General features: G+C 68.8%; 60 protein-coding genes and 2 pseudogenes (2 of these 62 only partly in view). 30 read left to right on the top strand and 32 right to left on the bottom strand.

Translation table 11 applies throughout. The features are described 5' to 3' along the window. A protein-coding gene (locus tag EGK63_RS08340; protein ID WP_125900794.1) for a helicase HerA-like domain-containing protein crosses the window boundary here: on the top strand, positions 1 to 584 show its 3' portion. Its footprint begins 931 nt before the window's first position; only the last 584 of its 1,515 coding nucleotides appear in the window; its start codon lies beyond the left edge, outside the window; the stop codon is at positions 582 to 584. A gap of 4 nt (positions 585 to 588) precedes the next feature. Here EGK63_RS08340 and EGK63_RS08335 read toward each other — a convergent pair whose 3' ends face one another. From EGK63_RS08335 to timA, 3 genes are read right to left on the bottom strand one after another with little or no spacing between them, the layout of a single operon-like run. Further along, complete coding sequence (locus tag EGK63_RS08335; RefSeq protein WP_207896355.1) at positions 589 to 2,325, bottom strand: amidohydrolase; 1,737 nt, start codon at positions 2,323 to 2,325, stop codon at positions 589 to 591. Between the two features lie 56 nt (positions 2,326 to 2,381). Then, positions 2,382 to 3,524 (bottom strand): MltA domain-containing protein, encoded by a 1,143-nt coding sequence (locus EGK63_RS08330; RefSeq protein WP_125900793.1) that lies wholly within the window; start codon positions 3,522 to 3,524, stop codon positions 2,382 to 2,384. Then, complete coding sequence (gene timA / locus EGK63_RS08325) at positions 3,524 to 4,141, bottom strand: TIM44-related membrane protein TimA (RefSeq protein WP_125900821.1); 618 nt, start codon at positions 4,139 to 4,141, stop codon at positions 3,524 to 3,526. Before timA ends, EGK63_RS08330 begins: the two co-directional genes overlap by 1 nt. A 253-nt stretch (positions 4,142 to 4,394) precedes the next feature. Between timA and secB the strand changes: the two genes are divergently transcribed. Together secB and EGK63_RS08315 are read left to right on the top strand one after the other, a co-directional pair. Continuing rightward, positions 4,395 to 4,922, top strand: coding sequence for a protein-export chaperone SecB (secB, locus tag EGK63_RS08320; protein WP_125900792.1), 528 nt, complete (start codon positions 4,395 to 4,397; stop codon positions 4,920 to 4,922). 105 nt (positions 4,923 to 5,027) lie between these two features. Further along, on the top strand, positions 5,028 to 5,369 hold the full coding sequence (locus EGK63_RS08315) for a putative quinol monooxygenase (protein WP_125900791.1): 342 nt from the start codon (positions 5,028 to 5,030) through the stop codon (positions 5,367 to 5,369). Here the strand turns inward: EGK63_RS08315 and dnaQ are convergent. The 6 genes and pseudogenes from dnaQ to EGK63_RS08290 form a co-directional block, all read right to left on the bottom strand. After that, entirely contained in the window at positions 5,327 to 6,052 is a 726-nt protein-coding gene (dnaQ, locus tag EGK63_RS08310; RefSeq protein WP_125900790.1) for a DNA polymerase III subunit epsilon, read from the bottom strand. The genes EGK63_RS08315 and dnaQ overlap by 43 nt on opposite strands. A gap of 38 nt (positions 6,053 to 6,090) precedes the next feature. Then, positions 6,091 to 6,843 (bottom strand): annotated as a pseudogene (locus EGK63_RS16735) (aminoglycoside phosphotransferase family protein); the annotation flags it as partial. A 63-nt stretch (positions 6,844 to 6,906) separates the two neighbouring features. Continuing rightward, positions 6,907 to 7,494: pseudogene (gene coaE, locus EGK63_RS16730) on the bottom strand (dephospho-CoA kinase); the annotation flags it as partial. Continuing rightward, the gene (locus tag EGK63_RS08300; RefSeq protein ID WP_125900789.1) at positions 7,491 to 8,330 is read right to left on the bottom strand and encodes a shikimate dehydrogenase; all 840 of its coding nucleotides are present in this window, start codon (positions 8,328 to 8,330) and stop codon (positions 7,491 to 7,493) included. The gene EGK63_RS08300 and the pseudogene coaE, both read right to left, overlap by 4 nt. Next, complete coding sequence (locus EGK63_RS08295; protein WP_125900788.1) at positions 8,327 to 8,926, bottom strand: nucleoside triphosphate pyrophosphatase; 600 nt, start codon at positions 8,924 to 8,926, stop codon at positions 8,327 to 8,329. Before EGK63_RS08295 ends, EGK63_RS08300 begins: the two co-directional genes overlap by 4 nt. Continuing rightward, positions 8,923 to 9,792: a pyruvate, water dikinase regulatory protein gene (locus EGK63_RS08290; RefSeq protein ID WP_125900787.1), complete on the bottom strand. Its 870-nt coding sequence runs from the start codon at positions 9,790 to 9,792 to the stop codon at positions 8,923 to 8,925. Before EGK63_RS08290 ends, EGK63_RS08295 begins: the two co-directional genes overlap by 4 nt. A gap of 484 nt (positions 9,793 to 10,276) precedes the next feature. Here EGK63_RS08290 and hemE point away from each other — a divergent pair, with 484 nt between their 5' ends. From hemE to EGK63_RS08240, 10 genes are all read left to right on the top strand, one after another. Beyond that, positions 10,277 to 11,311 (top strand): uroporphyrinogen decarboxylase, encoded by a 1,035-nt coding sequence (gene hemE, locus EGK63_RS08285; RefSeq protein ID WP_125900786.1) that lies wholly within the window; start codon positions 10,277 to 10,279, stop codon positions 11,309 to 11,311. Beyond that, positions 11,308 to 12,387 carry a ferrochelatase gene (hemH, locus tag EGK63_RS08280; RefSeq protein ID WP_125900785.1) on the top strand — a complete coding sequence of 360 codons (1,080 nt, stop codon included), beginning with the start codon at positions 11,308 to 11,310 and terminating at the stop codon, positions 12,385 to 12,387. The genes hemE and hemH overlap by 4 nt, the downstream gene beginning before the upstream one ends. A gap of 11 nt (positions 12,388 to 12,398) precedes the next feature. Continuing rightward, on the top strand, positions 12,399 to 12,866 hold the full coding sequence (locus EGK63_RS08275) for a CopD family protein (protein WP_125900784.1): 468 nt from the start codon (positions 12,399 to 12,401) through the stop codon (positions 12,864 to 12,866). A gap of 249 nt (positions 12,867 to 13,115) precedes the next feature. After that, a complete protein-coding gene (gene rho / locus EGK63_RS08270; RefSeq protein ID WP_243637621.1) occupies positions 13,116 to 14,612 on the top strand; it encodes a transcription termination factor Rho in 1,497 nt (498 codons plus the stop codon). Positions 14,613 to 14,686: 74 nt separating this feature from the next. Beyond that, the gene (locus EGK63_RS08265; protein ID WP_105564219.1) at positions 14,687 to 14,926 is read left to right on the top strand and encodes a DUF6489 family protein; all 240 of its coding nucleotides are present in this window, start codon (positions 14,687 to 14,689) and stop codon (positions 14,924 to 14,926) included. A gap of 4 nt (positions 14,927 to 14,930) precedes the next feature. Continuing rightward, entirely contained in the window at positions 14,931 to 16,253 is a 1,323-nt protein-coding gene (gene mnmE, locus EGK63_RS08260) for a tRNA uridine-5-carboxymethylaminomethyl(34) synthesis GTPase MnmE (RefSeq protein WP_125900783.1), read from the top strand. Positions 16,254 to 16,316: 63 nt separating this feature from the next. Further along, a complete protein-coding gene (gene mnmG, locus EGK63_RS08255; RefSeq protein ID WP_125900818.1) occupies positions 16,317 to 18,230 on the top strand; it encodes a tRNA uridine-5-carboxymethylaminomethyl(34) synthesis enzyme MnmG in 1,914 nt (637 codons plus the stop codon). Continuing rightward, positions 18,230 to 18,850 carry a 16S rRNA (guanine(527)-N(7))-methyltransferase RsmG gene (gene rsmG / locus EGK63_RS08250; RefSeq protein ID WP_125900782.1) on the top strand — a complete coding sequence of 207 codons (621 nt, stop codon included), beginning with the start codon at positions 18,230 to 18,232 and terminating at the stop codon, positions 18,848 to 18,850. The genes mnmG and rsmG overlap by 1 nt, the downstream gene beginning before the upstream one ends. Positions 18,851 to 18,869: 19 nt before the next feature. Next, a complete protein-coding gene (locus EGK63_RS08245) occupies positions 18,870 to 19,676 on the top strand; it encodes a ParA family protein (protein ID WP_125900819.1) in 807 nt (268 codons plus the stop codon). Between the two features lie 40 nt (positions 19,677 to 19,716). After that, entirely contained in the window at positions 19,717 to 20,604 is an 888-nt protein-coding gene (locus EGK63_RS08240) for a ParB/RepB/Spo0J family partition protein (protein WP_125900781.1), read from the top strand. A gap of 471 nt (positions 20,605 to 21,075) precedes the next feature. Here the strand turns inward: EGK63_RS08240 and EGK63_RS08230 are convergent, their stop codons facing one another. From EGK63_RS08230 to EGK63_RS08210, 5 genes are all read right to left on the bottom strand, one after another. Continuing rightward, positions 21,076 to 21,675 carry a hypothetical protein gene (locus tag EGK63_RS08230; RefSeq protein WP_200167238.1) on the bottom strand — a complete coding sequence of 200 codons (600 nt, stop codon included), beginning with the start codon at positions 21,673 to 21,675 and terminating at the stop codon, positions 21,076 to 21,078. A 103-nt stretch (positions 21,676 to 21,778) separates the two neighbouring features. Then, positions 21,779 to 22,831, bottom strand: coding sequence for a DNA polymerase III subunit delta (holA, locus tag EGK63_RS08225; protein WP_125900780.1), 1,053 nt, complete (start codon positions 22,829 to 22,831; stop codon positions 21,779 to 21,781). A 10-nt stretch (positions 22,832 to 22,841) separates the two neighbouring features. Beyond that, the gene (gene lptE, locus EGK63_RS08220) at positions 22,842 to 23,327 is read right to left on the bottom strand and encodes an LPS assembly lipoprotein LptE (protein ID WP_125900779.1); all 486 of its coding nucleotides are present in this window, start codon (positions 23,325 to 23,327) and stop codon (positions 22,842 to 22,844) included. Further along, entirely contained in the window at positions 23,327 to 25,906 is a 2,580-nt protein-coding gene (gene leuS, locus EGK63_RS08215; RefSeq protein WP_125900778.1) for a leucine--tRNA ligase, read from the bottom strand. The genes lptE and leuS overlap by 1 nt, the downstream gene beginning before the upstream one ends. 87 nt (positions 25,907 to 25,993) lie before the next feature. Next, a complete protein-coding gene (locus EGK63_RS08210; protein ID WP_125900777.1) occupies positions 25,994 to 26,449 on the bottom strand; it encodes a DUF3576 domain-containing protein in 456 nt (151 codons plus the stop codon). Between the two features lie 340 nt (positions 26,450 to 26,789). Here EGK63_RS08210 and EGK63_RS08205 point away from each other — a divergent pair, with 340 nt between their 5' ends. Then, on the top strand, positions 26,790 to 27,194 hold the full coding sequence (locus EGK63_RS08205) for an NtrZ family periplasmic regulatory protein (RefSeq protein ID WP_125900776.1): 405 nt from the start codon (positions 26,790 to 26,792) through the stop codon (positions 27,192 to 27,194). A gap of 15 nt (positions 27,195 to 27,209) precedes the next feature. Here the strand turns inward: EGK63_RS08205 and EGK63_RS08200 are convergent, their stop codons facing one another. Further along, positions 27,210 to 27,872 carry a thiamine phosphate synthase gene (locus EGK63_RS08200; protein WP_243637620.1) on the bottom strand — a complete coding sequence of 221 codons (663 nt, stop codon included), beginning with the start codon at positions 27,870 to 27,872 and terminating at the stop codon, positions 27,210 to 27,212. Between EGK63_RS08200 and EGK63_RS08195 the strand changes: the two genes are divergently transcribed. The 4 genes from EGK63_RS08195 to EGK63_RS16900 all read left to right on the top strand — a co-directional run bounded on the left by EGK63_RS08195 (position 27,871) and on the right by EGK63_RS16900 (position 30,497). Further along, positions 27,871 to 28,581: a YggS family pyridoxal phosphate-dependent enzyme gene (locus tag EGK63_RS08195; protein ID WP_125900774.1), complete on the top strand. Its 711-nt coding sequence runs from the start codon at positions 27,871 to 27,873 to the stop codon at positions 28,579 to 28,581. The genes EGK63_RS08200 and EGK63_RS08195 overlap by 2 nt on opposite strands. A gap of 62 nt (positions 28,582 to 28,643) precedes the next feature. After that, the gene (locus tag EGK63_RS08190; protein WP_003166566.1) at positions 28,644 to 29,330 is read left to right on the top strand and encodes a response regulator transcription factor; all 687 of its coding nucleotides are present in this window, start codon (positions 28,644 to 28,646) and stop codon (positions 29,328 to 29,330) included. 7 nt (positions 29,331 to 29,337) lie between these two features. Then, positions 29,338 to 30,279 (top strand): transcriptional regulator GcvA, encoded by a 942-nt coding sequence (gene gcvA, locus EGK63_RS08185; RefSeq protein ID WP_125900773.1) that lies wholly within the window; start codon positions 29,338 to 29,340, stop codon positions 30,277 to 30,279. Positions 30,280 to 30,374: 95 nt separating this feature from the next. Next, positions 30,375 to 30,497 (top strand): hypothetical protein, encoded by a 123-nt coding sequence (locus EGK63_RS16900; RefSeq protein WP_256375772.1) that lies wholly within the window; start codon positions 30,375 to 30,377, stop codon positions 30,495 to 30,497. Between the two features lie 7 nt (positions 30,498 to 30,504). On the opposite strand, the gene EGK63_RS08180 is transcribed toward EGK63_RS16900, so the two are convergent. Beyond that, positions 30,505 to 31,413 carry a hypothetical protein gene (locus EGK63_RS08180; RefSeq protein WP_125900772.1) on the bottom strand — a complete coding sequence of 303 codons (909 nt, stop codon included), beginning with the start codon at positions 31,411 to 31,413 and terminating at the stop codon, positions 30,505 to 30,507. Between the two features lie 87 nt (positions 31,414 to 31,500). On the opposite strand from EGK63_RS08180, the gene EGK63_RS08175 reads away from it, so the two are divergent. Further along, entirely contained in the window at positions 31,501 to 32,913 is a 1,413-nt protein-coding gene (locus tag EGK63_RS08175) for an SLC13 family permease (RefSeq protein WP_125900771.1), read from the top strand. Between the two features lie 7 nt (positions 32,914 to 32,920). On the opposite strand, the gene xth is transcribed toward EGK63_RS08175, so the two are convergent. The 3 genes from xth to EGK63_RS08160 all read right to left on the bottom strand — a co-directional run bounded on the left by xth (position 32,921) and on the right by EGK63_RS08160 (position 37,388). Then, on the bottom strand, positions 32,921 to 33,718 hold the full coding sequence (xth, locus tag EGK63_RS08170; RefSeq protein WP_125900770.1) for an exodeoxyribonuclease III: 798 nt from the start codon (positions 33,716 to 33,718) through the stop codon (positions 32,921 to 32,923). Positions 33,719 to 33,947: 229 nt separating this feature from the next. After that, positions 33,948 to 34,589 (bottom strand): outer-membrane lipoprotein carrier protein LolA, encoded by a 642-nt coding sequence (locus EGK63_RS08165; protein ID WP_125900769.1) that lies wholly within the window; start codon positions 34,587 to 34,589, stop codon positions 33,948 to 33,950. Positions 34,590 to 34,883: 294 nt separating this feature from the next. After that, a complete protein-coding gene (locus EGK63_RS08160; protein WP_125900768.1) occupies positions 34,884 to 37,388 on the bottom strand; it encodes a DNA translocase FtsK in 2,505 nt (834 codons plus the stop codon). 163 nt (positions 37,389 to 37,551) lie between these two features. On the opposite strand from EGK63_RS08160, the gene EGK63_RS08155 reads away from it, so the two are divergent. After that, entirely contained in the window at positions 37,552 to 38,805 is a 1,254-nt protein-coding gene (locus EGK63_RS08155; RefSeq protein ID WP_125900767.1) for a UbiH/UbiF/VisC/COQ6 family ubiquinone biosynthesis hydroxylase, read from the top strand. A gap of 15 nt (positions 38,806 to 38,820) precedes the next feature. Here EGK63_RS08155 and EGK63_RS08150 read toward each other — a convergent pair whose 3' ends face one another. From EGK63_RS08150 to EGK63_RS08115, 9 genes are all read right to left on the bottom strand, one after another. Next, on the bottom strand, positions 38,821 to 39,012 hold the full coding sequence (locus EGK63_RS08150) for a hypothetical protein (RefSeq protein WP_125900766.1): 192 nt from the start codon (positions 39,010 to 39,012) through the stop codon (positions 38,821 to 38,823). Continuing rightward, positions 39,009 to 39,209, bottom strand: coding sequence for a hypothetical protein (locus EGK63_RS08145; protein WP_165906560.1), 201 nt, complete (start codon positions 39,207 to 39,209; stop codon positions 39,009 to 39,011). Before EGK63_RS08145 ends, EGK63_RS08150 begins: the two co-directional genes overlap by 4 nt. After that, positions 39,209 to 39,343 (bottom strand): hypothetical protein, encoded by a 135-nt coding sequence (locus EGK63_RS16895; RefSeq protein WP_256375771.1) that lies wholly within the window; start codon positions 39,341 to 39,343, stop codon positions 39,209 to 39,211. Before EGK63_RS16895 ends, EGK63_RS08145 begins: the two co-directional genes overlap by 1 nt. Positions 39,344 to 39,432: 89 nt before the next feature. Continuing rightward, positions 39,433 to 39,627 carry a Trm112 family protein gene (locus tag EGK63_RS08140; protein ID WP_003166576.1) on the bottom strand — a complete coding sequence of 65 codons (195 nt, stop codon included), beginning with the start codon at positions 39,625 to 39,627 and terminating at the stop codon, positions 39,433 to 39,435. A 151-nt stretch (positions 39,628 to 39,778) separates the two neighbouring features. Then, a complete protein-coding gene (locus tag EGK63_RS08135; protein WP_125900764.1) occupies positions 39,779 to 40,438 on the bottom strand; it encodes an LON peptidase substrate-binding domain-containing protein in 660 nt (219 codons plus the stop codon). A gap of 10 nt (positions 40,439 to 40,448) precedes the next feature. Then, complete coding sequence (gene trxA / locus EGK63_RS08130) at positions 40,449 to 41,348, bottom strand: thioredoxin (protein ID WP_125900763.1); 900 nt, start codon at positions 41,346 to 41,348, stop codon at positions 40,449 to 40,451. 264 nt (positions 41,349 to 41,612) lie between these two features. Beyond that, entirely contained in the window at positions 41,613 to 43,379 is a 1,767-nt protein-coding gene (locus EGK63_RS08125; RefSeq protein WP_125900762.1) for a hypothetical protein, read from the bottom strand. Between the two features lie 178 nt (positions 43,380 to 43,557). Further along, complete coding sequence (locus tag EGK63_RS08120) at positions 43,558 to 43,908, bottom strand: DUF1493 family protein (protein WP_125900761.1); 351 nt, start codon at positions 43,906 to 43,908, stop codon at positions 43,558 to 43,560. 78 nt (positions 43,909 to 43,986) lie between these two features. Then, positions 43,987 to 44,532 carry a prolyl-tRNA synthetase associated domain-containing protein gene (locus EGK63_RS08115; protein WP_125900760.1) on the bottom strand — a complete coding sequence of 182 codons (546 nt, stop codon included), beginning with the start codon at positions 44,530 to 44,532 and terminating at the stop codon, positions 43,987 to 43,989. A 91-nt stretch (positions 44,533 to 44,623) separates the two neighbouring features. Here EGK63_RS08115 and EGK63_RS08110 point away from each other — a divergent pair, with 91 nt between their 5' ends. Further along, a complete protein-coding gene (locus EGK63_RS08110; protein ID WP_125900759.1) occupies positions 44,624 to 45,364 on the top strand; it encodes a DUF6065 family protein in 741 nt (246 codons plus the stop codon). Positions 45,365 to 45,487: 123 nt separating this feature from the next. Here the strand turns inward: EGK63_RS08110 and EGK63_RS08105 are convergent, their stop codons facing one another. The 4 genes from EGK63_RS08105 to EGK63_RS08090 form a co-directional block, all read right to left on the bottom strand. Continuing rightward, positions 45,488 to 46,039 (bottom strand): hypothetical protein, encoded by a 552-nt coding sequence (locus tag EGK63_RS08105; protein WP_371412940.1) that lies wholly within the window; start codon positions 46,037 to 46,039, stop codon positions 45,488 to 45,490. An 88-nt stretch (positions 46,040 to 46,127) separates the two neighbouring features. Further along, positions 46,128 to 46,760 carry a LysE family translocator gene (locus tag EGK63_RS08100; protein ID WP_125900757.1) on the bottom strand — a complete coding sequence of 211 codons (633 nt, stop codon included), beginning with the start codon at positions 46,758 to 46,760 and terminating at the stop codon, positions 46,128 to 46,130. A gap of 53 nt (positions 46,761 to 46,813) precedes the next feature. Beyond that, entirely contained in the window at positions 46,814 to 47,347 is a 534-nt protein-coding gene (locus EGK63_RS08095; protein ID WP_125900756.1) for a hypothetical protein, read from the bottom strand. Between the two features lie 100 nt (positions 47,348 to 47,447). Continuing rightward, entirely contained in the window at positions 47,448 to 47,921 is a 474-nt protein-coding gene (locus tag EGK63_RS08090; RefSeq protein ID WP_125900755.1) for a translation initiation factor IF-2, read from the bottom strand. 186 nt (positions 47,922 to 48,107) lie between these two features. On the opposite strand from EGK63_RS08090, the gene EGK63_RS08085 reads away from it, so the two are divergent. From EGK63_RS08085 to ybeY, 9 genes are all read left to right on the top strand, one after another. Then, complete coding sequence (locus EGK63_RS08085) at positions 48,108 to 48,668, top strand: NifU family protein (RefSeq protein WP_125900754.1); 561 nt, start codon at positions 48,108 to 48,110, stop codon at positions 48,666 to 48,668. Between the two features lie 64 nt (positions 48,669 to 48,732). Next, entirely contained in the window at positions 48,733 to 49,326 is a 594-nt protein-coding gene (locus EGK63_RS08080; RefSeq protein ID WP_165906559.1) for a helix-turn-helix transcriptional regulator, read from the top strand. A 63-nt stretch (positions 49,327 to 49,389) separates the two neighbouring features. Beyond that, positions 49,390 to 49,776 carry a helix-turn-helix domain-containing protein gene (locus EGK63_RS08075; RefSeq protein WP_125900753.1) on the top strand — a complete coding sequence of 129 codons (387 nt, stop codon included), beginning with the start codon at positions 49,390 to 49,392 and terminating at the stop codon, positions 49,774 to 49,776. A gap of 21 nt (positions 49,777 to 49,797) precedes the next feature. After that, on the top strand, positions 49,798 to 50,505 hold the full coding sequence (gene tsaB / locus EGK63_RS08070; protein ID WP_125900752.1) for a tRNA (adenosine(37)-N6)-threonylcarbamoyltransferase complex dimerization subunit type 1 TsaB: 708 nt from the start codon (positions 49,798 to 49,800) through the stop codon (positions 50,503 to 50,505). Beyond that, complete coding sequence (gene rimI, locus EGK63_RS08065) at positions 50,502 to 50,936, top strand: ribosomal protein S18-alanine N-acetyltransferase (protein WP_125900751.1); 435 nt, start codon at positions 50,502 to 50,504, stop codon at positions 50,934 to 50,936. Before tsaB ends, rimI begins: the two co-directional genes overlap by 4 nt. 37 nt (positions 50,937 to 50,973) lie before the next feature. After that, positions 50,974 to 51,441 (top strand): Fur family transcriptional regulator, encoded by a 468-nt coding sequence (locus EGK63_RS08060; RefSeq protein WP_125900750.1) that lies wholly within the window; start codon positions 50,974 to 50,976, stop codon positions 51,439 to 51,441. 70 nt (positions 51,442 to 51,511) lie between these two features. Continuing rightward, a complete protein-coding gene (gene miaB, locus EGK63_RS08055; RefSeq protein WP_125900749.1) occupies positions 51,512 to 52,915 on the top strand; it encodes a tRNA (N6-isopentenyl adenosine(37)-C2)-methylthiotransferase MiaB in 1,404 nt (467 codons plus the stop codon). A 104-nt stretch (positions 52,916 to 53,019) separates the two neighbouring features. After that, positions 53,020 to 54,027 (top strand): PhoH family protein, encoded by a 1,008-nt coding sequence (locus EGK63_RS08050; RefSeq protein WP_088410760.1) that lies wholly within the window; start codon positions 53,020 to 53,022, stop codon positions 54,025 to 54,027. Then, a protein-coding gene (gene ybeY, locus EGK63_RS08045) for an rRNA maturation RNase YbeY (protein ID WP_125900748.1) crosses the window boundary here: on the top strand, positions 54,027 to 54,141 show its 5' end (the start). It continues 356 nt past the right edge of the window; the window shows 115 of its 471 coding nt (coding positions 1-115); it begins with the start codon at positions 54,027 to 54,029; its stop codon lies off the right edge, out of view. The genes EGK63_RS08050 and ybeY overlap by 1 nt, the downstream gene beginning before the upstream one ends.

Raw genomic sequence — 54,141 nt, 5'->3', positions numbered from 1 at the left:
GCGTCCTGGCCCAGCTGGGCAACCGGGTGCAGCATGCGCTGCGCGCCTATACCCCCGCCGAGCAGAAGGGCCTGCGCGCGGCCGCCCAGAGCTTCCGCACCAATCCCGCCTTCGACACCGCCGAGGCCATTCAGGCCCTGGGCGTCGGCGAGGCTCTGGTCTCCACCCTCGATGAAAAAGGCGCGCCGACCGTGGTGGCCCAGACCAAGATCCGTCCGCCGGATTCGCGCCTCGGCCCGGCGACCGAGGCCGAACGCGCCGCGACCCTGGCCGCCAGCCCGGTGCGCGGCGTCTATGACACGGCGGTCAACCGCGAGTCGGCCGAAGAGGTGCTGAAGGCCCGCCGCGCCCAGGCCGACCGCATCGAAGCCGAGACCGCCACTGCCGCCGCCGAAGCCAAGGCGGCGGAAAAGGCGGCGCGTTCGGCCCCGGCGCCCGCCCGCGAACGCGCGGCGCCGCGCGCTCGAACCTCCAGCCGCCAGACGCCGATGGAGGCCCTGACCAAGTCGGTGCTGCGCACCGCCGGCTCGACCATCACCCGCGAACTGCTGCGCGGCGTGCTGGGCAGTCTGAAGAAGCGCTAGGGCCTCAACCCAGCTCGACCGGGCGGCCGTCCTTATAGACGTCCGTGACCTTGATCCCGGCCAGACGGTCGGGATCGACGGTCATGGGGTCCGCATCCAGCAGGATCATGTCCGCCAGCTTGCCGGCCGTCAGCGAGCCCTTGCGGTCGTCCTCATAATGCTGCCAGGCGGCCCACAGGGTCATGGCCTTCAGCGCGACCTCGACCGGCACGCGCTCGTCCGGCCCCAGGATGTCGCCCGACCGGGTGCGGCGCGTGACCGTGGCCGACAAAACCCGCAGGGCGTCGGGATTGGCCACCGGGGCGTCGTGATGGCTGGTGAAGCGCATCCCGCGCCGCCAGGCCGAGCCGCAGGGCGAGATCAACTCCGCCCGGCGCGGCCCCAGCACGGAATCCCGGTGCCAGTCGCCCCAGTAGAAGGTGTGCATGGGGAAGAATGAGGGGACGATCCCCAGGGCCTTCAGCTCGTCCAGCTGGTCCATCCGCGTGGTCTGACCGTGGATCAGCACCGGGCGGCGGTCGCGGGCGCCGTGCTTGCGGCTCGCCTCGCGCACGGCGGCGATCATCAGGTCGATGGCGGCGTCGCCGTTGGCGTGGACTTCAATCTGCCAGTCGTTGGCGAAGGCCAGGTCCACGGCGTCCAGGGCCTGCTGCTCCGTCACCGCCGGATAGCCCCGCCAGGAGGCGGGCTGGCCCTCGGGCGGGACGAAATAGGGCTGGGACAGCCAGGCGGTCTTGGCCTGGGGCGAGCCGTCCAGCGTCAGCTTGACCCCGCCGATGCGGTAGCGCCCCTCATAGTTCCGCCGGTACAGCGGCGTGGCCATGACGTCGGTCGAGGTCAGGATGTCGGGGAAGGACAGGATGTCGATGGGCAGGGCGCCCGCCTCGGCCAGGCCCGCGATCATGCGGCAGGTGTCGGTGGACGACCGTCCGTCCTGGGCCGTGGTGTAGCCGAAGCGGGCGTAGTAGCGCGCGCCCTCGACGATCATCTGACGGTTAGCCTCGGCGTCCAGACGGGTGAACAGGGCGCCCATGACGGCGAACAGGGCGGTTTCCTCCAGCACGCCGTTCGGCTCGCGCGAGCCGTCCTTGCGCCGGAACACTCCGCCGGGCGGGTCCGCCGTGTCCGCCCCGATCCCCGCCGCCGCCAGAGCCGCGCCGTTGGCCGCGCCCAGATGCCCAGACTGATGCAGGAACAGCACCGGCACGACGTCGGATATGGCGTCCAGCTCGTCCCGCGTCGGGTGGCGCCGCTCCTTCAGCTGGGAGTCGTCATAGCCGAAGCCGATGATCAGGCCGGTGTCGCGCACCAGGGCCTCATGACGGTTCATCCAGTCACGCGTGATCCGCTGCAGGGCGGCGATGTCGTTCCCCTCGCCATCCGGCGCAGGCAGGAGGTTGGCGTAGCGCGCCTGCAGCCCGACCATGGAGACATGCCCATGCGGGTCGAAGAAACCCGGCAGCAGGGTCCGGCCGTCAAGGTCGACCAGGCGCGCGCCTCGTCCCGCCCCCGCCCGCACCGCGTCCAGGGCGCCGACCGCCAGGATCGTCTGCCCGCGCACCGCCACGGCCTCGGCCGACGGCTGCGCATCGTCCATGGTGCGGATCGGTCCGCCGTGAAAGACGGTCGTCGCCGCCGCTTGGGCCTGGGCCTGGGCCGCCCCGCTCGCCGTCAGGCCGCCGACGGCGACCCCGGCCATGAACAGGCGGCGATCCATCGGATAGGCAAGGGTGCGTGTCATGGCGTCCTCCCGGCGACGGCTTCACCGTAGCAACCTTTTGCGGCGTCGAGCGGTTCCTAGCCGCGCGGGATCAGCCGCCACATGCGCAAGGGGTGGCGCACCGCGCCCGCCTCATGCCCCGCCGCGTCGCCGCGCCCGATGTAGAGGTCGGCGCGCACCGGGCCGCGAATGGCCGAGCCGGTGTCCAGCGTCATGACCAGGCCGCGATAGCTGGCGCGCGCGCCGCGCAGATTGCCGCCGTCCGCCTCGATCCAGGCCGCTTCGCCATAGGTCCAGCGCGACGGGTCGACCGCCACCGAGCGTCGTGCGGGCAGAGGCACGCCCGCCGCGCCCGTCGCCTCATTGCCGTCGTCCGGGCTGGTGGTGAAGAAGATGTAGCGCGGGTTCAGCGCCATCACCCGGCGCGCCTCGGGTCCGCGATGCGAAGCCAGCCAGCCGCGAATGGCTTCGCCCGACGTGCCGTCGCGGGGCAATAGGCCTTCCTCGGTCATCGGTCGGGCGATGCCGACGAACTTGGCCCCGTTGTCGGCGGCGTAGGCGGCGCGCAGGCGGGCGCCGTCGGGGAAGGTCAGGGTTCCCGAGCCCTGGATCTGCAGGAAGAACAGATCCTCCGCCTTCATCCAGGCCAGGGCCGAGGACTGGGCCGAGCCCGCCTCGATGGCCGCGCGATCGCCGACGCTGGACAGATTGGCCGGGCGGCTCAGAACCGGGGCGTCGAACTCGGCGTCCGGCACGCGGCGGGCCGGATACTCGGGCGCGAAATAGGCAGTCAGCAGGCCGCGCCCGCCGTCGTCGGTGCGCACCTCGGCGGCGGTGAAACGGGTTTCCAGGAAGGCGCGGGCGTCGCTGGGATTGGCGCGGGCGGCCAGGGCGCGGGCGTCGCGGCAGGTCTCAATGGCAATGCGCGACGGGCCGCAACCGGCGGCGTAGGCGCGCAGGGCCGCCAGATGGTCTTCCTCGGCCCAGCCGGGCAGAGCGGCCACGTTTAGATCTCCGGCGGCCGGCGGAACCGGCGGCGACACCGGCGGCGGCAGGGGGACAGGACCAGGCGTCGGCGGAACCGGACGCGACGTCGAGGCGCAGGCCGCCGCCAGCAGGGTCAGGGCCAGAACGCCGGACAGACCGCCCAGGCGCCCAAGCGGAGCCGTAAGGAGACGGGCCGCGCCCGTCTGATCGAGGGGCGCGGACCGTGCGATCATCAGGCGGTCGCCGGCTCGACGCGGGCCAGGGCCCAGTTGGGGTCCGAGGCGCCCAGGCGGCGTTCGAAAGTCCAGATCTCGGCCGTGCGGCGTTCTTCGGTGACCGTCTCGCCGCCCGAAGGCGTCAGCGAACCGCGCACCTCGGCCAGGAAGCGCACCTTGGCCAGGGCGCGGTCGCCCTCGGTCGTCGCCAGCTCCAGATCGGCGCGCGGGGCGTGGATCAGTTCGACGCTCTCGGCGTCGCCGCGCGCCTCGCGCGCCGCAATGCCGGCCTCGAACGAGCCCATGACCTTGTCGGTCAGCAGCGGACGCAGGGCGTCGCGGTCGCCCTTGGCGTAGGCGCGGACGATGGTCTCATAAGCCTGGCGCGCGCCTTCCAGGAAGCGGTGGGGGTCGAAGTTCGGCTCGCGCGCCTTCAAGCCTGCGATGGCGGCCGTCAGCGCGGGGTCGACAACGGGGCCGCGCGCGGCTTCAGGCGCGCCGGCAGAGGCTGCGGGAACCGGGACGGGCTTGGGATTGTCCTCGGGCTGACGGCCGACCTTCTTGCCCAGCACATTATAGAGTTGGAACAACAGCACCGCCGCAATGACGGCGAAGATCACGATCTGAAAGGTCACCGGCACGGTGGGTTCCTCGACTGGTCAGGCCTCATCTTCCCGACAGGGAAGCGCCTCGGGTTTCTCCCCAAAGGCGAAAGGGCAGCTCATACAACGTGATTAGGGGTCGATCCGGGCGGGCGCAAGGCGAAGCGAGAGGCGAACGCGGGTCTCGACGTTGCGACACAGGGTCTCGCCATGCTACCGCCGCCCCCTCAGGCCCGCCTCCAGGGGGAGCGGGACGCCTCATTCCTATAAGACGGTTTTCAGACTCATGACCGACGCCACGCCGCCCGCCGACGCCAACGGCCAGACGCCCGACCAAGCCCAACCGCAGGGCGGCCAGCCGCAAGGCCCCGGCTTCCGCATCCTGGCCCAATACGTCCGCGACCTCTCTTTCGAGAACCCCAAGGCCCCGGACAGCCTGCGCATCGACGGCAAGCCCGCCATCGACATGGGCGTCGAGATGAACGCCCAGGGCCGTCCCGACGGTCTGTTCGAAGTCGATCTGAAGCTGTCGATCAAGGCCACGGCCGACGATCAGTCGCCGGTGTTTCACGTGGAACTGCTCTACGGCGGCCTGTTCGCCCTGCAAGGCGTCCAGCCCCAGGACATCGAGCCCCTGCTGCTGATCGAGTGCCCGCGCTACCTCTTCCCCTTCGCGCGCCAGGTCATCGCCCAGGCGACCTCTGACGGCGGCTTCTATCCGCCCTTCATGGTCGATCCGATCGACTTCGCCGCCATCTACGTCGCCCGCCAGCAGCAGATCGCCGGCGCCCCGGCCGAAACCGGTCAGGCATGATAAAGGGTCGCTAACGCGACGCGCGCGGCGCATCGCTGCTTGAGCGACTATCTATGTAGAAGGGGCGTCCGGTGGGGCGCCCCTTTTTCTTGCGCAGGGGGGCCCATGCTCAAGGTCATCGCCGAGGACTTCATCAAACCCGAGCATGTCGAGGCGGTGCGGCCCCTCTATGCCGAACTGGTGCGGCTGACGCGGCGGGAGCCCTTGTGCCGCGCCTATGATCTGTTCGAGGATCGCAAACAGCCGGGCCATTTCATCTTCATCGAGGAATGGCCTGACCAGGCCGCGCTCGACGCCCACTGCGCCAGCGAGCATTTCCGGCGCCTGGTTCCCCAGATCGACGCGCACCAGGCCCGACCCGGAACCTACATACTGATGAACCCCGTCCCGACGGACGCGCCGGTTCAGGCGGCTTCTTCAGCCTCGGTCGCGACCGTCACGCCGTAGCCCGCCCACAGGCTGAAATCCTTGATCGTCGCCTTGAGGAAGGCCTGATGGGCGGCTTCTTCCTCGGCCGTGACGAAGGCGGGCAGAGGACGCGGCCGGGCGCCATACACGACGCGCTCCGCCGTCTCGGCTGCGCCGCCGCGCGTCGAGGTCAGATCCAGCGCGCGCTCCTTGCCGCCGCGCAACTCCAAATAGACCTCGGCCAGCAGACGGGCGTCGATCAGGGCGCCGTGCAAGGTGCGCTCGACCAGGCTGATCTTGTAGCGTTTGCACAGGGCGTCCAGCGAGTTGGCCATGCCCGGAAACCGCTTCTGGGCCAGGGCCAGGGTGTCGATCCAGCGGTCCTGCGGCGGCGGCTTGCGGCCGATGCGGCCGATCTCGAAATCGATGAAGTTGCGGTCGAAGTTGGCGTTATGCGCGATCAGGGGCGCATCGCCTAGAAACTCCATCAGGTCATCGACGACCTCATGAAACTTGGGCGCGTCCTTCACCTTGTCGTCGGTGATGCCGTGCACCTTGATGGCGTCCGGCGGGATCAGCCGCTCAGGGTTGATGAAGCGGTGAAAGGTTCGCCCCGTCGGCAGCAGATCCTCGATCTCGATACAGCCCACTTCGATCAGCCGGTCGCCCGTCTTGGGGTCGAAGCCGGTGGTTTCAGTGTCGAGAACGATTTCGCGGGTCATGCCCCTTAATGCCGGGGTTCGGCCTTAAGCGAAAGGGTTCAACCCTCCAGGGCGCGACGGATCGCCCGTGCAACCGCCAGGCTGCGTTGCGCCTCCTCGTGGTTCTCGTCCTCCAGATGCCAGGCGGCGGAGAGGCAGGCGTGGCAGAAGCCCCAGGCCATGACCGCCTGGGCGGGCCGCCCCACCGCCGGCGCCAGGGTCTCGGCCAGCCGCCGCGCCCGTGCGGGGTCGGTCCGGAGATCCTGCCGCTCCAGCGGATTATAGAGCAGATTGGCCGCGTCATAGGCCGGATCGCCCAGAACGCCGTGCGGGTCGATCGCCAGCCAGCCGCGCGGACCGTGCAGGATGTTGTCGTGATGAAGGTCGCCGTGCAACGGTCGGGTCGGCGCCCTCTCGGCCATCAGGTGCGCCGCCATGACGGCCGCCTCGCCGAACAGACCGCCCTGTCTCGCCGCCTCAAGCCTCAGGGCGGCGAAGCGGTCCGTCATGGTCTGAAGGCCCTCGGCCGGACGATCCGAAGGCGCATGGAGCGCCCTCAGCACGTCGGCGGCGATGCGGGTCGCGGCCTCATCGCCCTCCGTCTCCAGCACGGCGGCCAGCATGTGATCGCCGGCGTCCTCCAGCCACTGCCAGGGGCCCTGGGCGCCCAGCAGACGGATCGCGCCCGACCCGTCGCGCCAACGCAGCCAGGCCAGGGCATGAGGCGCATCCGGCGCCGCCTGCGGGCTCAGGCGCTTGACCACGCTGGTGCGGCCGTCGGGCGCGACGGCCCGCCAGGCCGTTCCGCCCACGCCCTCGGCCAACAGGCTCAGACGGCCCAGGCCCCAGGCGGGCGGCGGCGCGGGCTTCCAATCCGGTTCGAGAACCTTCGCCACGACCGCCCGCACCTGATCACGCGCCGCCTCCAGACCATGTCCGGTATCGATCAGGAAGTCGGCGCGGGCGCGCTTTTCCGCGTCCGGCGTCTGGCGCGCCAGGATGGCGTCGAACCGCTCGCGCGTCATGCCGGGGCGGGCCAGGACGCGCTGCGCCTGAAGCTCGGCGTCGGCCGTGACCACCGCCACGGCGTCGACGAAGGCGTCGCCGCCCGTCTCGAACAACAGGGGGATGTCGACCACCGCCAGACGCGCCCCGCCTTCCGCCGCCGCCTTCAGCGCCTCGGCGCGGTCAGCCGCCACCAAGGGGTGGACGATGGCCTCCAGCCGCTGAAAGGCGTCCTCGTCGCGGCCCAGGGCCTCGGCCAGGCGCGGCCGGTCGACCGCGCCGTCCACGACTACGCCGGGAAAGGCCTGCGCCAGCGGCGCGACCGCCGCGCCGCCGGGGCCGTAGAGGCGGTGAACGGCGGCGTCGGCGTCCCACACTACGGCGCCTTCGTCGGCGAACATCTGGGCGGTCGTCGACTTGCCCATGCCGATCGAGCCGGTCAGGCCCAGAACGATCACGCCGCCTCTCCCAAATGGCTCAGCAGCAGGGCGCGCAAGTCCAGCGGCGGCGGCGGGCGGCGGAAGATGGCCTCGAACGACGGCGCCGCCTGGCCGATCAGCATGGCCAGCCCGTCCACGGTCGTCAGCCCTCGCGCGCGAGCCGCCGCCAGCAGGGGCGTGACCACGGGCTTGTAGGTCATGTCCATGACCACGGCCGAAGGCTTCAGCGCCGCCAGCGAAATGTCCGGCGCGACGCTCAGGGCGTTGATGACCAGATCGGCGCCTTCCAGCACGCTCGCGTCCGGGGCCACCGACACCGCCGGGCCGAGATCGGCGGCCAGAGCCTCGGCCCGTTCCCGCGTGCGGTTGAGTATGGACAGGGCCGCGCCCGCCTCGATCAGGGCGCCCGCGCCAGCCCGCGCCGCGCCGCCCGCGCCCAGCATGACGACGGAGGCGCCGTTCAGCTTCAGCTTCGGCGCCTGTTCGGCCAGGGCGTAGAGCACGCCCGCGCCGTCAGCGCTGTCGGCCCGCACCCGGCCGTCCTCGAAGACCAGGATATTGGCCGATCCCGTCATCTGCACCGCCGCCGCAGCCTCATCCGCCAGGGCGAAGGCCTGCTCCTTGAACGGCGCCGTGACGTTGACGCCCGCGATCAGCCCCGCGCGCCCCGCCGCGACCAGGGCCTCGAACCCGGCGGCGTCTTTCGGCGCAAAGGCGACGTAGGCGCCGTCGATCCCGCCGGCCTCCAGCCAGGCGTTATGGATCACAGGGCTGAGCGAATGGCCGACCGGATTGCCGACGATCCCGCCCAGCAGTGCGGCGCCGGTGATGCGGCCGACTGGCGTTCCGCTCATGACACGATCACGCCCGCGCGCCGCAGTTCGGCCAGGACAGGCCATAGCGGCAGGCCCAGAACGGTGAAGTAGTCGCCCTCGACCGCCTCGAACAGCTGCGAGCCCAGCCCCTCCAGCCGATAAGAGCCGACGCAGGCCAGCAAGGCCTCGCCCTCCGCCGCCAGATAGGCGTCGAGGAAGGCGTCGGAAAAATCGCGCACCTTCATCTCGACCGTGTCCACGCCGGACCAGACCACCTGGCCGTTGCGGGCCAGGGCGGCGCCGGAATGCAGTTGGTGCGTGCGGCCGCGCATGGCGCTCAGGCGTTCGCGCGCGGCCTGAAGCGTCGGCGCCTTGGACACCAGCCCCCCCTCGAACGACAGGGTCTGGTCCGCGCCCAGCACCCAGGCGTCGGCGTCATGGCGCGACACCGCCAGCGCCTTGGCCCGCGCCAGTTCGACCGCCAGCTCGACCGGGTCGACGCCCGGCGTCTTCAGGGCGTCCTCATCCACGTCGGCGACCTGGACGGCGAAGGGCACGCCAGCGTCGGTCAGCATTGCGCGGCGCGCGGCGCTCTTGGAGGCCAGGATCAGGCGTTCGCCGTCAGTCGTCGTCACATCGGGGCTCCCAGCTTGCGGCTGCGCCGCTCGCTCAGCAGGTTGATGATGGCCGCCGCCGTCTCTTCGACCGAGCGGCGGGTTACGTCGATGGTCGGCCAGCCGCGGCGTTCAAAGGCGCGGCGCGCCTTGATCGTCTCTTCACGCACAGCGTCATGATCAACGTACTCAGAGGCATGTCCCGCATTCAGCCCGTCCAGGCGGTTGCGACGGATCTGAACCAGACGATCAGGTGAAACCGTCAGCCCCACCACGAGAGGATTTTTCAGCGCCGTCAACCGTTCGCCGTCCTCCTGACCCGGGACCAGAGGCACGTTCGCCGCGCGAATGCCCCGGTGCGCCAGATAGATGCAGGTCGGGGTCTTGGAGGTCCGGCTGACTCCGCACAACACCACATCCGCCAGCTCCAGCTGATCCAGCGCGCCCTGGCCGTCATCATGAGCAATGGCGTAGTCCAGCGCGCCGATGCGGTTGAAATACCCCGTGTCGAGCGCGTGCTGGGCGCCGACCTTAGCCGAGACGTCCGCGCCCAGATAGCGAGACAGAGCCCCGACCAATGGGTCCAGCGCCCCGATCTGCGGTGTCTGCAAGCGACGGCAGCCTTCTTCAAGCTGTTCACGCAATTCCCGATCCACCAGGGTGTGCAGAACCACGCCCGGCGCAGCCGCCACCTCTTCCAGCACCCGTTCCATCTGTTTGGGAGAACGCACCAGGGCGTAGATATGCTCGATTGGAATGACGCGGTCGAACCGCGCGATTACCGCCTTGGCCATGGCGTTCAGCGTCTCGCCGGTCGAGTCCGAGACCAGGTGGATATGAAAATAGGTGGCCAGGCGCGAAGCGCCGATCAGGCGGGCGGGGCTCATGAGGACGGCGTCTCCTTCCAGGCGGCGGTCGGATCATCCCCGCGCCCTGTTGAAAAGCCGGGGCGCCGTTCGTGAAAGACCGGGCGCCGAATCCTCTAGCAAGCCTGGCCGCCGGTCGCGAGCGGGGATCGCGGGCGCCGTTGTGGTGATCGGCGCCGGAGTCGTCCGCCTGGGCGCCGAGGATTCATCCCGTGCTGGGGGCAGGACATTTTGTCCAACAACGGCGCCCGCGGATTCACCCACAACGGCGCCCAGAGGCAAGCCAGAGTCTGACGGGTGTTTCACGGCTTATCCCCATGACTCACACCCCGCCTTGTAAACGCCTGGGTTTCCACGCCGCGATCAGGGGACAAGCGGGAGTCCAACCGGGACTGCCCGCAGTTATCCCCGCGCTCCCCGGCCCTGCTTCCACCTACCAATTCTTTCAATTCTTAAATCTGAATAGGGATTGAGGCTTAGGGGTGTGCATCCTAAAGCCCAAAGCATGAGCACGCCCCTTCTGATCCAGGCTCTCCAGGGCCGAACCCTTTCCCGCCCTCCCGTGTGGTTCATGCGTCAAGCCGGGCGCTACCTGCCGGAATACCGTGAGCTGCGAGCCAGGGCGCCGGACTTCATCGCCTTCTGCCTGAATCCGGAAATGGCGGCGGAGGCGACCCTGCAGCCGATGCGCCGGTTCGGCTTCGACGCCGCCATCGTCTTCGCCGACATCCTGCTGATCCCCGGCGCCCTAGGCCAAAAGGTGTGGTTCGAGGCGGGAGAGGGGCCGCGCCTGGGCGCCCTGCCGTCGGTGCAGTCGATGGCCGACAAGGCTCAGCAGGCTGGAGAGGCCCTCAAGGCCGTGGGCCAGACCCTCAGCCTCGTGCGCGCGGAACTGGAGCCTGAACGCGCCCTGATCGGCTTTGCAGGGGCGCCCTGGACGGTCGCCACCTATATGCTGGACGGCGAAGCGCGCACCATCGGCAAGGGTGAGCGCGCCGCCGCCCGCACCTACGCCTATACCAACCCCGAGCTGGTGGCGGGCCTTCTGGACGTTCTGGTGGAGTCCACCGCCCACTATCTGAAGATGCAACAGGACGCCGGCGCCCAGGTGCTGAAGATCTTCGAGAGCTGGGCCGAGGGCCTGCCCGACGACCTGTTCGAGACGCTGGTGCTGAAGCCGCACCAGAAGCTGGTGGCCCGCGCGCGCGAACTGGGCGTCACCGTGCCGTTGATCGGCTTCCCGAGAGGCTCGGCGGCGCTGGCCGAACGCTACGCCCGTGAATGCGACGTGCAGGGCGTGGCGCTGGACACCGCCTGTCCGCTGGACGTCGGCAAGCGCGTCCAGGCGATCAAGCCCATTCAGGGCGCGCTGGACCCCTTGCTGCTGCGTGCGGGCGGCGACGCCCTGGACCGCCGCGTCGATCAACTGATGGAGGCCTGGGGCCAGGGGCCGTGGATTTTCAACCTGGGCCACGGCATCCTGCCGGACGTGCCGATCGCCCACGTCGAGCAGGTGCTGAAGCGGATCGGCGCCCAATGACCCGGACCGCCACAACCCCCGAGGGACGACCCAACCGGCGCGTGGCGGTCGTTCTGACCAATCTGGGCGGTCCCGATCGCCCCGAAGCGGTCAAACCCTTCCTGTTCAACCTGTTCAACGACCCGGCCATCATCGGCCTGCCGGGGATGTTCCGCACGCCGCTGGCTAAGTTGATCTCCAGTCGTCGCGAGACCTCGGCTCAGGCCAACTACGCCCTGATGGGCGGCGGATCGCCCCTGCTGCCCGAGACGCAGAAGCAGGCCGAGGCCCTGTCGCGGGCTCTGGCCGACGCGGCGCCGGGCGACGACAGCCGCGTCTTCATCGCCATGCGCTATTGGCATCCGCTGACGGAAGAGACGGCGGCGGCGGTCAAGGCTTTCCAGCCCGACAAGATCGTCCTTCTGCCCCTCTATCCGCAGTTCTCGACGACTACGACGGCCTCGTCGCTGAAGAAGTGGAGCGAGTGCTACGACGGGCCGGGCGAGACCCACGTCGTCTGCTGCTATCCGGACGCCGAAGGGTTGATCGAGGCTCAGGCCCGTCTGATCCGGCAAACGCTGGACAAGGCCGAAGGCAGGCCGGTGCGAGTGCTGTTCTCGGCGCACGGCATTCCGGAAAAGCTGGTCGCGGCCGGCGATCCCTATCAGGCCCAGGTCGAGGCCACCGTGGCGGCCGTGGTCGAGCACATGGGCCTGACCGACTGGGGCATCTGCTACCAGAGCCGGGTCGGGCCGCTGAAATGGCTGGGGCCGGCCACGCCGGACGCCATCGAACAGGCGGCCAAGGACGGCGTGGGGGCCGTCGTCGTCCCCATCGCCTTTGTCTCCGAGCATATCGAGACCCTGGTCGAGCTGGACATGGAATACGGCGAACTGGCGCATAAGGTCGGTTGCGCGCCCTATTTGCGAGCGCCGACGGTCAGCGCCGATCCGATCTTCATCGCCGCCCTGGCCGATGCGGTCGAGCGGGCGCTGGAAACGCCGGGGATCGCCCCGCAGGGGTCTTCGCTGGGTGGACCATGCGCCCACTTGAAAGCCTGCCCGTCTGGCTGTTCTAAGACCTCAAGGGCGGCCTGAGGGGAAGCGACATGGACTATTACAATCTGGCCCGCGGGCTTCACATCCTGGCGGTGATCGCCTGGATGGCGGGCATGCTCTTCCTGCCGCGCCTGTTCGCCTATGACGCCGAGCAGAACGCCAAGCCCGAGCCCCTGCGCGGCGAGATGCAGGCCCTGCTGCGCGTCTGGCAGACGCGGCTGCTGCGCATCATCATCAACCCGGCCATGATCCTGGCCTTCGTCTTCGGCGGCTGGCTGCTGTGGCTGCGCAGCGGCGACGGCGCCGACTGGTCCTTCGCGCATCAGCCTTGGATGATGACCAAGTTGATCGGCGTCTTCCTGCTGGCGGGCTGGCACGGCTTCCTGGCGGGACAGCGCAAGAAGATCGCGGCGGGTACGTCGAAATATTCGGGCCGTTTCTGGCGCATGACCAATGAGATTCCCTTCGTCCTGGCCATCATCATGGTGTTGTCGGTGACGATGGAGTGGAGTTTCTAGAGGCCCTAGCGCGAGCGGTGCGGTCGCTCGCTGCCTGAGGGCCTTGACCCACACGGGTCTTTTGTGGTTCCGCTGCGATGAACCGTGCGGCTGATCCGTGCAGTGCGGTCCCTCTCTTTCGCGACGCCTGCCGGTTTGAGCCTGCGGGAGACCGTCGCCCTCCCTCCCAGCCCTAGCGGCTGAAGCCATCGACGACCTTCTGCTCCTGAACGCTTTGAAGCGTTTGGGCGCGCGAACGAGCACGCCATCATGACCGATACGCCTGACACGCCGGAAACTGAAGTCACTGAAAACGCAGTGGAAACACCTGCTGAGCGCCCGCGCCGCACCTTGAGCTTGGGTGGAAGCCGCGCTGCCGCGCCGGTCGAGGAGGCGCAACCCGAAGAGGTCATCGCTCCGACTGCCGCCGAAGACGACGATCACGGCGTCGACACCACAGCCGAGGATGACGAGGACGATGACGGCGAGCCGATCGTGCCCAACGGCCGCATCACCCTGCAGGAACTGAACGAGAAGACGCCGGAAGATCTTGTCGCCTTCGCCGAGGGCCTGGACATCGAGAACGCCGGCAACCTGCGTAAGCAGGATCTGCTGTTCGCTATCCTGAAGACCCTGGCCGACGAAGAGGTAGAGATTATCGCTTCGGGCGTGCTGGAGATCCTGCCGGACGGCTTCGGCTTCCTGCGTAGCCCCGACGCCAATTATTTGCCGGGCCCGGACGACGTCTATGTCTCGCCGTCGCAGATCCGCCGCTTCGGCCTGCGTTCGGGCGACACGGTGCACGGCGCTGTGCGCGGCCCGCGTGAGGGCGAGCGCTACTTCGCCCTGCTCAAGGTCGATACGATCAACTTCGAAGATCCGGAGATGGTCAAAACCAAGGTTCTGTTCGACAACCTGACGCCGCTCTACCCCGAAGAGCGGCTGCACATGGAAATTCAGGATCCGACGCTGAAGGATCGCTCGGGCCGGGTCATCGACATCGTCGCCCCGCTGGGCAAGGGTCAGCGCTGCCTGATCGTCGCCCCGCCGCGCGTCGGTAAGACGGTCATGCTGCAGAACATCGCCAAGTCGATCGAGCGCAACCATCCGGAAGTCTTCCTGATCGTTCTGTTGATCGACGAGCGTCCGGAAGAAGTGACGGACATGCAGCGCACGGTGAAGGGCGAAGTCGTCGCCTCGACCTTCGACGAGCCCGCCACCCGCCACGTCGCCGTGGCCGAAATGGTGATCGAAAAGGCTAAGCGTCTGGTCGAGCACAAGAAGGACGTGGTCATCCTGCTGGACTCCATCACCCGCCTGGGCCGCGCCTACAACGCCACCGTCCCGTCGTCGGGCAAGGTGCTGACCGGCGGTGTCGACGCCAACGCCCTGCAACGGCCCAAGCGCTTCTTCGGCGCCGCGCGCAATGTGGAGCAGGGCGGTTCGCTGACCATCATCGCCACGGCTCTGATCGACACCGGCAGCCGCATGGACGAGGTGATCTTCGAAGAGTTCAAGGGCACGGGTAACTCGGAAATCGTCCTGGACCGCAAGGTCGCCGACAAGCGTATCTTCCCGGCCATCGACGTGCTCAAGTCCGGCACCCGCAAGGAAGACCTCATCACGCCGAAGGACCAACTGGCCAAGACCTATGTCCTGCGCCGCATCCTCAACCCGATGGGTCCGCAGGACGCGATCGAGTTCCTGCTCGACAAGCTGCGCCAGTCGAAGAACAACGCGGACTTCTTCCAGTCCATGAACACCTGATACTGGCCCTAGCGCCGCCCGCGCGGCGGGCGGCTGCTTGAGGGCCTGTTTCACGTGAAACACGCGAGGGCGTCATGAAGCTGAACATCGAGATCGACTGCACCCCGGCCGAGGCCCGCGCCTTTCTGGGTCTGCCGGATGTGACGCCGCTCAACGATCATCTGGTCGCCGAGATGCAAAAGCGGATGGACGCCAACATGGCGGCCATGCAGCCTGATGAACTGATGAAGACCTGGACCAGTTTCGGCGTTCAGGCTCAGGACCAGTTCCGCCGTCTGATGGAAGCCGCCGTCACGGGCGCGCCCAAGGGCTGACGACTTGAGTTCCAACGCCGACACCATCTTCGCTCTGGCCACGCCGCCGGGGCGGGGCGCCATCGCCATTCTGCGTCTGTCCGGGCCGGGCGTGGACGCGGCCCTGACCGCGCTGGGGGCAGGGGGGCTGACCCCGCGTCTGGCCTCGCTGCGGACGCTTCGTCATGAGGGCGAGATGGTGGATCAGGCCCTGGTCCTGCGCTTCCCCGGACCCAATTCCTATACCGGCGAAGACAGCGCCGAGCTGCATCTGCACGGGGGGAGGGCGGTGATCGAGGCCGCTAGCCGCGCCCTGATCGCCCTTGACGTTCGCCCCGCCGAGCCGGGCGAGTTCACCCGCCGCGCCTTCCAGAACGGCCGCATGGACTTGGCCCAGGCCGAGGCCGTCGCCGACCTGATCGACGCCGAGACGGGCGCTCAGAAGAACCAGGCGCTTGGGCAATTTGACGGCGCCCTTTCGGCGGCCTACGCCGGGTTTCGTCGCGAGCTGCTGAAGGCTCTGTCCCTCGTTGAAGCCGAGATCGACTTCCCGGATGAGGAGGTGCCCGACAACCTGGCCCGCACCGCGGGACCGGTTCTGGACAAGCTCTCGGCCGATCTGCGCTCGGCTCTGGCGGATTCCGATCGAGGACGGCGGGTGCGCGAGGGCTATCGCATCGTTCTGATCGGCGAGACGAACGCGGGCAAGTCGTCCCTGTTCAACGCCCTTGTCGCGCGTGAGGCGGCCATCGTCACGCCTATCGCCGGGACGACACGCGATGTGTTGGACGCCGACATCATGATCGGCGGCTACGCCGTCACCCTGTCAGACACGGCGGGTCTGCGGGACAGCGACGATCTGGTGGAGGCCGAAGGCATCCGTCGCGCCCGATTGAGAGCCGAAGGGGCCGACCTGCGCCTATGGGTCCGTTCGCCCTCCGCTGAGCCTGTCGAAGACCCAGCCGCCGCTTTTGTCGGGGCGTCCGATCTTCAGGTGTTGAACAAGGCCGACCTCGGCGCCGTGACGCCGGCGCCCGAGCTCGAAGCCCTGACCGTCAGCACCACGACGGGGCGAGGGCTGACTGAGCTGCACGACTGGATCGCGGCCCGTCTGGCGCGCGATCTGTCCGGGGCTGACTTCCCCGCCGTGACGCGGGAGCGTCATCGTCGCCGCCTGGCGGAAGCTCTGGCCGCCGTTGAGGCGGGGCGCCGCGCCCTCGATCTGGCGCCCGAGATGGCGGGCGACGACCTGCGTCGGGCGGCCGACGCCCTGGCTCGTGTCACCGGCGCTATCGGCGTGGAGGATATTCTGGGGGAGGTCTTTTCTTCCTTCTGCATCGGCAAATAGGCCCGGCTTTCGCCTGTTTCACGTGAAACAACGGTTCTCGAGCCGGTGGCGATTCCGGCTCGAATGGACTATGTGGACGCCATGAGTTCGACCCCCGATCACACCTTCGATGTCGTCATCATCGGCGGCGGCCACGCCGGTTGCGAGGCCGCGACGGCCGCCGCGCGCGCGGGCGCCCGCACCCTGCTTCTGACCCAGAAGCTCGAGACGATCGGCGAGATGAGCTGCAACCCGGCCATCGGCGGACTGGGCAAGGGCCATCTGGTGCGCGAGATCGACGCCCTGGACGGCGTCATGGGCCGCCTGGCCGATGTGTCGGGCATCCAGTTTCGCCTGCTGAACCGCTCCAAGGGGGCCGCCGTGCGCGGTCCGCGCAGCCAGATCGACCGTCGCCTGTATCGCGAGGCCATGCAGGCCGAACTGGCCGACTACCCGAACCTGACCCTGATGGCGGGCACGGCCGAGGGGCTGATCCTGAACGGCGATCGCGTGGCCGGGGTGAAGACTGGGGCGGGGGAGACCATCCGCGCCGGGGCTGTGGTGCTGACGACGGGCACCTTCCTCAACGGCGTCATTCATCGCGGCGATTTGCGCATTCCGGCCGGCCGCTATGGCGAAGACCCGTCGACCGGTCTGGCGGGCGATCTGCATTCGGCGGATCTGATGATGGGGCGCCTGAAGACCGGCACGCCTGCGCGTCTGGATGGGCGAACCATCGCCTGGGATCGGCTGGAGATGCAGCCGGCAGACGATCAGCCCGCGCCTTTCAGCTTCCTGACCGACCGGATCGAGGTGCCGCAGATCGCCTGCGGCGTCACCCATACGACGGAAGAGACGCACCGCATCATCGCCGACAACCTCGGTGAAAGCGCCGTTTACGGCGGGCGTCTGTCGGGTCGCGGGCCGCGCTACTGTCCGTCGATCGAGGACAAGGTGGTCCGCTTCGCCGACAAGACAAGCCACCAGGTCTTCCTGGAGCCGGAGGGTCTGGATGATCCGACCGTCTATCCCAACGGCATCTCGACCTCGGTGTCGGATGCGACCCAGCTGGCCTTCCTGCATACGATGCCCGGCCTGGAGCAGGTCGAGGTCTTCCGTTTCGGCTACGCCATCGAATACGACTATGTCGATCCGCGCGAATTGACTCCGGCGCTGGAGGTCAAGAAACGCCCCGGCCTCTATCTGGCCGGCCAGATCAACGGCACGACCGGCTATGAGGAGGCGGGGGCTCAAGGCCTGATCGCCGGCCTCAATGCGGCGCGCGCCGCCGCGGGTTCCGACCCGCTGATCCTCGGTCGAGACCAGGCCTATATCGGCGTCATGATCGATGATCTGGTGACGCGCGGCGTCACCGAGCCCTATCGCATGTTCACCAGCCGGGCCGAGTATCGCCTGACGCTGCGCGCGGATAACGCTGACCAGCGTCTGACGCCGATCGGAATCGCGGCGGGCATTGTCGGCGCCGAGCGCGCCGCGGTATGGCTGGAGAAGGCGGACCAGTTGGACCGGGCGAACCGTGTTTCACGTGAAACACAGTTCACGCCCAAGGAGGCGGGGGCACTGGGCATCACCGTCAATGCGGATGGCCAGCGGCGTTCGATCCGTGATCTGCTCGCCTTCCCGAATGTGACGCTGGATCAGTTTGTCGCCGTCCGCCCCGAAATCACGGACTGGTCGCCTGCGGTGCGGGATCAGGTCGAGATCGACGCCGTCTACGCGAGCTATCTGGATCGCCAGACGCAGGATGCGGAAGCCTTGCGGCGGGAGGAGGGGCTGTCGCTTCCCGTTGACCTCGACTACGCCGCTATCGGCGCGCTGTCGAACGAGGTGCGCGAAAAACTCGCCCTGATCCGCCCGCTGACGCTGGGCCAGGCTGGGCGCATTGAAGGCATGACCCCGGGCGCTCTGACGGCGCTTCTGGGTCATGTGAAGAAGGTCAAGGATGTGGAAGCCGACCTGGCGACGGTGGTCGCCTGATGTCGAGCGCCATTGATGCCTTCCGCGCCCAGACGGGCGCCAGTGACGCCAACATCGCCGATCTGCACGTCTTCCTCGGTATGCTGACCGAGGCCAATGAAGTGATGAATCTGGTCGGTCCGGATACTATCCCCGACTTCTGGAACCGTCACGCCTGGGACAGCGCCCAGCTGCTGAGCCTGGCGCCGGAGGCCAAGACCTGGGCCGATCTGGGGGCCGGGGCGGGCTTCCCCGGCGTGGTCCTGGCCATCCTTTTGAAGGGACGGCCGGGCGCTCATGTGTGGCTGATCGACAGCCTGGGCAAGCGGTGCCGCTTCTTGCAGACCATCGTCGATACGCTGGATTTGCCCGCCACCGTCGTCAATGGTCGGGCTGAGGAACAAGCGATCACGGTCGACGTCGTCACCGCGCGCGCGGTGGCGGCGATGGAGAAGCTGTTGGGTTATGCACAGCCCTACTTCCAACGCGGTGCAAAAGGGCTGTTTCTCAAGGGAGAGAAGGCCGAGGCTGAGTTGAAAGAGGCCCGTCGGGTCTGGCAGTTTGAGGCTGAGCTTACGATCTCGCGCAGCGATCCGCGCGGCCGCATCGTTTCACTGGGGAGCCTTCGCCGTGTCCGTTGAGTCCGTAAAGCCGCCCCGCGTGCATGAAACCCGCGTCCTGGCGGTCTCCAACCAGAAGGGCGGGGTGGGCAAGACCACGACCGCCATCAATCTGGGCACGGCTCTGGCGGCGATCGGCGAAAAGGTGCTGATCGTGGACATGGACCCGCAGGGCAATGCCTCCACGGGTCTGGGTGTTCCACGTGAAACACGGCGGGTGACGATCTATGACGTCATCGTCGACGGCCGCCCGGTGGACGAGGCCGCCATTGAGACCGCAGTGCCGGGGCTGTTTATCGTCGCCGCCGACGCCGACATGTCGGGGGTCGAGATCGAGCTGAGCCAGGCGGATCGTCGTTCCTACCGTCTGCGCGACGCCCTAGCGAAACAGGGCGGCAATGGTCATTCCCGGTATGACTATGTGCTGATCGACTGCCCGCCGTCGCTGAACCTGCTGACGCTGAACGCCATGGCGGCGGCGGACGCCGTTCTGGTTCCGCTGCAGTGCGAGTTCTTCGCCCTGGAGGGCCTGACCCAGTTGATGCGGACCATCGACATGGTGCGCCAGAGCCTGAACCCGGCGCTGGAGATTCAAGGTCTGGTCCTGACCATGTACGACCGTCGCAACGCCCTGTCGGGGCAGGTGGCGGCCGACGTGCGCGCCCACTTCGGCGACAAGGTCTATGACAGCGTCATCCCTCGCAACGTCCGGGTGTCCGAGGCGCCGTCCTTCGGCAAGCCGGCGCTCATCTATGATCTGAAATGTGCGGGCAGCCAGGCCTATCTGAAGCTGGCCCGTGAACTGGTGGCGCGCGAGCGTCAGCGTCGTCAGGCCCTGGCCGCCTGATTGGCGGTCTGATCCCAAAAACAATAACGGAATCGATATCTTGTCCGAACGTCAGCGTGGTCTGGGCCGGGGTCTCTCGGCGCTTCTGGGAGAAAACACGCAGGAGCCAGTCGCTGTTGACGCGACCGGCCCGGCGCCAGCGGGCGTGCATCGGGCGCCGATCGAGGCGCTGAAGCCCAACCCGGACCAGCCGCGCAAAATCTTCACCAAGACGGATCTGGACGAGCTGACGGCCTCCATCCGCGACAAGGGCGTGCTGCAGCCCATCCTGGTGCGGTCGCAACCGGGCGAGCAGGGCGTGTGGCAGATCATCGCCGGCGAGCGCCGCTGGCGCGCCGCCCAGGCCGCCCGCCTGACGCAGGTGCCGATCGTCGTGCGCGAGATGGACGACATCGAGGTGCTGGAGGTCGGCGTCATCGAGAACGTCCAGCGCGCCGACCTGAACCCGATGGAAGAGGCCAACGCCTACGCCGTCCTGATGGAACGCTTCGGCCGCACCCAGGACGCTTTGGCGGGTGTGGTGGGCAAGAGCCGCAGCCACGTGGCCAACACCCTACGCCTGCTGCAACTGCCCGAGGCGGTGCGCGAGCATGTGGTGCGCGGTGAGCTGTCGGCGGGTCACGCCCGCGCCCTGATCACGGCGCCGAATGCAGAGCAATTGGCGGCGGAGGTTATCGCCAAGGGTCTGAACGTGCGTCAGACCGAGGCTCTGGCCCGTCGCGCGGTCGAGGGCCAGAAGGCGCCCAAGTCCAAACCCGCGCTGACCGGCGAGGGCGCCGCCGATATCGCGGCGCTGGAGCAGGATCTGTCGGACGCCTTGGGCCTGAAGGTCTCACTGGCGGACAAGGGCGGCAAGGGTGAGATCACGGTCAAATACGGCACGCTGGAACAGCTTGACGATCTTTGCCGCCGCCTGATGCGCGGCTGATCCATGGAAGCGAAAAAGCCCGTCCTGGTCGAGCCGGGACGGGCAAGTCGGGGATGAGAGCGGGTTCGCGGTTCGCTGGTCGGCGGCGCGCAAAACCCGTTCGATGATCGAGGGATCGATCAAAGGCATAAAACACTTCTATATACTTTTCTGTCAATACTGCGGACTTGGCTCAATCGACAGGCCAACCGCGGCGCTAAGGCGGCGAACTGAGACCAGGGTGAGAACGCTCTTTTTTCGGCTGTTTCTGCTAAGGTGTCGTTCATGATCGAGAACCCTGAGAAGTCGAGCGCCGCTGAAGCTCTCAAGCGAGTCTTGGCGGCGAAGCGGGCCGCGACACAGGATGGCGGCGCCTTCAGCAGCGCCGCAGGCGCGCGCAAGTCCGAAAAGACGATGCAACGTCAGGCTGCGGCCTTGAACAAGCCGGCTTTCCGCCGCGCCTCCAAAAGGGGCTGAGGGCAGGGCGCGGCTTCAGGGTTGCGGAGCCGCCGCCTGACGGGCGACGCGGAACTGTTCCAGGCGCGCGTCCTGTTCGGCCAGGTTGGGCACGCCCGCAGCGGCGCGTACGGCGGCGGGCAATAGGTCGCGATCATAGGGCTCGAGCGTCGGCTCGCCGCCGTTCATCATGCGAGTCTGGGTGCCGTAGATCTGTTTCCGGTCCACCGATTGGAGGAAACGGTCGAGTGAGGCCGCTGCGATCCAGGCCGCCTGCTTCGATCCCTTGGCGACGCCGGTGACGGCCAGGCTGTGCGCCAGAAGATAGTCCTCAGGGGTCGATCCGTGTTGGAAGACGAAGGCGGCGGCGCGGAAGTCTTCTCCGGTCTGCAAGGCGCCCGCATCGAGCAGGGCGCGGGTTCGCTCACGGCGGGCGGCGTCGTCGGCGTTCATCTGCTCGACGAAGGCGCGATCACGGAACCGGGCCGGATCAATGTTCTGACGAACGGCTTGATCGGCGACGAAGATGGCGGCCATTTCGGCATTGTCGGTCGGTACGGATGCTTCCTGGGCCAGCGCCAGGCCAGGCAAGTTCAGAAGAACGGCGGCGGCGACGGCGGTGCTGAACAGACGCATGAAGATTCCCCGAGGTCATCCCGGCTCAATGCCGAGGCGATAGGATCAGAACGCCGAATTGCCGTTGTGTCGAGTCGGCGTCATGTCGCTCGGGTTCATCGTCTCAAAGTCCCATGCGCTTGGCGCGGGCGGCGATCTCCAGCAGCAGGCGTTCGGCGATCAGGGCCTCGGGCATGCCCGTGGTCTTGGTCATGACGTCGGCGGTGTTGACGCTGTCCTGCACCTCGTCGAGCAGTTCGAGCCGCCAGGCGCGCGATTGGCGCAGCATTTCCGCTTCCTGTTTCCAGAACACGCCGGCGGCCTTGGTGGCCTCCTTGGCGCCTGCGCCGTTGGCCTGCAGGACATTGATCCGGCGCAGCTTTCCGAGATGGAGCGAGGCCATGCGCACGGCCATGACAGCGCTTTCGCCCTCGGCCAAAGCGCGGCGCAGGCCCGCCTGGGCGGGGCCGGGCCGGCCGCCGAAGGCCTGCAGCGCGGCGTCGGACAGGGAGGCGTCGGGCTCGACCCCCAGGTGGGCGTCCAACTCCTCGACGTCGATAGTGCGGCTGGAGCCCGGGCCGATGTAGAGGATCAGCCGCTCGATCTCCTGACGCATCAGGCCGCGCTCGCGGGGCAGGCGGGCGACAAAGCGATCCAGGGCGTCGGAAGACAGGCCGACCTTGTCGGCGCCCAGGGCCTCGCGCGTCATGCGGGCGACGTCGCCGACCTCGTCTTCATAGCAGGCGATGGCGACCGCCCCCTGGGCCTTTTCGGCGGCCTTGCGCAGGGCGGATTCGCGGCCCAGCGCTCCGGCTTCGATCACCAGCATGGCGTCGGGGTTGTAGGCGCCTTCGGCGTGGGCGGTCAGGGCGGCGGCAACGGCCTTGTCCACGCCCGCCTTGCCGTCCGACATCCGGATGCGCACCAGGCGCCGCCCGCCGATCATGCTGAGCGCCGTCAGCGCCTCTTCCAGCCGCACGGCGTCGCCGTCGATGTCGGCCTCGGTCAGCAGGGTGACGTTAAAGGGGTCGTTCAGGTCCGGGGTGATCGTGCGGCACAGCGTCAGGGCGCGCTCGGTCACGCCCGAGCGGTCCTTGCCGTGGATGACGGCGGCGCGGACGCCGGCGTCCGGCGCCTTAAGGAAGCGGTCGACGTCGGGCCGCTTGGACAGGATCATGCGAAGGCCATCAGCGCCCGGCCAGGACGCGCATCATGTCCAGGCGGATCAGGCGGGCCAGGTCGGCGGCGGCCCGGTCCTCGCCGTCCTGTTGTGCGGCGATGGCGGCGTAGGGCTGATCCGCGGCGGCGTAGGTGACAGTCGTGGTCTGCACGCCCTTTATCGCATCTCCGCCGGCGGCGGGGGTCAGGGCCCAGGCGGCCTTGACCGTCAGCTCATAGCGGCTGGCCGTATCGTCGATACGACGGCCCAAGGGGCGACGGCTCTGCTCGACCTCGGTCGTCAGGCGATAGAGGGGCGAAAGACCGCCTCCATCGCGACCGAAGGCGTCTTCCAGATGTTCGCGCAGCCGATAACCCAGGCGGTCGTCCGGCGTGGTCACGGCGATGCGCGAGAGGTTCGAACCCACAGCGCCTTCGCCGTACATGGGCGTGAAGCCGCAGGCGGACAGCAGGCTTGCGCCCGCCAGGACGCCGAGCAGGGTCAGACGGCGCATCAGCCGGCCACCAGATTGACGATACGGTCGGGCACCACGATCACCTTGCGAACGCTGAGGTTGTTGGCGGCAAGGTAGGCCTGAACCGTCGGATTGGCGAGAGCGGCGGCCTCGACCATCGCATTGTCCGATCCGCGCGGCAGGACGACCTCGCCCCGACGCTTGCCGCCGATCTGGACGGGCAGGGTGACCTGGTCGTCGGCGGCCAGGGCCGGGTCATAGACGGGCCACGGCGCGTCCAGCACCATTCCGGCCTCGCCCAGCTGGGTCCAGGCTTCCTCGGCCAGGTGGGGGGTGAAGGGCGCCATCAGCCGCGCCAGGGTCGACAGGGCGGTCTTCTTCGCTTCGGCGCCGGCCTTGTCGTGTTGACGGATGGTCGCCAGGAAGGCGTAGAGCTTGGCCACGGCCGAGTTGAAACGGAAATGCTCGACGCCTTCGCTGACGGCCTTGATGGCCTTGTGCGTCTCGCGGATTAGGGCGGCGTCGACATCGGCGTTTGCGGGCGCGGCGACGTCGAAGGCGGCGTATTCGCCCCAGACGCGCTGGACGAAGCGGGCGGCGCCTTCGACGCCGCCGGTCGACCATTGGATGTCGCGTTCAGGCGGGCTGTCGGACAGGATGAACAGGCGTCCGGCGTCCACGCCATAGGCGGTGATGATGTCCTGGGGCGCGACCACGTTCTTTTTGGACTTGGACATCTTTTCGATGTCGCCGATCGTCACCGGGGCGCCGGTGGACAGGCGGGTGGCGACGCGCTGGCCGTCCACGGTCTCGATGCGGATGTCCGACGGTTCGACCCAGCGCGGTTTGCCGCTGTCCTCATGACCGTCGAAATAGGTCTCGTGGATCACCATGCCCTGGGTGAACAGGCCGGCGAACGGCTCCTTCACGTCCATCAGACCGGCGTCCGACAGGGCGCGGGTGATGAAGCGGGCGTAGAGCAGGTGCAGGACCGCGTGCTCGACGCCGCCGATGTACTGATCCACCGGCAGCCATTTGGCGGCGGCGGCCTTGTTGATCGGCTCGGCCGCCTTGGGATCGGCGAAGCGGGCGAAATACCAGCTGGAATCGACGAAGGTGTCGAGCGTGTCCGTCTCGCGCCGGGCGGCGGCGCCGCACGACGGACAGTTGACGTGTTTCCACGTCGGATGGCGGTCCAGCGGGTTGCCCGGTACGTCGAAGGTGACGTCCTTGGGCAGTTCGACCGGCAACTGGTCGGCCGGAACCGGCACGACGCCGCAGGCCTCGCAGTGAATGACCGGGATGGGGCAGCCCCAGTAGCGCTGACGGCTGACGCCCCAGTCGCGCAGGCGATAGATGGTCGCGCCTTCGCCCGTTCCGGCGGCCTCGATGCGGCGGATGGCTTCGGCCTTGGCGGCCTCGATGTCCAGACCGTTCAGGAAGTCGGAATGGAAGATGGAGCCGGGGCCGGTATAGGCCTCGTCCGCCACGGCGAAGTCGTCGCCCGCGCCCTCGGGGCGGACGACCGGGATCACCGGCAGGTCGTATTTGCGGGCGAAGTCCAGGTCGCGCTGGTCATGCGCCGGGCAGGCGAAGATGGCCCCGGTGCCGTAGTCGGACAGGATGAAGTTGGCGATCCAGACCGAAACCTCGGCCCCGGTGAAGGGGTGGACGACCTTCAGCCCCGTGTCCCAGCCGATCTTCTCGGCCTGTTCGATGTCGGCCTGGCTGGCGCCGCCCTTGCGGCATTCGGCGACGAAGGCGGCGACCTTGGGGTCGGCCTCGGCCAGTTGCTTCGAGATCGGATGATCGGGGGCCAGACCCATGAAGCTGGCGCCGAACAGGGTGTCCGGGCGGGTGGTGTAGATCTCCAGCCCGTCATTGAAACCAGCCGGGGCGGCGCCCGCCCAGGCCCATTTCATCTGCAGACCCTTGGACCGGCCGATCCAGTTTTCCTGCATCAGGCGGACCTTTTCAGGCCAGCGGCCTTCCAGCTCGGCCAGGCCGTCAATCAGATCATCCGCATACTGAGTAATGCGCAGGAACCACTGGTTCAGCTTGCGCTTCTCGACCACGGCGCCCGAGCGCCATCCGCGCCCGTCGATGACCTGCTCATTGGCCAGGACGGTGTTGTCGACCGGATCCCAGTTGACGACGCCGTCCTTGCGATAGACCAGGCCGCGCTTGAACAGCTCCAGGAACCAGGCCTGCTGCTTGCCGTAGTAGTCGGGGTCGCAGGTGGCGAACTCACGCGACCAGTCCAGCGACAGGCCCAGCAGCTTCAGCTGGTCGCGCATGGTGGCGATGTTGGACCAGGTCCAGTCGCCGGGATGGACGCCGCGCTCCATGGCCGCGTTCTCGGCCGGCATGCCGAAGGCGTCCCAGCCCATCGGGTGCAGGACGTCGAAACCCTGCGCCCGCTTGTGACGCGCCACCACGTCGCCCATCACATAGTTGCGGGCGTGGCCCATGTGGATGTTGCCCGACGGATAGGGGAACATCTCCAGGACGTAGTATTTCGGACGGCCGGTGTCGGCGTTGGACACCGAAAAGGCGTCGGCCTCGGCCCATCGGGCCTGCTGGCGGGGTTCGGCGGTCTTAGGCTCGTAACGGGCCACGGCGTATCCTGAGGCGGCGCCTCAGGCGCGAAGCTTGAGGCGGGCCTGAGGACGCGTTGAAGACGAAAGGTGAGGGGCGGCCGAACTTTAGCGACGGGCCGCGTTGGCGAGGTTGAGCTGGCGCGCCTTGGTCAGGATGGCGTTTTCCAGATCGGTTTCGGTCTGGGCCGCGACCGGGGCGGAGACCCAGGCGCCGGCCGCGTCCTTGACTTCCTTGGTCACGGCGACGTTCAGGGCGTCGGCGCGCAGGCGGCGATCCAGGATGAAGACGGTCGCCTTGAAGCGCTCGTTCGGCGCCTGCGGATTGACGTACCAGTCATAATTGACGACGCCGCCCCACGGATCGGCGTTGGCCAGCGGCATGAAGGACAGGGTGTCCAGGGTGGCGCGCCACAGATAGGCGTTGACGCCGATACCCAGCTGAGCTTCGGCCGAAGGCGCCTTGGCCTTGGACTCGCCGCCGACGAAGGGCAGGCTGGAGCAGCCGCCGAGCAGCAGTCCCGAAGCGATCAGGGCGACCGCAGCGCCGCGAACAAGAGCCATTCCGTGTCTCCGCAAAAGGGTTGGACGCCATGACGCCGGGCGGCGTCGGATCGTCGTCCGACGTCGCCGCGAACGCACGCGCCGCAGCGACGCTCTATAACACGGCGAAAAGGGGCGATGACAAGGCGAACCCGCGTTCTGAGCCTCCAATATCGATCAGGGAATGCCGTGACGGCGTGACGCAGGCGCCACAGCCGCCGCCGGACTCGTCGAGAACCTGCGCCTTGGACGTCTGACGCGTTGACCCCGGCGCATCAGTCCATATCTTATCCCCAGGCCGGATGGTTCCGGTTCGTCAACGATGGATCGACGACTCAAGTCGGTCTTCTGGGTGGGTGGAATGCGTTTCGTCGCCGTCATCTCTGGATGCGTGGGCGCCCTGGCTCTGGCCGGGATGACGAACGACGCCTCGGCTCAGACGCGTGGCCGTGCGCCCGCCGTCAGCCTGGCGGACATCGCCGCTCAATCCTCGGCCACGCCAGCGTCTCCAGCGCAGCGGCGCGGCCTGCGTTGGAACGAGAACGGCCGCTGGGGCCTGAACTTCAACCTGAACCAGCCCGTCGGCCGCGAAGCCGACTGGGGCGACGTCGAGGCCGGGGCCTATTACCGCCTCAGCCCGCGCCTGCGCGTCGGCGCCGCCGCCAACCTGGCCTCGCCGGAAGTCGATCCGGCCCGCGCGCCTGAAAGCGCCGCCGACCGCCGCGCCGCCCCGCGCGTGCGCCTCGAGACCATCTTCAAGTTCTGATCCTGGGCGCCTCTCTCAGCGAGAGGTGAACGCTGTCTGGATCGCTTCCACGCCCGCCAGACCGCACGCACCTGATTCGCTGAGGGCTTCGGCGTTTCGCGCCGTGATCCCGCCCAGGGCGTAGGCCGGGCAGGAGGCCAGGGCCGCCAGGTCGGAGAAGACTTTTACCCCTAATGCGGGCTTGGCCGCCGAGGCGCCGCCGGCGGTGAAGACGGGCGACAGCACCAGGGCGTGCAGGTCGCGCGCGCCGCGCACCGCCGCTTCGGAATGCGCCGCGCCGGTCAGCAGCCAGTCCGGCCGCCGTCCCGACAGGGCGTAGGCCGAGGACAGGGCGCGTTCGGGCAGATGCACTCCGTCGGCCTCCACCCGCTCGGCCAGGACGGCGTCCAGTCCGACCAGCAGCAGTCCGCCCGCCGCCCGCGTCGCCTCGCGCAGACGAAGCCCGGTCTCGACGGCGTCGGCGGCGCCGAAGGCGCGGTACACGACGCCCGCGCCCGCAGGCAGGCGCGCCGCCGTCTCCCACGGCCGAGGCGTGCGCTCGGGGTCGGTGAAGAACAGCAGGGGCGGCAGGGGGCGCGGGCTGACAGGCGCCGCCGTGAGGGCTACAGACTGCGACAGGGCCTGGGCCGTCGCCCACAGGGTGCGCGCGTCCTCGGCCATGAGTTCGGACAGGGTCATGACCGCCACTACGCCCGCTTTCGCCGTTTCGTCCATCGCCGACCGCTTCGCCGAGGTGCGCCGCCGCATCCATGACGCGGCCTTGGCGGCGGGCCGCGACCCCGCTTCGCTGGTGCTGACGGCGGTGTCCAAGACGCAGGGCGACGCCGCCCTCGACGCCGCCCTGGCGACCGGCCAGCGGGTCTTCGGCGAGAACCGGGTGCAGGAGGCCAAGGCCCACTGGGGCGAGCGCCGCGCCGACTTGCCGGATCTCGAGCTGCGCCTGATCGGCCCCCTGCAGACCAATAAGGCGCAAGATGCGGTCGAACTGTTCGACGTCATCGAGACTTTGGATCGCGAACGCCTCGCCGACGCCCTGGCCGCCGCCGCGCGTAAGACGGGTCGTCGTCCCCGCGTCCTAGTTCAGGTCAATACGGGCGCCGAGCCGCAGAAGGCGGGCGTGCTGTCGGACGACGCCGACGCCCTGATCGCCGCCGCGCGCGACGTTCACGGCCTGACGGTCGAGGGGCTGATGTGCATTCCCCCGGCCGATGAAGACCCCGCGCCGCACTTCGCCCTGCTGGCCGCGATCGCTGCGCGCAACGGCCTCTCGATCCTGTCGATGGGCATGAGCGGTGACTATCTGACGGCGATCGAGGCGGGCGCGACCCATGTTCGGGTGGGTTCGGCCCTGTTCGGGGAACGAAATATGGTCCCTGTGGCCTCTTAGGACGCAATATCGCGTTTGGCGCCCTTGGCGTCGGGCCCAAGCCTCGCCATTCTAAAGAGACCATGCGCACGCCCAAGACCATTCTGATCATCGATGACGACAACGACCTGCGCGAGGCCTTGGCCGAGCAGTTGGCGCTTCACGAGGAATTCCGCCCGGCCCAGGCCGCGACGGCGACCGATGGCGTGCGCCAGGCCAAGGAGGCGCGGGCCGATCTGATCCTGCTCGACGTCGACCTGCCCGACATGGACGGGCGCGAGGCCTGTCGCCTGATCCGCAAGGCGGGCGTCTCCACCCCGGTCATCATGCTGACGGCGCAGTCATCGGATTCGGACGCCATCCTCGGCCTCGATTCCGGCGCCAACGACTATGTCACCAAGCCCTTCCGCTTTGCGGTGCTTCTGGCGCGCATCCGGGCCCACCTGCGCAGCCACGAACAGTCCGAGGACGCCGTCTTCCAGGTCGGCCCCTATGAGTTCCGTCCGGCTTCCAAGCTGATGGTCGACGACAAGGGCAAGAAGGTCCGGCTGACGGAGAAGGAAACCAACATCCTCAAATACCTCTATCGCGCCGGGGCCAAGCCGGTGTCGCGCGAAGAGCTGCTGACGGAGGTCTGGGGCTACAACGCCGGGGTCACCACCCACACCCTGGAAACCCACATCTATCGCCTGCGTCAGAAGATCGAGGTCGAGCCGGGCCAGGCCCGTCTGCTGCTGACCGACGCCGGCGGCTACCGCCTCCAGCCCTGACATCCAGATGAGCGAGCGTCGCCCGACCCCGCCGCTGGTGGCGCTTCGGGCGTTCGACGCAGCCGCCCGCCTCGGCAGCTTCCGCGAAGCGGCCGAGGAGCTGGGCGTCACCCCCGGCGCCGTCAGCCGCCATGTGAAGGCGCTGGAGATGCGGCTGGGCCTGCGCCTGTTCGATCGCTTCAACCGTTCGGTGCGCCTGACCGCCGACGGCAAGCGCCTGGCTCAGGGCGTGGCCGACGCCTTCGAGCGGCTGGAAAGCGCGCTGGAGGCCGTGCGGCCGGGTCGTTCGCGCCAGCTGCGCATCACCGCCCTGCCGTCGCTGGCCAGCAAATGGCTGTCGCCGCGCCTGCATCGCTTCAGCGAGGAAAATCCGGACCTCGACCTGATCGTCTTTGCCGAGGACCGCATCGCCGACCTGTCGAACGGTGAGGCCGACGTGGCCCTGCGCTACGGAGAAGGCCCCTATCCGGGCCAGGTGGCGCGGCGGCTGGTCAATGAGCGGCTGATCCCGGTCTGCGCCCCGTCCTTCGCCGCCGCGCGGCGGTTGAACGAGCCGTCCGACCTGCTGGACGTGGTGCTGATCCATGAGACCTGGCACGACATGCCCTACGCCGACCGCATGGGCTGGAAGGCCTGGTTCGAGAGCGCCGGGGTTGATGATCCCCGGGTGAACCACCTGCGCGGCCCCCATTTCAGCCACAGCCATCTGGCGCTGGAGGCGGCCCTGTCCGGACGCGGCGTGGCCCTGACCTCGGCGCCCCTGGCGGCGGACGACCTGCGCGAGGGGCGGCTGATCCAGCCGGTCGATCACGCCCTGACCAACGATCTGGCCTATTGGGCGGTGGTCCTGCCCGAGCGGGCGGACGAACCCAAGCTGCGGCGCTTCCTCAACTGGATCGTGGCCGAATCACGGCTAGATGAGGACGCAGATGAGGTTCGGGTGACTTGAAGTCACTTGAGACGGCCTAACCGTGGTTTGTCCCCGGCGGCCGCGCTTCCTATCTTGAGACCGTTCGGAACTCCCCCGCCGAAAGGAACCAAGTCATGAAACTCGTGCATCCCCGCGCTTCGAGCTTCTCGTTCGAAGGCATCGTCGTCTTCACCGGCAGCGTCACCCTGATCCTTCTGGGCGTGCTGGCCGGCGCCAAGCTGCTGGGCGCAGCCTGAGCCAAACTCAACGCGGGCGCCATTCGCTGAGAAGGGCGCCCGTGGCCCCATCCTCGAAGGCCAGCCGGTCCAGCCGCAGCGCGGCGACGCAGACCGGACGGCTTTCGGCGTCCTTCTGGACGCAGTGGACGGCCTTGCCGTCCGCGAAGGCGGTCAGCCGTCCTTCCAGCCGCAGCGCATAGCCGCCCGGCGCCGGCGTCGGCGCGACGCCCTTCTCCCCCCGAATGACATGGACATAGGCCTGGCCCTGACGACGGCCCAGGCGCGAACCGCCCGTCTCGAACACGGCGGCCAGCCCGGCGCTGCGTTCGGGCTGGACGATTGGCGGCGCCGCGACGTCGTCAACGGTCTTGGCCTCAGCCGTCTTGCCCTCGGCGGGCGTTTTGATCGCCGTTTGAGCCGGCGAAGGCGCGAGATCCGGGGCGGGGGCGGCCAGAGTCGCTGACGCCGGGCAGGCGTCCAGGCCGCTCCATGGCCGGGCGATCCAGAAACCTTCGACCGCCTCCCACTTGTCGACCGCCCCTTCGCGGGTTGCGGGGACCAGCGCCGACGCGCCCAGGTCTTCCGGCATGACCGTCAGCGTCAGGCTTCCATCCGCATTGCGAACGAGGCGAGGCAGGCCGCCGACCTCGCTGACGACGGCCGCCTCGCCGCCGCAGCCGAAGGGCAGGCGCACCGACACCGTTCGGCCCGTCAGGGCCGCGTTGCGGGTCTGGCCGTCGGCCAGGGCGGTTCCGGCCTCGGTCAGGGCGGCCAGCAGGGCGGCGCGGTTCAGCGTGGAGTCCAGCACGACCGTCGGCGGCGGGGTCGGCTCCGCAGGCGCGGCCGGTTCCGGCGGACGTTGACACCAGGTCAGAAGCGGCAGGGCCGCCGCGAGGGCGAGCGGCGCGGCGAGACGGGTCGTTGTGATCGACATGGAACCAGCCTAACACGGGAAACGCTGATTGACGCCCCGACCCGTGATCGTGGTCGCGGCTGGGCTGAAAGAGGGGGTCTTGCGCGGGTGACGCTGGACCAGATTATCGCGCTTATCGTTCTGATCGCCGTGGTCGGGGTGATGATCCACGGGCGGATGCGTTCGGACGTGGTGGCGCTCAGCGGCGCGGCGGCCTTGCTGCTGTTCGGCGTGGTGCGCCCGGTCGAGGTGCAGAGCGCCTTCGCCAGCCCGGCGGTCATCGCCCTGGCCGGGCTGTTCGTCATCGCCTACGCCATCGAGCTGTCCGGCCTGCTGGGGTTGATGATCCGCAAGGCGACGTCCTTGTGTCGGCGTTTCGGCGCGACGGGCATCTGGGTGGTGATCGGCCTGTGCGGCTCGGTCGGCGGTTTCCTGAACAATACGCCGGTGGTGGTGCTGGCCGCGCCGGTCGTGCGCGACATGGCCAAGTCGCTGAAGCTGTCGCCCAAGCGGTTCCTGATGCCGCTCAGCCATGTGACGGTGATGGGCGGGCTGCTGACCCTGATCGGCACCTCGACCAATCTGCTGGTCAACGACATGGCGCGCAACGCCGGTCAGCCGGTGTTCAGCCTGTTCGAGATCACGCCCGTGGGCCTGGTCATCGCCCTGGTCGGGGGTCTGTGGCTCTATTTCTTCGGCGCGCGCCAGCTGGGCCGTACGGCGACCGCCGAAGAAGAGGCCGAGGCCGAACGCGAGCGACAGGAGGCGGAAGCCCAGGCCGAAAAGGCCTCGCGTCAGGGGCGGTGGCGTCTGCCCTTCTCCCTGCCGTCCCTGACCCGTCTGGGCGAAAGCCGAAGCCAGCGCGACGGCACCGGCGACGCCCATCTGGGCGACGTCGACCTCTACGCCTCGGCCGACCGGCCCTTGCAATGGAAGCGGGCGCTGATCGCCCTGGCGGTCTTCGTCCTGGTGGTGGCGGCGGCGGGGCTGGGGATCGCGCCGATCGCGGCGGCGGCCTTCGCCGGAGCGGTGGCCCTGATCCTGCTAGGCGTGCTGACGCCGGAAGAGGCCTATTCGGGCCTGAAGCCGGACATCCTGCTGCTGATCGCCGGCATGGTGGTGGTCGGCACGGCGATCGAGGTGACGGGGCTGGCGGCGCAAGGGGCGGGCCTGCTGATCGAGGTGATCCGCCCGTTCGGGCCGCTGGGCGCCCTGATCGTGCTCTACGGCGTGACCCTGTTCGCGACTGAGCTTCTGTCCAACGCCACGGTGGCGGTGCTGGTGACGCCGATCGCGGTCGCCCTGGCCGAGAGCCTGGGGGTCGATCCGCGCCCCTTCCTGGTGGCGGTGATGATGGCCGCCTCGGCCGCCTTCGCCACGCCCTTCGGCTATCAGACCAACGTCCTCGTCTATCAGATGGGCGGCTACAGCTACATGGACTTCGTCCGGGTCGGCACGCCGCTGAACCTGATCACCTGGGCGGCGGCCATGGTCGCCATCCCGATCTTCTTCCCCTTCTGAGGCGGCTTCAGACGTCCAGGTCCATCACGACCGGAGCGTGGTCGCTGGGCCGTTCCCATTCGCGCACCGTGTCCAGGATGCGGGCGCTGCCCTGGACTACGGCGGGCGTCAGGCCGGGCGAGGTCCACAGGTGGTCCAGCCGCAGGCCCCGGTTCGACTTGCGGAAATCCTTGGCGCGATAGCTCCACCAGCTGGCCAGCTTGACCGGGTCGGGGATCTGGTCGCGCACCACATCGGCGAAACCGCCCGCCTCCTGAAGCCGGTACAGGGTCTCGACCTCGCCGGGGGTGTGGCTGACCACCTTGGACATGAAGCGGTGGTTCCAGACGTCGTTCTCGCCCGGCGCGATGTTGAAGTCTCCGGCCAGGACCAGCGGCCGCTGGCGGTCGCGGGTCTTCATCTCGGCGGTCAGCCGCTCATAGAAGTCCATCTTGTGATCGAACTTGGGGTTCAGCGCCCGGTCCGGCAGGTCGCCGCCCGCCGGTATGTAGAAGTTCTGCACCTCGACGCCCTCGACCACGGCCGAAACGCAGCGGGCGTGGCCTTCGCGGCAGACATCCAGCTTGGGGCTGTCGACGATGGGCAGGCGGCTGGCGATGGCCACCCCGTGCCAGCCCTTCTGGCCGCCGATCCGCAGGTAGGGCAGGCCCATGTCGATGAAGGCCTGACGCGGAAACTGGTCCTCGGTGCATTTGATCTCCTGCAGGCACAGGACGTCCGGGGCGTTCTCGGCGACGAAGCGGGCGACCTGATCGATGCGCAGGCGGACCGAGTTGATGTTCCAGGTGACGATGCGAAGGCTCATGCAAGCGGGCTTAGCAGCTTGGCGGGGCGGGGTCTAAGCCGGTTGTCGCGCGTATTAAAAAAGCGCCCGGAGCCAGGTCCGGGCGCATGAAGTTCGTCTCTCTCGCCGCCAGGCGGGGATGAATCCGTGGCGGGCGGGACGGCCGCCGCCGTCCTGTGTTCAAAGTGTCACGCCAAGCGAAAAAGGTCAAACTGTCACAAAATCGCCCCGCTTCTTTTTTCGCGACAAATCAGTTGCGGCGGTTGCGACGGGTCGGGTCGCGCAGCTGGAACAGGCTGGCGGCCAGGCCCGGAGCCGGTTGCAGCGTGGTCAGCTGGACCCGCGTACGCGAGCCTTGCGAGTCGGTGATGGTCCATTCCTGCAGCCGCACGGGCGAACCGGCGAAGGCCAGGATGACCGAGCCTTCGTTGGGACGGCGCGCGTCGCGGGCCGTGATGGCGAAGGCGCCGGAGTCCATGCGCGTGATCCGGTCGATCTTCACGCCCTGATCCAGCCGGACCTCGCGCGCCAGGAAGGTGGACAGCGGGGTCTGGCCCAGCGGCGCCTGGCGGAAGACGTTCAGGCGCGGATCCCAACGGCTGACGTTATTGCCGTCGGCGACGACCAGCAGGCCCGCAGGCTCGGTGTACTCGAACCGCATCTTGCCGGGGCGTTGCAGATAATAGCGGCCGGTGCGGCGCTGATTGTTCGGCCCGGTCTCGACGAACGTTCCCTGGGCCGTGGTCATGGCGGTCAGATAGGTCTGGGCCTGACGCAGGACGGCCTGGTCGTCGGCCGACAGCCCGGCCTGCGCCAGGACAGCGGCGGGGGCGGCGGCGAGCGCGACCAGGGCGGCGGAGCCGAGGCCGAAGGCGCGGCGGGAAATGCTCATGTCTTTTCTTCTCCCGTTCTGAACGGTTTTCGACCCGATTGAGGGTGGGGGCTTCATCCGGCAGGCTGATGACGCCAGCCTGACCATATTCCGGCGCTCCGATGAAGCGGTGTTCATTGTTTTAGTGTCCTAGCGCTCGCCGCGCGGCGGCTCGCTGCTTGAGGACGTGAGGCGTTTAAGCGTCAGCCGAGGCGTGTTGTTCCTCGTCGCGCGCGATTGGCGCTGAAGCAGCGAGCCGTCGCGCGGCGAGCGATAGCGCCCGGCGGCAAAGCCGCCGTTTCGGCTGCAAGCCGATCAAACCATAGGCGGCGGTCCGGCCAGCACTTCGCGCTTGCCGGCGTGGTTGGCGGGGCTGACGACGCCTTCCTGCTCCATGCGTTCGATCAGGGTGGCGGCGCGGTTGTAGCCGATCTGCAGGCGGCGCTGGACGTAGGAGGTCGAGGCCTTGCGGTCGCGCGTGACCACGGCCACGGCGCGGTCATAGAGGTCATCGCCGGTGCCGCCGCCTTCATCGCCCATGGCGCCGTCGCCGTCTCCGTCCGGCTCGTCGGTGATCAGGTCGAGGTATTCCGGCTCGGCCTGGGCCTTCAGGTGTTTGCAGACGTCCTCGACCTCTTGATCGCCGACGAAGGGGCCGTGCAGGCGGGTGATGCGGCCGCCGCCCGCCATATAGAGCATGTCGCCCTGACCCAGCAGCTGCTCGCCGCCCTGTTCGCCCAGGATGGTGCGGCTGTCGATCTTCGACGTGACCTGGAAGGAGATTCGGGTCGGGAAGTTGGCCTTGATGGTGCCGGTGATGACGTCCACCGACGGGCGCTGCGTCGCCATGATCAGGTGGATGCCCGCCGCGCGCGCCATCTGGGCCAGACGCTGAACCGCGCCTTCCACGTCCTTACCCGCGACCAGCATCAGGTCGGCCATCTCGTCCATGACCACGACCAGATAGGGCATGGGCTCAGGGCGGATCTTCTCGGACTCATAGACCGGGCGGCCCTGTTCGTCGAAGCCGGTCTGGACGGTGCGTTCGAAATGCTCGCCCTTTTCCTGCGCCTCGCGGGCGCGCTCGTTGTAGCTGGCGACGTTGCGGACGCCGAGCTTGGACATCCGGCGATAGCGGTCCTCCATCTCGCGCACGGTCCACTTCAGGGCCACGACCGCCTTCTTGGGATCGGTCACGACCGGCGCCAGCAGATGCGGAATGCCGTCATAGACCGACAGCTCCAGCATCTTGGGGTCGATCATGATGAAGCGGCACTCGGCGGGGGAGTGACGATACAGGATCGACAGGATCATGGCGTTGACCCCGACCGACTTGCCCGAGCCGGTGGTGCCCGCGATCAGCAGGTGGGGCATCCGCGCCAGGTCGGCGACGTAAGGCTCGCCGCCGATGGTCTCGCCCAGCGCCAGCGGCAGCAGATGGCTCTTCTTGTCGTACTCGCCGGAGGCCAGCAGGTCGCGCAGGAAGACCGTCTCGCGCTTGGCGTTGGGCAGTTCGATGCCGATGGCGTTGCGGCCCTGAACCACGCTGATGCGGCAGGCGCGGGCGGACATGGAGCGGGCGATGTCGTCGGCCAGGGCCACGACGCGGCCGTGCTTCACGCCGGGCGCGGGCACCAGTTCGTACAGGGTGACGACGGGACCGGGGCGGATCTGATCGATCTGGCCGCGCACGCCGAACTCCTGAAGCACGCCCTCCAGCATCTTGGCGTTGGCCTTCAGCGATTCCTCGTCGACGGCGCCGCCGCGCTGGCCGGGTTTGGCCAGAATGCCCAGCGGGGGCAGTTCGAAGCCGCCCTCATTGGCGAAGTCGAAGGCCTGTTGGTCCGCGTCGCTGCGGACGGGCTTGGGCGCCTTGACGGCCGCGACCTTGGGCTCGGCCGGTCGGTTGGTGCGGGCCGAGGGCGGGGCGATGGGGGCGGGGGCCGCATCCGCCCACGGCGGGGTGTAGGCGTCGGCCTCGTCGGCATAGGCGTCCGCGTCGTCGTGAGCTTCGGACGGGGGCGCGAAGGCGGCTTGAGCGGAAGATTGGGCAGGTGCGGCGAGGGGGCCGTCGGCCTCCATGTCGTCGGCTTCGGGCAGGCGATGGCGCGGCTTGCGGGCCGGGACGGCGGCCTCGGCGACGGCGCGCGGGGTCTTGCCCGGCTTGGCGGCCTTGGCCGGTCGGACGGCGCGGACCTCGGCGCCCTTCTGGGCGGCCCAGCCTGCGGTGTCGGTGAAATCGCGCAGGCGCAGCCCCACGGTGTAGGCCAGGCTCCACAACGCCAGGATCACGAAGAGAAAGCCCAGGATGATGCGCGCGCCCGGCACCTTCAGAGCGCCCAGGCCGTTGGCGGCCAGGCCGGTGACGGCGTCGCCCCACAGTCCGCCCATGCCCGCCGCCAGCGGCCATTTCGCGGGCGCCGCGGGGGCCGACAGGGCGGCCGACATCAGCAGCACGCCCGCGACGGCGCAGAAGATCTTGAACGGGGTCGGCTGCAGCCGGTGCTGCAGGGCGTCGCCGATGGCCACCGCCAGCCCGAAGGCGATCACCAGCAGAACGGCGGGCCACGCCGCCAGCCCCAGCGACTGCATGATCAGGTCGGCGAAGGTCGCGCCCGCCCCGCCCAGCCAGTTGGTCGGCGCTTGCGCCGATGCGGCGTTCCAGCTGGGATCGGCCGGGTTCCACGAGATCAGGGCCACCAGCAGAAGGGCGGCCAGCATGGCCTGCAGCACCCCCCTGAACCGCACGGCGAAGGGCGCCGCCCAGACGATGCGGGCGGTGCTCCAGACGCGATGGCCGAGCGCGAGGGCGGCGGACATGAAGGCGGACCTCTGAAAACGGGACTCTGGCCCTTAGTGCCTCGCATAAGGTTAAAGCGGCATTTACCAGCCCGGTCTTTGCTGGCGCGGATGAGCCCTTATGTCCCAGTGCGCCTGCGGGCTTGAGGTGGCGTGACGCGCGATAGGGGCCTAGAACGACAGCATGAGCGGATCGGACGACTACGACATCATCATCGCCGGCGCAGGCTTGGTCGGAGCGACCTTTGCGCTGGCGACGGCGCAGGGCGGCCTGCGGCCCGTCATGGTGGACCCTCAGCCCTTTGACGCCCAGCTGGCGCCGACGTTCGACGGGCGGGCGACGGCGATCTCCTACGCTAACTTCCGCATGTTGAAGGCCCTGGGGCTGGGCGAGGCTCTGGAGCCGCACGCCTGCCGCATGGACCGCATTCTGGTGACGGACGGCCGCCGTCCCGGCGCGGCCAGCCGCAAGCCCTCGGCCGCCTATATCCGCTTCGACGCAGATGAGATCGGCGACCGCAACGGCGGCGAGCCGCTGGGCTATATGGTCGAGAACCGCCGCTTGCGTTCTGCGCTGGCCGAGCTGGTCCAGGCGCAGGGGCTGGAAGTCCGCGCCCCCGCCGCCGTGGCCGATGTGGCCGTCGGGCCGGGGCGGGCGACGGTGACGCTGAAGGACGGCTCCACCCTGTCGGCGCCGCTTGTGATCGGGGCCGAGGGCCGCAACTCGACCGTGCGCCGCGCGGCGGGCATAGACGTTTTCGGCTGGACCTATCAGCAGAGCGGCGTGGTTTGCACCGTCCGCATGGAGAAGCCGCACGGCAACGTCGCCCATGAGTATTTCCTGCCGGACGGCCCCTTCGCCATCCTGCCGCTGACGGAGAACCGGGCCAATCTGGTCTGGACGGAAAGCACCCGCCGGGGCGAGGCGTTGCGCTCGGCCTCGAACGAGGCTTTCCACGCCCATATGACGCGGCGGTTCGGCGACTTCCTGGGCGGGCTGACGATCGAGGGGCCGCGCTTCGTCTATCCTCTGTCGCTGCAGCTGGCCGAGGGGCTGACGGCGCCGCGCATAGCCATCATCGGCGATGCGGCCCATGGCGTTCATCCGGTGGCGGGGCAGGGGCTAAACATGGGCCTGAAGGACGTCGCCGCCCTGTCCGAGGTGCTGGCCGAGGCTGCGCGCATCGGCGAGGACATCGGCTCGGAACTGGTGCTGGAGCGCTACGCCCGCTGGCGCCGGTTCGACAATGCGGCGCTGGCGGCGGGGTTCGACGGCTTCGTGCGTCTGTTCTCCAACGACATCGCCCCGGTGCGGCTGGCCCGTGATCTGGGCATGGCGGCGGTAAACCGCATCGCCCCCCTGCGCCGCGCCTTCATGCATGAAGCCGGCGGGGCGACGGGGGATCTGCCTCGCCTGCTGCGCGGCGAGAGCTTGTAAGAGAGCCTGCTCGGCTCAGTCGTGGGCGTGCAGCAGCACGTCGGCGTCGTCGCGGCGGTCGGCCTCTTCCACCGCGCAGCGCAGGGCCGAGGCCCGGTTCTGGAACAGGCCGAAGAAGAGCCCGTCCGAAGAGGTCAGGCGCCAGACGCGGCCCAGGCGGCGAATTTCGAACGGGACGGGCCGGGCCTTGGCGCGGGCGGCGGTCATGAGCGGGGCTCGGTCTGGAGCAGGCCGTCAGCCTGACGCTGTAGCTGGCGGGCGATGCGCGCGGCGGCCTCGCGGTTCTTGAAGGGGCGGGTGACGCAGCCGTCCAGGGTGACGCACCAGCCGCCGTCGCGGGCGACGACGCCATAGGCGCGCGGGCGGTGAGGGGCGGCGGGGCGCCCGTCGGGATAGCCGCTCATCATCGCGGGCGGCTCCCGTTGCGAGGCGTGCAGCCCAGGTAGAGGGCCAGCACGGTCTGGACCATGCGCCAGACGCCGGGTGCGGGCGGGCTTGGGCGGCTCAGCGACTGGTTCAGCAGGGCGCGGCGGCTCATGAGGGGCTCCTTCATGAGACGAAGAAACACCCGACGGCCATAAGGGCGCGATGAGGAAAGCGGGGCGTCGCCTAAGCGCGACGTAAGGTTCAGTCCAGCGGGCGGGCGTCTTCGGCCAGCATGATCGGCACGCCGTCGCGGATGGGGAAGGCCAGCTTGGCGCCCGCCGAGACCAGTTCGTTGCGCTCGCGGTCATAGGTCAGGCGGCCGCGCGTGACCGGGCAGACCAGCACCTCCAGCAGGCGGGGATCGACCGAGACGGGGGTGTTGAAGGCGTCGCTCATGATCTTTTTAGTTTCCTATCGTTCGCGCCGCGGGCGCTCACTGTTTGAGGAAGTTTGCGCCCTATCGCTCGCGCCGCGGGCGCTCGCTGCTTGAGGGCGTCGGGCGCCCTGTTCTGTTGGTCGTGTGTTTATCGCGTTGGGCGCGCTCAGACTACTGCATCGCCGGACCCGGTTCGTCGTCGTCGGGGGCGACGGCTTCGATGCGCAGGAGGGCGGTTAGGGCCGCTTCGCGCTCGGTCAGGGTCAGGGCCTCCAGCAGGGCCTGTTTCTCGGGCGGATCAAACGGCAGGGCCATGGCCAGGCTGTTGATCAGGGCCTCCTGCGGCGCGGCGCGGGCCGTGTCCCAGTCGATGTCCATGCCGCGTCCCGCCAGATAGGGCGCCAGGGCCGAGAGGAAGGGCTCGCGGTCGAAATCCTCGGCCGGGTCCGGGGCGCGCAGGTCCGCCTCATAGGGCAGGAAGTCGACCCGCGCCTGGCGATAGGGGGTGCGGACCTGCATCTCGGTCGCCACGGCGAAGCGGCACACTCCGGTCAGGGTGATCAGATAGCGCCCGTCCGACGTCTCGGCGAAGCTGGTGATCCGTCCGGCGCAGCCGACGCGGGTCAGGGGCGGGCGCAGGCCCGCGGGGCCGACCGGCTGGATCAGGCCGATCATCCGGTCGCCCGCCATGGCGTCGTCCACCATGTTCAGATAGCGCGGCTCGAACACGTTCAGCGGCAGCTGTCCCCGCGCCAGGAGGATGGAGCCCGGCAGCGGAAAGACCGGGATCACCTGGGGAAGTTCGCTGGCCTTGACGTAGCCCTGAGCCATGATCGCGCCGTTAGGAGAACAGGATGGAGGACAGGCGTCGTCGGCCGTCGCGGGCGACTTCGCTGTTGGGGCCGGCGGCCTCGAACACCGTCAGCAGTTGCTTGCGCGCCGCCTGGTCGTTCCACTCGCGCTCGGCCTGGACGATGGTCAGCAGGTGGTCGACCGCCCCTTTCAGATCGCCCGCCGAGGCCAGGGCCTGGGCCAGGTCGAAGCGGGCCTCGTGGTCGTTCTTGTTCGCGGCCAGCCGGGCCTCCAGCTCGGCGGTCGCGCCCGTCGGGGCGGCCGAGGCCAGCGACAGCTGGGCGCGCACGGCCTGGACCGTCGGCTCGGTGGAATCTGCGGGGGCCATGGCGCTGGTCTGGGCCGCCTGTTCGGCGTCGCCCTCAGCCAGATAGACGCGGGCCATGCCGGCGATGGCCTTCTGGTTGTCCGGCTCCATCGTCAGGACGTGGGCGAAGGCCTGGGCGGCGCCGCCCAGATCGCTGAGACCCAGCGATTCCTCGCCCAGCGACAGCAGTTGCTCGACGTCGGTGTTGACGCCTTCTCCGCCGGTCAGCTTGTCGATGAAGGCCTTGATCTGGCTGTCGGGAATGGCGCCCTGGAAGCCGTCGACCGGCTGGCCGTTGACGAAGGCGTAGACGGTCGGGATCGACTGCACCCGCAGCTGGCCCGCATAGGCCGGGTTGGCGTCGACGTCGATCTTGACCATCTTCACCGCCCCCTTGGCGGCGCGCACGGCCTTCTCCAGCGCGGGGCCGAGCGTCCGGCACGGGCCGCACCAGGTGGCCCAGAAGTCGACGATGACCGGCTGATGCTTCGAGGCCTCGATCACATCGGTCATGAAGGAGGCGTCCGTGCCGTCCTTGATCAGGTCGGGCGGGGTGGTCAGGGACGGGTCGGCGAAGGTCATGGTCGGGTCCGCTTGGGGGTCGAAGGAAGGTAACGGATCAGATGGCGTCGGGATGCCTCGCCATCAAGCCGAAAGCGCGCCTTGCCGCAGGCGAAGGCGAGGAGAGCGGAAAAAACAGAGTCCAATTCGTCTGAATCGTCTGAAATCTCCCTGTCGCCGAAATGGATGACGACCCAGCATCCTTCTCCCACAAGGGGAGAAGGAAGAAAGAGAGGCGGCTTCGTCATGCCGTAGCAGGCGGGTGCGTCAGAACGGGGCGCAACCCTATAGCCGGTCCATCCGCAGCCAGCGGGCGTCGCCCAGCCAGGCGGTCTTGAGGGCCTGATCCGCGGCGGCGGCTTCGGCGGCGCGGCCCTGGGCGGCTTCGGCGCGGGCCAGGCCGTAGAGGGCCCAGCCGTTGTTCGGGGTCTGGGCCAGGGCCAGGCGGAAGGCGTCGGCGGCCAGGTCCGGGCGCCCGGCCTGATAGAGGGCCGCGCCCAGCGACTGATGCACCGGATAGTACCAGAAGGCGGGCTCCATATAGGGCAGGGCGGCCTCCAGATCGGCGGCGCGGCGATAATGCTCCGTCGCCTCGGCGGGGCGGCCGCGCGCCATGGCCATGCGCCCGTAGGCCACGGCCTCGGCCAGGGCCAGAAGATCGGGCGCGGGCACGCCCTGGGCGACCATGTCGGCCAAGGCGGGGGAGGCCTTCAGCGCGTTCAGCGCCGCCATTTCGCGGTCGAAGCTTCTCTGGTCGTGCAACCGGGCGTGGGCGACGGCGCGGGCGTAGTGGCGCATGGCGGCGGCGTAGGGCAGGCGGGCGTCGGGGGCGGGCGCGGCCAGGACGGCGCGCGGTTCGGCGAACTGGGCCAGGGCCTGATAGGGGGCGGCGTCGATGACCTGGACCCAGGCGATGCGGGCCGAGGTCGCCGAGTCCAGCACCGTGCGCAGCCGCCGCGCCTCGCGCAGGGCGGTGTCCATGTCGCCGGCCATCTGGGCCGAGGCGACGATGAAGTGGATGTTGTGCGGATAGTAGCCGTAGCGGACCAGGCTCTCGTCGTTCGTGTCGCGGATGAAGGCCTCGTCCGCGCGCGCCGCCGCGAGGTTCAGGCGCATGGCCTCGGCGTAGCGGCCGCGCCGCAGATAGATGTGGCCCGGCATGTGCACCAGATGGCCGGCGCTGGCGGGGCGGGAGGCGGTCATGCGGTCGGCCGCCGCCTCGGCCCGCGCGGGATCGGCGGCCTCCATCAGGTGAATATAGAGGTGGGCCGCCTGCGGATGGTCGGGGCTGCGGTCCAGAACCGTCTCGATCAGGCGGATCGCGTCGCCGATGCGGCCGATCGGCGTGCGCTGGTCGGCCTCCCAATAGTTCCACGGCGTGGTGTCCATCGCCGCCTCGGCGGCCAGGACGGCGACGTCGTCGTTGTCGGGAAAGCGGCGCGCGGCGACCAGCATGGCGTCGGCGTAGGCGGCGTCCAGGGCGGCGCGGTCGGCCGCCGGGTCGTCGGAATAGCGCAGGCCCAGGGCGTCGATCAGCGCCTGCTCGTGCGGCGCGGCCCCGGCGCTCAGGACCAGGGCGCGGTTCAGGGCCTTGAGCGCCGCCGCCCGGTCGCGTTCGTCCATCGGAGCGTTGATGTTGGGGCCCAGGGCCATGGCCTCGCCCCACCAGCAGGCGGCGCATGCGGGATCGCGGCTCTGCGCCTCGCGGAAGGAGCGCACGGCCCCGGCGTGGTTGAAGCCGTAGGCCAGCGTCAGCCCCTGGCTGAAATAGGCCTGGGCGCCGGCGTCGTCGGTGCTCGCCTTGAACGGCGAGGTCGTCAGGTCGGGATAGAGAGGGATGGGCTGGGCCTGGCTGGCGGGCGCGGCGACGGCCGAGGCGACCAGCAGGCTGCGGGCCAGGGCGCCGCCGGCGGAACCCGGCCCGCAGACGCCGCCGAACAGGCGCTCTAGGCGCAGCGCCGTTGCGGCGTCGGACGCAGGGAGGGCGGTCATCGGCCCGGCCAGAACCAGACCCGCTCCGCCCACGGCGAAGGCTTTCCAGAACAGTCTCATGCACCGTCCCCTTTCAGGGCCTGACGCGATGAACGTCCGCCGCACAGGCGCGCGTGATGAAGTCGAGAACAGCGATATTACGCCTCGGCGCGCCCCTTAGACAGGGCGATTCCGGGAAACGGGACTTTCCAGGGCGGGCGGTTCACAGACGGAAGCGGTTGGGGTCTGCAGAGGGTGGTTAGCGGTCGTTCCAAGATCCGGCTTGAACCGCCGTGATAAGGCTTCCAACCGTCAGACTGCGATAGGTTCGCTCGCCGCGCCATTCGCGAAACTCTCGAACGAGGTTCAGGCCGAAGTTATGTGCTACCTCGTTTGGCGCGTATTTCCTCAAGTCCATGAGGCTGAAGTCAGTGCCGAACGGCTCCCTAATCGCATCGATGGCATCGCCCAGATCCTCACCGGCCAGACCCAGATCGTAATACAGTTCCGTTGTGTCGGTGATTGGGGCCGCGCACATGGTGACCTGCTTCAGCGCGCTGAACACATGGTCGCGGATAGCATTTCCTGATCGATCAATGTCGTCGGCCATGTCTTCAGTGAACGCGAAAGGGCTAATGTCCGCAACGGGTCGATTCCAGACATAGCCTACAGTCTGCGAAGTCGCCGTTCAGTCCAGCGCGTCGAAGTCCACTACGATCGGCTCGCGGTCCAGCAGCGCTAGGACGCGGCGGAAGCTGTCCTGGCTCAGGGCGGTGGTCGCCGTATTGGCCAGGGGGTGGAAGTTGACGACGGCCGCCTCCCACAGGCGGCGGTCCAGCACGAAGGTCACACGGCGGTCCGCATCGTTGATCAGGCCCAGCGCTGTGACCGAGCCGGGGCGCACGCCCAACGTCTCCCACAGCAGGGTCTCATTGCCGAAGGACAGGCGGTCCGAGCCCATGGCGCGGTGGGCGCGCTTCAGGTCGATGACCGTGTCCTGGGCCGCCGAGATCAGCCACAGGCGACCCTTCTTGTCCTTGAGGAACAGGTTCTTGGTGTGCAGGCCCGGCAGGTCGGCCTTGAGGTCCAGCCCTTCCTCGACGCGGAAGACGGCCGGGTGGTCGTGGGTGGCCTGTTCGATCCCGTGCTCGGCCATCCAGGCCAGCAGGCGGGCGCGGTCATACGCGGGCTCGTGCAGGACGTCGGAGGCGGGATCGGCGGCGATGGCGGTCATCTCGGTCTTGTCGGGCGGGCGGCGAGGGCGATAGGGGAGGAAGCCGACCCTCAGGGTCGCCGCCTTATTCGTCAAGCTTGGGAGCCGCGTCTTGGAACTGGAATGCTATCCGATGAATGCGCGTCCGTGCGACCTGGTGCCGGGCCGCCAGTCGCGCAACTGGATGGACGCCTTCGCCAGCCGTCACCCCTATCGCTGTCTGCCGCTGACCATGGCCAACACCACGGGGTGGGAGATCCTGTGTCCCTTCGGCTTCACGGCCGAGTGGAACGGCGGGCCGTCGCAGACCGATATCAAGATCACGCCGGACCGGCCGCAGCCCGAGCTGGATCACTTTGTCAGCTCGCACTTCTCGCGCGGGGTGCTGACCATGCATCCGCAGTATCTGTTCCGTACGCCGCCGGGCTGGGGCCTGATCGCGCAGGGCTCGCCCAACCACGTCAAGGACGGCATGCAGCCGCTGAGCGGCCTGATCGAGACGGACTGGCTGCCCTTCCCCTTCACCATGAACTGGATCTTCACGCGGCCGGGCCGGGTCAAGTTCGAGAAGGGCGAGCCCTTCTGCTTCATCCTGCCGGTCGAGCACCGCAAGGTGGAGCAGTTCGAGCCGGTGATCCGTTCGCTGGAGTCCAACCCCGGCATGAAGGGGCAGTTCGAGGCCTGGAACCGCTCGCGCACCGACTTCAACACCCGCCTGGCCTCGGGCGACCCCGACGCGGCCAAGGAGGCGTGGCAACGCTTCTATTTCAAGGGCGAGGTGCCCGAGGCCCTGGGCACGGCCCCGGCGACCCACGCGAACAAGCGCCGCCTGAAGAACCCGCGCATCGGCTGAGGCCAAGCGCCTGATGCAGCAACGCCCGCCTCCGTCGCCTGATGCAGCAACGCCCGCCTCCGTCGCCGGAAGCGGGCGTTGTCATATCTAGCGCCGCTCAAGTCGCGAGCGTTAGCGGCCCGCTTAAGAAGCCGGACGGGTCACGCGCGAGCCGAGGTTGTTGATGACCTCGCGGGCGTCGAAGGCGTTGGGGTCGCCGGCGGGCTTGGGACCGCGGCCCATGACGATCTCGGCCGTGGCCTCATAGCGGTCGACCTGACGGATATCGCGCTCCCGGCCCCAGTAGGGATCCCAGGTGCTCCAGTAGCCGCGCTGGTAGAAGCGCCAGGACGGACCCCAGTAGGGACCGTAGCGGTCGTAGTAAAAGGGATCCGGCGTGGTGTAGAACCGGGTATCGCGGTCGGTGGCGCGGGTGACGGTGGCGAACCAGTCGTAGCCGTTCTCGACCGTCAGTTCGGCCGAGCGCAGCAGCAGGGACATCTCGACCTGGTCGCGCGAGGTGACCGAATTGCCCGAGAAGCTGACGGCGTAGCGGTTGGACTCCAGGCGCTGCTCGGCATAGCCGCCCTGACCCTTCGAGCCGATCGGCTGATAGGGGGTGGCCGTCGCGCAGGCGCCCAGGGCGAGCGCGCCCGCCAGGGCGATCAGCACCGGGGTTTTGCGAAGCTTCATCATGGAAAACTCTCCTTGAGCGTTCATTGAACGCCCGTCGGTCTGAACGAGGGGTGAATGGTCAAGTTCCAAACCGCTCATCCCGCACCCATCACAGACGCGAGACGATGAGAACGGCGGCGAGGAGCAGAAGGCATCCGACCACAATGCCGAAACCCTTGCGGAAGCGCGGCGCGGTCATCTGTCGCGCCAGAGCCGCCCCGCCCAGGCCGTAGGCGGACATGCCCAGAAGATCGAGGCTGATCGTGCCGACGGCGAACAGGGCCAGCTGCGGCGCGACGGGGCGGCTGACATCGAGGAAAGGCGGCAGGACGGCGGTGAAGAAGAGGATGGCCTTGGGATTGGCGATCTGGACCATGAAGCCGTCGATCAGGGCGTTGCGGCCGCGCCGGACCTGGGCGTGATCGGGTTCGGCGGCGGTGTTGAAGGCCCCGTGCAGGGCCTTGATCCCCAGCCAGGCGACATAGAGGGCGCCCAGGACGGCGATGATGCGGAAGACCTGAGGAAAGGCCGCGACCAGCGCGCCCAGGCCCAGGGCGGCGGCGGCGAACCAGACCAGGGTGGCCGCGTTCATGCCCAGGACGGCGGTCAGGGCGGCGGCCTTGCCCTTATCCATGCCTGTGGCGACGGCGAAGATGTTGGCCGGGCCCGGCGTAACGGCCATCACGGCCATGACGCCGAGAAAGGCCAGATACAGATGCGGATCAACGGGAAGCGCGGCCATAAGGCCCTTTCGGGCCCGGTGCGTTCTGCGTCAAGCCGTCGCGGGCGCCGACGTCAGATTTCGGCCGGGATCGGCGGCGTCGGCGGAACGGTCAGGGCGGCCTCGACTTCGTCCATGGCGTCCAGGGCCTGATCCATGCCGTACTGGGCGATCAGCCCGTAGGTGATCATCTGTTCCGGGTCAGCCTGGGCCCAGGCGCCGTTGGTCGCCATGCCTTCGATCGCAGGTTCGACGCCGGCCATGGCCTCGCGGACGATCGCCTCGACGTCGATCTCGGCCAGTGCGGCTTCGGCGATCAGGCCGGCCTGGCGGGTCGCCTCGGCGGTAAAATCGACCACGTGCGGTTGATAGTCGGACCACAGAGCCGCGACACGCAGGCCTTTCTGGGTCTCGGTCAGGTTCTCGTCCGCCTGGATGCGTTCAGCGCGCGCGCCGAATTCCTCCATCTTCTGCTCGAAGGCGGCGGCGGCGTTTTCGAGCTGGATATCAGCGGAGGTTTTCTGTTCCTCAGCCACCGCAGCGGAAACCGGCAGCAAGGCGAGGGCGGCGGCGAGCGAGAGGGGGGCGAGCGAGAGGGCGCGGACCATGGGAAGCTCCTTCGGCGGACGCTGCAAGGTCCGCCGAAGGGCGCGAACGCTCAAGTGAAATCGCGGTAAGGCGCGAAAGACGACGCCACAATCCGTGGGATCAGTCCGCAGCGGCGGGAGCAGGCGGAGCGGTCACGGCCTGGGCGACGGCTTGACGGATCTGGGCCGGAATGGCGCGGATCTGGGCCGGGGCGGCTTCGGCGGCGGCCAGGATTTCGGTCTTCTTCTCGGCGTTCTCTGGCTTCTCGGCGAAGGTGCGGAAGAAGGCGCCCAGGTCGTCGGCGAAGGCGTTGAAGGCGGGTTCGTAGCGGGTGATGATGGCGTCGGTACGGGTCTTCTTGGTCTCGGCGTCCAGAGCCGGATCCTCGATTACGGCGTCCAGTTCGGCCTTCATCCGCTCGGCCTCGGCGTTGAAGGCCTCGCCCCTGGCTTCAAAGGCGGCTTCTTCCGGCGAGGGGGTGCGGGCGGGCGCAGGCGCGGCGGCCGGCGGCGCTGGCGGGGCGTCCTGTGCGAAGGCGGGGGCGGCGCAAACGGTCAGGGCCGCGACAGCGGCGGCGAGAGTCAGGCGGGACATGAGGGGGGCTCCGGCAGGCGACGGGCGCGCCCGTCAGACTAAGAACTCGCCGGCCGGGAGCGACCGGAGATGGGGCGCACGGTGGGGGCGTCGCGGACGAAGCGCAAGCGTGACCTTGCATGAAAGCGCAAGAGGCCGGGCGGCGGGGCTCTTGAACCGGCGCGCGTCAGGGCGCATCTGCGGGCCATGTTCATCCAGACCGAAGCCACGCCCAATCCGAACGTCCTGAAGTTCCTGCCCGGCCGCGAGGTCGCGACGGACGAGGTTCTGGAATACCGCACCATCGACGAGGCGGCGGCCTCGCCCCTGGCCGAGGCTCTGTTCGAGCTGGAAGGCGTCGAGGGCGTCTTCTTCGGCGCCGACTACGTGTCGGTCACGCGCGCGGCGGACGGCCCGGACTGGCCGGCGATGAAGGCGCCGATCCTGTCGGTGGTGATGGATCATTTCGTCTCGGGCGCGCCGCTGGTGCGGGCGGGCGCGGCGGCGGTCGATGACGACGGCGCGCCGGACAGCGAGATCGTGGCCGAGATCAAGGGCCTGTTGGACAGCCGCATCCGTCCGGCCGTGGCCCAGGACGGCGGCGACATCCTGTTCGATCATTTCGACGAAGACACCGGGGTTCTGCGCCTTCGGATGCGCGGCGCCTGCGCCGGCTGTCCGTCGTCCTCGGCCACGCTGAAGGCCGGGGTGGAGCAGATGATGCGCCACTATGTTCCCGAGGTGACGAGCGTCGAACAGGTGCTCTGATCCGTTCGAGGGCGTTTCACATGAAACGCTCGCGCCGGGCGACGGCGCGGGGCATGGTGACGTCATGCGCGCATCAGACGATCAGACCGAAAATGAGGCCCGCCTTCTGGGCGAGGCCCTGGCGGCCTTGCGCCGCGAACGCGGCTTGAGCCAGGCCGAGGCCGGCCAGAAGATCGGCATGACTAGCCAGGGCTGGGGTCTCTATGAAGCCGGCAAGCGTCCCGGCCTGTTCCGGCCCGACGTGCAGCGACGCCTGACCGGGGCGCTGGACATGACGCCCGAGGATCTGGCTCTGGCTATGCTGGGCGCGCCGGCGACGCCGATACCGACGCGGGACGTGCGCGGCCTTGAGGCGCGGGGGCGGGCGTTCGACGGCGCGGTCGCCGACCGCCGGCGCCTCCGGCTGGAGACCGATGAACTGGCGCCCTGGGCGGCGGCGGGGACGGTGCTGGAGTACGCGCCCGGGCGCTGGCCGCGGCGGGACCAGGGATGCGTGATCGAGACCGAAGACGGCCACGTGCGGGTGCGGATCTATGAGCGCGCCGACGAGGACGAGATCATCGTGCGCGGCGCGGGCGGGCTGGACGGAATCGAGCGCATGGCGCGCGCAGCCGTGCGTGCGGTGTCGGCTGTAACGGCGCGTCTTGATGAGGAATGAAACGAAATAGTTGCGTTCTGCGGCGGGTTGTGAAACGTTGTGATTGCAATCGGAGGCGTCGTCATGTCCCGCAGCGTTCAACAGATCGACCAGGCCGTCGGCTTGAGGATCGCCGCCCGACGGTCCGCCCTGGGCCTGTCGCAGTCGGCGCTGGCGCGCGAGCTGGGCGTCAGCTTCCAGCAGGTTCAGAAGTATGAGGCGGGCGCCAACCGGGTCTCGGCGTCGCGTCTGCATCAGGTGGCGACGGCCTTGGGCTGTTCGGTGGCCGACTTCTTTCCCGTCCGGCCGGATGCGGTCGAGACGGAGAATCCGGCGGCGGCGCTGCTGGGCAGCGTCGAGGGGCGGGGTCTGGCCGACGCCTTCCCCCGTATCGCCGACCCCGAGGTGCGTCGCGCCCTGACGCGGGTGGTTCAGGCTCTGGCCGAACCGGCGCCGCTGGCGGCGGCCTGAACGACGCGCTAGGGACAGGCCATGAAGGTCATGGTCATCGATACGGCGCTGGGCGCTTGCGTCGCCGGGGTGTTCGCGGACGGCGGAGTCGACGCGGGCGCGGGTTTGCGCATTCTGGGACTGCGCAGCGAACAGATGACCAAGGGCCATCAGGAGCGGCTGGGCGGTCTGGCCCGCGACGCGGCGGATGAGGCGGGGGGCTTCGACGGCGTGGACCGCATCGGGGTGACGGTGGGGCCGGGCTCGTTCACCGGCCTGCGCGTGGGCCTGGCCTTCGCCCTGGGTCTGGGGGCGGCGCTGAATCGACCGGTGATCGGGGTCTCGACGCTGGACGCCCTGGCCGCCTCGGTCGAGGCCGAAGGGCTGGTCGCCGCCGTGATCGACGCCCGCCGGGGTCAGGTCTATGCGCGGCTGTTCCGCGGCGGCGCGCCGCTGGGCGAAGCCGAAGCCTGGCCTTTGGAGACGGCGCGCGACCGCATCCTGGCCGAGGCGGGGGCGGGGACGCCGGTCCTGGTCGGATCGGGAGCGGCGGTTCTGTCCGAGGCCTTCCCTGAGGATTTCACCGCCGCGCGGCGGTCGCTTCTGGCGGCGCCCGCGCCAGAGGCGCTGGCCGCCCTGACACTGGCCGCCGATCCGGCGACCTCGCCGCCTGTTCCCCTCTATCTGCGCGCGCCCGACGCTACGCCGCCCAGCCGCCTGCCGGGCCAGCCGCGCCAGCCCGCCGCGTGAGCGCGCCGCTCTTTCAGGCGGTCGATCCTGGGCGTCTGGCGGCGATCCACGCCGAGGCCTTTGCGGCGTCGTGGGATGAAGCGGCCCTGACCGAACTGCTGGCCGCGCCGGGCGTGTTCGCCGTGGCTGAGCAGGACGGCTTCATCCTGATCCGCGTCGTGGTCGACGAAGCCGAGATCCTGACCCTGGCGGTGCGGCCCTCGGCGCGTCGCGCGGGTCTGGGCGTTCGCCTGGTCGAGGCGGCGGTGGTGCGGGCCGCCGCCCTGGGAGCCGAGCGGATGTTCCTGGAGGTGGCCGAGGGCAACGTCGCCGCCCGCGCCCTCTACGCCCGAAGCGGCTTCGTCGAGATGGGACGTCGTCGCGGCTATTATTCGTATGCGGACGGAAGCGGAGAGGATGCGTTGACGCTTGTCCTGAACTTTCCTCGATAGCTTCCATAAGGCGACGGTACAGCCTATCTTCGCCGCCATGGACCGGATCGAAAAACTCTGCGCCGAGCGCGGCATGCGCATGACTGAGCAACGTCGGGTGATCGCCCGCGTCCTGTCGAACGCCGAAGACCATCCCGATGTGGAGGAACTGTATCGCCGGGCCTCGGCGATCGATCCGCATATCTCCATCGCCACGGTCTATCGCACCGTGCGCCTGTTCGAAGAGGCGGGCGTGGTCGAGAAGCACGACTTCGGCGACGGCCGCAGCCGCTATGAAGAGGCCGGCGACGACCACCACGATCACCTGATCGACACCAAGACGGGCGAGGTCATCGAATTCTTCGACGCCGAGATCGAACGGCTGAAGACCGAGATCGCCAAGCGCCTGGGCTTCGAACTGGTCGGCCACAAGCTGGAGCTGTACGGCCACGCCATCCCCGGCGTCGAGCCGAGCGAGCGCGAAGGCCTGATCTACAAGCGTCATCGCGCCGAGGACGAAGGCTGACTTCGGTCGCCGTTCGTCCCGAGCCGCGCTCGCGCTTGCCGTCGTCGATTTCGGCGATCATAAGCCGTGCATGACTGATACGCTCGACACTCCCGCCTCGGCGGACGCTGGCGCATCTGAGGCGAGCGCCGCGCCCAAGCGCCTGTTCATCAAGACCTATGGTTGTCAGATGAACGTCTATGACTCCGAGCGCATGGCCGATGTGCTGCGGCCGTTGGGCTACGCCCCGACCGAAACGCCGGAAGACGCCGACTTCGTCATCCTGAACACCTGCCACATTCGCGAGAAGGCGGCGGAGAAGGTCTATTCCGAGCTGGGCAAGCTGCGGGAAATGCGGGACCGGCGCATGGCGGCGGGTCAGGGCGGCATGACCATCGCCGTGGCCGGCTGCGTCGCCCAGGCCGAGGGCGAGGAGATCATGAAACGCCAGCCGGCGGTCGATCTGGTGGTCGGGCCTCAGGCCTATCACCAGCTGCCGGAACTGCTGACCCGCACGGCGCGGGCGCGGGGCGAGCGCATCGGCGCCGACTTCGCGCCGAATGAGAAGTTTGACGCCCTGCCCGCGACGCGCGGCACGGAGGGGGTGACGGCCTTCCTGACGGTGCAGGAGGGCTGCGACAAGTTCTGCACCTTCTGCGTCGTGCCCTATACGCGCGGCGCCGAGTGGTCGCGGCCGGTCGCGGCGGTGCTGGCCGAGGCCCGGTCCCTGGCTGATCGGGGCGTGCGCGAAGTCACCCTGCTGGGCCAGAACGTCAACGCCTATGACGGCGAAGGGCCGGACGGAAAGCCGTTCACCCTGGCGAAGCTGGCCTACGCCCTGGCGGCCATCCCGGGCATCGACCGTATTCGCTATACGACCAGCCACCCGAACGACATGTCGGACGACCTGATCGCGGCGCACGGCGAACTGGACGCCCTGATGCCCTATCTGCACCTGCCGGTTCAGGCGGGTTCGGACCGCATTCTGCGCCTGATGAACCGCAAGCATGGGCGTCAGAAGTATTTCGACCTGATTGACCGCATCCGCGAGGCGCGGCCCGACATGGCGATGGCGGGCGACTTCATCGTCGGCTTCCCCGGCGAGACGGATCGCGATTTCGAGGACACGATGGATCTGGTGCGGCGGGTGAACTACGCCAGCGCCTTCTCCTTCATGTATTCGCCGCGTCCCGGCACGCCCGCCGCGACCATGGCGGCCCAGGTTCCGGACGCCGTGGCCAAGGAGCGTCTGCACGCCCTGCAAGGCTTGCTGACCGGGCAACAGGTCGCCTTCAACCAGTCGCTGGCCGGGCGCGTCCTGCCGGTGCTGTTCGAGAAGAAGGGCCGCCACGGCGCCCAGGCCATCGGCCGCTCCCCCTATCTGCAATCGGTCCACGTCGACGACGCGGATCAACTGATCGGCCGGATCGTTCCGGTCGAGATCATCAGCGGTCAGCAGAACAGCCTGTCCGGCCGACTGATCCAGACGAACTGACGCCTTTTCCGCCACGCGCCGTGTGCGGGATGGGAACACGCAACAACGTCCCTCAGGCAGCCTCGCACCGCGTGCGAGGCGACAGGGACTCTTAAGGAGACCTCATGGCGCGAGAGTCCGAGTTCCTGTCCCTCAGCGATGAGGCCCTGCGCGCCGTCATCGGGCCGCAGAGCCGTCACCTGGCCCTGATCGAGGACGCCTTCAAGGTGCTGGTCGAGACGCCGGGCGGCGGGGTGTCGATCAACGGCTCGACGCGGGATCGCGCCCAGGCGCGCCGGGTGATCGAGGCCCTGTCGAACCGGGCCGAGGCGGGCGCAGAGATCACCGAGGCCGACGTGCGCACCGCCCTGGGCGCGGCCGTGACCCAGCCGCGCGCCGAACCGGCGGGCCGCAGCCCAGGTCGCAGCGTACCCGAAGGCGCGGCTCTCCCGGTCGGCCGTCGCGGCGCCATCGCTCCCAAGACGGCGTCTCAGGCGCGTTATCTGGAGATGCTGGGCCGCTGCGAGCTGACCTTCGGCGTCGGCCCGGCGGGCACGGGCAAGACCTTCCTGGCGGCGGCCTACGGCGCCTCCCTGCTGAAGCGGGGGCAGGTGGACCGGCTGGTCATCACCCGTCCGGCGGTCGAGGCGGGCGAGAAGCTGGGCTTTCTGCCCGGCGACCTGAACGAGAAGGTCGACCCCTATCTGGCCCCGATCTGGGAGTCGCTGAACGACATCCTCGGCGTTGACGACGTGCGCCGCCGTCGCGAGAAGGGCGAGATCGAGGCCGCCCCCATCGCCTTCATGCGCGGCCGCACCCTGAGCCACGCCTTCATCATCGTCGATGAGGCGCAGAACACCTCGCGCATGCAGATGAAGATGGTGCTGACCCGTCTGGGCGAGGGCGCGCGCATGGTGGTGACGGGGGATCCGTCGCAGGTCGACCTGCTGAACCCGCGCGATTCCGGCCTGGCTCACGCCCTGCGCATCCTGAAGGACGTGGAGGGCGTCGGCGTTCAGCAGTTCAAGTCCGAGGACGTGGTGCGCCACGCCATGGTCGAGCGCATCGTGCGCGCCTATGATTCCGATGCGGCGCGCAGCCGCCCCTTCCCCGACCTTGAGGACGACGCCTGATGATCGAGGTCGAGATCGACAGCGAAGGCTGGACCGAGGCCCTGCCCGAGGCGGCGGCGGTTGCCGAGCGCGCGGCCGTGGCCGCCCTTGGAGCCATCGAGGGCGATGTGGTGG

This window comes from Brevundimonas sp. 357 (genome assembly GCF_003938605.1).
Taxonomy (GTDB): Bacteria; Pseudomonadota; Alphaproteobacteria; order Caulobacterales; family Caulobacteraceae; genus Brevundimonas.
The sequence above is the reverse complement of the archived record's forward strand: the minus strand, read 5'-3'. Positions and strand labels throughout refer to the sequence as shown.

Coding starts and splice junctions, on each gene's coding strand:
- EGK63_RS08335 (WP_207896355.1), bottom strand. CDS start 2,325: ATGACACGCACCCTTGCCTATCCGATGGATCGCCGCCTGTTCATGGCC.
- EGK63_RS08330 (WP_125900793.1), bottom strand. CDS start 3,524: ATGATCGCACGGTCCGCGCCCCTCGATCAGACGGGCGCGGCCCGTCTC.
- secB (WP_125900792.1), top strand. CDS start 4,395: ATGACCGACGCCACGCCGCCCGCCGACGCCAACGGCCAGACGCCCGAC.
- EGK63_RS08315 (WP_125900791.1), top strand. CDS start 5,028: ATGCTCAAGGTCATCGCCGAGGACTTCATCAAACCCGAGCATGTCGAG.
- dnaQ (WP_125900790.1), bottom strand. CDS start 6,052: ATGACCCGCGAAATCGTTCTCGACACTGAAACCACCGGCTTCGACCCC.
- EGK63_RS08300 (WP_125900789.1), bottom strand. CDS start 8,330: ATGAGCGGAACGCCAGTCGGCCGCATCACCGGCGCCGCACTGCTGGGC.
- EGK63_RS08290 (WP_125900787.1), bottom strand. CDS start 9,792: ATGAGCCCCGCCCGCCTGATCGGCGCTTCGCGCCTGGCCACCTATTTT.
- hemE (WP_125900786.1), top strand. CDS start 10,277: ATGAGCACGCCCCTTCTGATCCAGGCTCTCCAGGGCCGAACCCTTTCC.
- hemH (WP_125900785.1), top strand. CDS start 11,308: ATGACCCGGACCGCCACAACCCCCGAGGGACGACCCAACCGGCGCGTG.
- EGK63_RS08275 (WP_125900784.1), top strand. CDS start 12,399: ATGGACTATTACAATCTGGCCCGCGGGCTTCACATCCTGGCGGTGATC.
- rho (WP_243637621.1), top strand. CDS start 13,116: ATGACCGATACGCCTGACACGCCGGAAACTGAAGTCACTGAAAACGCA.
- EGK63_RS08265 (WP_105564219.1), top strand. CDS start 14,687: ATGAAGCTGAACATCGAGATCGACTGCACCCCGGCCGAGGCCCGCGCC.
- mnmG (WP_125900818.1), top strand. CDS start 16,317: ATGGACTATGTGGACGCCATGAGTTCGACCCCCGATCACACCTTCGAT.
- rsmG (WP_125900782.1), top strand. CDS start 18,230: ATGTCGAGCGCCATTGATGCCTTCCGCGCCCAGACGGGCGCCAGTGAC.
- EGK63_RS08230 (WP_200167238.1), bottom strand. CDS start 21,675: ATGCGTCTGTTCAGCACCGCCGTCGCCGCCGCCGTTCTTCTGAACTTG.
- holA (WP_125900780.1), bottom strand. CDS start 22,831: ATGATCCTGTCCAAGCGGCCCGACGTCGACCGCTTCCTTAAGGCGCCG.
- lptE (WP_125900779.1), bottom strand. CDS start 23,327: ATGCGCCGTCTGACCCTGCTCGGCGTCCTGGCGGGCGCAAGCCTGCTG.
- EGK63_RS08210 (WP_125900777.1), bottom strand. CDS start 26,449: ATGGCTCTTGTTCGCGGCGCTGCGGTCGCCCTGATCGCTTCGGGACTG.
- EGK63_RS08205 (WP_125900776.1), top strand. CDS start 26,790: ATGCGTTTCGTCGCCGTCATCTCTGGATGCGTGGGCGCCCTGGCTCTG.
- EGK63_RS08195 (WP_125900774.1), top strand. CDS start 27,871: ATGACCGCCACTACGCCCGCTTTCGCCGTTTCGTCCATCGCCGACCGC.
- EGK63_RS08200 (WP_243637620.1), bottom strand. CDS start 27,872: ATGACCCTGTCCGAACTCATGGCCGAGGACGCGCGCACCCTGTGGGCG.
- EGK63_RS08190 (WP_003166566.1), top strand. CDS start 28,644: ATGCGCACGCCCAAGACCATTCTGATCATCGATGACGACAACGACCTG.
- gcvA (WP_125900773.1), top strand. CDS start 29,338: ATGAGCGAGCGTCGCCCGACCCCGCCGCTGGTGGCGCTTCGGGCGTTC.
- EGK63_RS16900 (WP_256375772.1), top strand. CDS start 30,375: ATGAAACTCGTGCATCCCCGCGCTTCGAGCTTCTCGTTCGAAGGCATC.
- EGK63_RS08180 (WP_125900772.1), bottom strand. CDS start 31,413: ATGTCGATCACAACGACCCGTCTCGCCGCGCCGCTCGCCCTCGCGGCG.
- xth (WP_125900770.1), bottom strand. CDS start 33,718: ATGAGCCTTCGCATCGTCACCTGGAACATCAACTCGGTCCGCCTGCGC.
- EGK63_RS08165 (WP_125900769.1), bottom strand. CDS start 34,589: ATGAGCATTTCCCGCCGCGCCTTCGGCCTCGGCTCCGCCGCCCTGGTC.
- EGK63_RS08160 (WP_125900768.1), bottom strand. CDS start 37,388: ATGTCCGCCGCCCTCGCGCTCGGCCATCGCGTCTGGAGCACCGCCCGC.
- EGK63_RS08155 (WP_125900767.1), top strand. CDS start 37,552: ATGAGCGGATCGGACGACTACGACATCATCATCGCCGGCGCAGGCTTG.
- EGK63_RS08150 (WP_125900766.1), bottom strand. CDS start 39,012: ATGACCGCCGCCCGCGCCAAGGCCCGGCCCGTCCCGTTCGAAATTCGC.
- EGK63_RS08145 (WP_165906560.1), bottom strand. CDS start 39,209: ATGAGCGGCTATCCCGACGGGCGCCCCGCCGCCCCTCACCGCCCGCGC.
- EGK63_RS16895 (WP_256375771.1), bottom strand. CDS start 39,343: ATGAGCCGCCGCGCCCTGCTGAACCAGTCGCTGAGCCGCCCAAGCCCG.
- EGK63_RS08140 (WP_003166576.1), bottom strand. CDS start 39,627: ATGAGCGACGCCTTCAACACCCCCGTCTCGGTCGATCCCCGCCTGCTG.
- EGK63_RS08135 (WP_125900764.1), bottom strand. CDS start 40,438: ATGGCTCAGGGCTACGTCAAGGCCAGCGAACTTCCCCAGGTGATCCCG.
- trxA (WP_125900763.1), bottom strand. CDS start 41,348: ATGACCTTCGCCGACCCGTCCCTGACCACCCCGCCCGACCTGATCAAG.
- EGK63_RS08125 (WP_125900762.1), bottom strand. CDS start 43,379: ATGAGACTGTTCTGGAAAGCCTTCGCCGTGGGCGGAGCGGGTCTGGTT.
- EGK63_RS08120 (WP_125900761.1), bottom strand. CDS start 43,908: ATGGCCGACGACATTGATCGATCAGGAAATGCTATCCGCGACCATGTG.
- EGK63_RS08115 (WP_125900760.1), bottom strand. CDS start 44,532: ATGACCGCCATCGCCGCCGATCCCGCCTCCGACGTCCTGCACGAGCCC.
- EGK63_RS08105 (WP_371412940.1), bottom strand. CDS start 46,039: ATGATGAAGCTTCGCAAAACCCCGGTGCTGATCGCCCTGGCGGGCGCG.
- EGK63_RS08100 (WP_125900757.1), bottom strand. CDS start 46,760: ATGGCCGCGCTTCCCGTTGATCCGCATCTGTATCTGGCCTTTCTCGGC.
- EGK63_RS08095 (WP_125900756.1), bottom strand. CDS start 47,347: ATGGTCCGCGCCCTCTCGCTCGCCCCCCTCTCGCTCGCCGCCGCCCTC.
- EGK63_RS08090 (WP_125900755.1), bottom strand. CDS start 47,921: ATGTCCCGCCTGACTCTCGCCGCCGCTGTCGCGGCCCTGACCGTTTGC.
- EGK63_RS08085 (WP_125900754.1), top strand. CDS start 48,108: ATGTTCATCCAGACCGAAGCCACGCCCAATCCGAACGTCCTGAAGTTC.
- EGK63_RS08080 (WP_165906559.1), top strand. CDS start 48,733: ATGCGCGCATCAGACGATCAGACCGAAAATGAGGCCCGCCTTCTGGGC.
- EGK63_RS08075 (WP_125900753.1), top strand. CDS start 49,390: ATGTCCCGCAGCGTTCAACAGATCGACCAGGCCGTCGGCTTGAGGATC.
- tsaB (WP_125900752.1), top strand. CDS start 49,798: ATGAAGGTCATGGTCATCGATACGGCGCTGGGCGCTTGCGTCGCCGGG.
- EGK63_RS08060 (WP_125900750.1), top strand. CDS start 50,974: ATGGACCGGATCGAAAAACTCTGCGCCGAGCGCGGCATGCGCATGACT.
- miaB (WP_125900749.1), top strand. CDS start 51,512: ATGACTGATACGCTCGACACTCCCGCCTCGGCGGACGCTGGCGCATCT.
- EGK63_RS08050 (WP_088410760.1), top strand. CDS start 53,020: ATGGCGCGAGAGTCCGAGTTCCTGTCCCTCAGCGATGAGGCCCTGCGC.